The 55,759-nt window shown below is 73.4% G+C and carries 51 protein-coding genes and 1 pseudogene (2 of these 52 only partly in view); 30 read left to right on the top strand and 22 right to left on the bottom strand.

Going from position 1 to position 55,759, the window contains the following annotated elements; translation table 11 throughout:
* A protein-coding gene (locus OIE69_RS07810; RefSeq protein WP_392567655.1) for a primary-amine oxidase crosses the window boundary here: on the top strand, positions 1-250 show its final stretch. Its footprint begins 1,709 nt before the window's first position; 250 of the gene's 1,959 nt are visible here — the last part of the coding sequence; its start codon lies beyond the left edge, outside the window; the stop codon is at positions 248-250.
* Positions 251-308: 58 nt separating this feature from the next.
* On the opposite strand, the gene OIE69_RS07805 is transcribed toward OIE69_RS07810, so the two are convergent.
* Together OIE69_RS07805 and OIE69_RS07800 are read right to left on the bottom strand one after the other, a co-directional pair.
* Entirely contained in the window at positions 309-1,313 is a 1,005-nt protein-coding gene (locus OIE69_RS07805) for an aldo/keto reductase family protein (RefSeq protein WP_326571208.1), read from the bottom strand.
* 201 nt (positions 1,314-1,514) lie between these two features.
* Positions 1,515-2,378, bottom strand: a complete 864-nt coding sequence (locus OIE69_RS07800; RefSeq protein ID WP_326571207.1) for a DUF6528 family protein — start codon at positions 2,376-2,378, stop codon at positions 1,515-1,517.
* Between the two features lie 69 nt (positions 2,379-2,447).
* On the opposite strand from OIE69_RS07800, the gene OIE69_RS07795 reads away from it, so the two are divergent.
* Both OIE69_RS07795 and OIE69_RS07790 read left to right on the top strand, forming a co-directional pair.
* On the top strand, positions 2,448-3,002 hold the full coding sequence (locus OIE69_RS07795; protein WP_326571206.1) for a GNAT family N-acetyltransferase: 555 nt from the start codon (positions 2,448-2,450) through the stop codon (positions 3,000-3,002).
* 75 nt (positions 3,003-3,077) lie between these two features.
* Positions 3,078-5,474, top strand: coding sequence for a Tex family protein (locus OIE69_RS07790; protein ID WP_326571205.1), 2,397 nt, complete (start codon positions 3,078-3,080; stop codon positions 5,472-5,474).
* A gap of 62 nt (positions 5,475-5,536) precedes the next feature.
* Here OIE69_RS07790 and OIE69_RS07785 read toward each other — a convergent pair whose 3' ends face one another.
* The 4 genes from OIE69_RS07785 to OIE69_RS07770 form a co-directional block, all read right to left on the bottom strand.
* Complete coding sequence (locus OIE69_RS07785; protein WP_326571204.1) at positions 5,537-7,102, bottom strand: alpha/beta hydrolase; 1,566 nt, start codon at positions 7,100-7,102, stop codon at positions 5,537-5,539.
* Between the two features lie 77 nt (positions 7,103-7,179).
* The gene (locus tag OIE69_RS07780) at positions 7,180-8,748 is read right to left on the bottom strand and encodes an alpha/beta hydrolase (protein ID WP_326571203.1); all 1,569 of its coding nucleotides are present in this window, start codon (positions 8,746-8,748) and stop codon (positions 7,180-7,182) included.
* A 15-nt stretch (positions 8,749-8,763) separates the two neighbouring features.
* The gene (locus OIE69_RS07775) at positions 8,764-10,293 is read right to left on the bottom strand and encodes an alpha/beta hydrolase (protein ID WP_326571202.1); all 1,530 of its coding nucleotides are present in this window, start codon (positions 10,291-10,293) and stop codon (positions 8,764-8,766) included.
* Positions 10,294-10,340: 47 nt separating this feature from the next.
* A complete protein-coding gene (locus OIE69_RS07770; RefSeq protein WP_326571201.1) occupies positions 10,341-11,912 on the bottom strand; it encodes an alpha/beta hydrolase in 1,572 nt (523 codons plus the stop codon).
* Between the two features lie 310 nt (positions 11,913-12,222).
* On the opposite strand from OIE69_RS07770, the gene OIE69_RS07765 reads away from it, so the two are divergent.
* The 5 genes from OIE69_RS07765 (at position 12,223) to OIE69_RS07745 (ending at position 18,244) form a co-directional block, all read left to right on the top strand.
* Positions 12,223-14,211, top strand: coding sequence for a Xaa-Pro dipeptidyl-peptidase (locus OIE69_RS07765; RefSeq protein WP_326581037.1), 1,989 nt, complete (start codon positions 12,223-12,225; stop codon positions 14,209-14,211).
* A gap of 93 nt (positions 14,212-14,304) precedes the next feature.
* Positions 14,305-15,645, top strand: a complete 1,341-nt coding sequence (locus OIE69_RS07760; RefSeq protein WP_326571200.1) for an MFS transporter — start codon at positions 14,305-14,307, stop codon at positions 15,643-15,645.
* Between the two features lie 1,670 nt (positions 15,646-17,315).
* Complete coding sequence (locus tag OIE69_RS07755; protein ID WP_326571199.1) at positions 17,316-17,705, top strand: hypothetical protein; 390 nt, start codon at positions 17,316-17,318, stop codon at positions 17,703-17,705.
* A gap of 64 nt (positions 17,706-17,769) precedes the next feature.
* On the top strand, positions 17,770-17,940 hold the full coding sequence (locus OIE69_RS07750) for a hypothetical protein (RefSeq protein ID WP_326571198.1): 171 nt from the start codon (positions 17,770-17,772) through the stop codon (positions 17,938-17,940).
* Between the two features lie 121 nt (positions 17,941-18,061).
* Positions 18,062-18,244 (top strand): hypothetical protein, encoded by a 183-nt coding sequence (locus OIE69_RS07745; RefSeq protein WP_089223440.1) that lies wholly within the window; start codon positions 18,062-18,064, stop codon positions 18,242-18,244.
* A 24-nt stretch (positions 18,245-18,268) separates the two neighbouring features.
* On the opposite strand, the gene OIE69_RS07740 is transcribed toward OIE69_RS07745, so the two are convergent.
* Entirely contained in the window at positions 18,269-18,769 is a 501-nt protein-coding gene (locus tag OIE69_RS07740; protein ID WP_326571197.1) for a VOC family protein, read from the bottom strand.
* Positions 18,770-18,853: 84 nt separating this feature from the next.
* Between OIE69_RS07740 and OIE69_RS07735 the strand changes: the two genes are divergently transcribed.
* Entirely contained in the window at positions 18,854-19,396 is a 543-nt protein-coding gene (locus OIE69_RS07735; protein ID WP_326571196.1) for an MOSC domain-containing protein, read from the top strand.
* A 2-nt stretch (positions 19,397-19,398) separates the two neighbouring features.
* On the opposite strand, the gene OIE69_RS07730 is transcribed toward OIE69_RS07735, so the two are convergent.
* Complete coding sequence (locus tag OIE69_RS07730) at positions 19,399-20,772, bottom strand: tannase/feruloyl esterase family alpha/beta hydrolase (protein ID WP_326571195.1); 1,374 nt, start codon at positions 20,770-20,772, stop codon at positions 19,399-19,401.
* Between the two features lie 350 nt (positions 20,773-21,122).
* Between OIE69_RS07730 and OIE69_RS07725 the strand changes: the two genes are divergently transcribed.
* Together OIE69_RS07725 and OIE69_RS07720 are read left to right on the top strand one after the other, a co-directional pair.
* Positions 21,123-22,142, top strand: coding sequence for an isopenicillin N synthase family dioxygenase (locus OIE69_RS07725; RefSeq protein WP_326571194.1), 1,020 nt, complete (start codon positions 21,123-21,125; stop codon positions 22,140-22,142).
* A 38-nt stretch (positions 22,143-22,180) separates the two neighbouring features.
* On the top strand, positions 22,181-23,257 hold the full coding sequence (locus tag OIE69_RS07720) for a PP2C family protein-serine/threonine phosphatase (protein ID WP_326571193.1): 1,077 nt from the start codon (positions 22,181-22,183) through the stop codon (positions 23,255-23,257).
* Between the two features lie 15 nt (positions 23,258-23,272).
* Here the strand turns inward: OIE69_RS07720 and OIE69_RS07715 are convergent, their stop codons facing one another.
* From OIE69_RS07715 to OIE69_RS07705, 3 genes and pseudogenes are all read right to left on the bottom strand, one after another.
* Positions 23,273-24,157: a peptidoglycan recognition protein family protein gene (locus tag OIE69_RS07715; protein WP_326571192.1), complete on the bottom strand. Its 885-nt coding sequence runs from the start codon at positions 24,155-24,157 to the stop codon at positions 23,273-23,275.
* A 149-nt stretch (positions 24,158-24,306) separates the two neighbouring features.
* Positions 24,307-27,464 (bottom strand): annotated as a pseudogene (locus OIE69_RS07710) (carbohydrate binding domain-containing protein); the annotation flags it as partial.
* Between the two features lie 281 nt (positions 27,465-27,745).
* A complete protein-coding gene (locus OIE69_RS07705; protein ID WP_326571191.1) occupies positions 27,746-28,210 on the bottom strand; it encodes an SAM-dependent methyltransferase in 465 nt (154 codons plus the stop codon).
* Positions 28,211-28,302: 92 nt separating this feature from the next.
* Here OIE69_RS07705 and OIE69_RS07700 point away from each other — a divergent pair, with 92 nt between their 5' ends.
* Positions 28,303-29,061, top strand: coding sequence for a class I SAM-dependent methyltransferase (locus OIE69_RS07700; protein WP_326571190.1), 759 nt, complete (start codon positions 28,303-28,305; stop codon positions 29,059-29,061).
* A 24-nt stretch (positions 29,062-29,085) separates the two neighbouring features.
* Here the strand turns inward: OIE69_RS07700 and OIE69_RS07695 are convergent, their stop codons facing one another.
* Entirely contained in the window at positions 29,086-29,874 is a 789-nt protein-coding gene (locus OIE69_RS07695; RefSeq protein ID WP_326571189.1) for a class I SAM-dependent methyltransferase, read from the bottom strand.
* A 22-nt stretch (positions 29,875-29,896) separates the two neighbouring features.
* On the bottom strand, positions 29,897-31,135 hold the full coding sequence (locus OIE69_RS07690; RefSeq protein WP_326571188.1) for a DUF4032 domain-containing protein: 1,239 nt from the start codon (positions 31,133-31,135) through the stop codon (positions 29,897-29,899).
* Positions 31,136-31,200: 65 nt separating this feature from the next.
* On the opposite strand from OIE69_RS07690, the gene OIE69_RS07685 reads away from it, so the two are divergent.
* A complete protein-coding gene (locus OIE69_RS07685; protein ID WP_326571187.1) occupies positions 31,201-32,580 on the top strand; it encodes an FAD-dependent oxidoreductase in 1,380 nt (459 codons plus the stop codon).
* Positions 32,581-32,601: 21 nt separating this feature from the next.
* Here OIE69_RS07685 and OIE69_RS07680 read toward each other — a convergent pair whose 3' ends face one another.
* Positions 32,602-33,552, bottom strand: a complete 951-nt coding sequence (locus OIE69_RS07680; protein WP_326571186.1) for a hypothetical protein — start codon at positions 33,550-33,552, stop codon at positions 32,602-32,604.
* Between the two features lie 259 nt (positions 33,553-33,811).
* Between OIE69_RS07680 and OIE69_RS07675 the strand changes: the two genes are divergently transcribed.
* Entirely contained in the window at positions 33,812-34,084 is a 273-nt protein-coding gene (locus tag OIE69_RS07675) for a hypothetical protein (protein ID WP_326571185.1), read from the top strand.
* Between the two features lie 14 nt (positions 34,085-34,098).
* Positions 34,099-34,413 carry a hypothetical protein gene (locus tag OIE69_RS07670; RefSeq protein WP_392567477.1) on the top strand — a complete coding sequence of 105 codons (315 nt, stop codon included), beginning with the start codon at positions 34,099-34,101 and terminating at the stop codon, positions 34,411-34,413.
* A 31-nt stretch (positions 34,414-34,444) separates the two neighbouring features.
* Here OIE69_RS07670 and OIE69_RS07665 read toward each other — a convergent pair whose 3' ends face one another.
* Together OIE69_RS07665 and OIE69_RS07660 are read right to left on the bottom strand one after the other, a co-directional pair.
* Positions 34,445-34,765, bottom strand: coding sequence for a hypothetical protein (locus OIE69_RS07665; RefSeq protein WP_326571183.1), 321 nt, complete (start codon positions 34,763-34,765; stop codon positions 34,445-34,447).
* Between the two features lie 78 nt (positions 34,766-34,843).
* Entirely contained in the window at positions 34,844-35,368 is a 525-nt protein-coding gene (locus OIE69_RS07660) for a PadR family transcriptional regulator (RefSeq protein ID WP_326571182.1), read from the bottom strand.
* Positions 35,369-35,439: 71 nt separating this feature from the next.
* Here OIE69_RS07660 and OIE69_RS07655 point away from each other — a divergent pair, with 71 nt between their 5' ends.
* Positions 35,440-36,213 carry an alpha/beta fold hydrolase gene (locus OIE69_RS07655; RefSeq protein WP_326571181.1) on the top strand — a complete coding sequence of 258 codons (774 nt, stop codon included), beginning with the start codon at positions 35,440-35,442 and terminating at the stop codon, positions 36,211-36,213.
* Here OIE69_RS07655 and OIE69_RS07650 read toward each other — a convergent pair.
* Positions 36,162-36,761, bottom strand: a complete 600-nt coding sequence (locus OIE69_RS07650; RefSeq protein ID WP_326571180.1) for a class I SAM-dependent methyltransferase — start codon at positions 36,759-36,761, stop codon at positions 36,162-36,164. The genes OIE69_RS07655 and OIE69_RS07650 overlap by 52 nt on opposite strands.
* Before the next feature lie 64 nt (positions 36,762-36,825).
* Between OIE69_RS07650 and OIE69_RS07645 the strand changes: the two genes are divergently transcribed.
* The 7 genes from OIE69_RS07645 (at position 36,826) to OIE69_RS07615 (ending at position 42,877) form a co-directional block, all read left to right on the top strand.
* The gene (locus OIE69_RS07645) at positions 36,826-37,161 is read left to right on the top strand and encodes a YnfA family protein (RefSeq protein WP_326571179.1); all 336 of its coding nucleotides are present in this window, start codon (positions 36,826-36,828) and stop codon (positions 37,159-37,161) included.
* Positions 37,162-37,296: 135 nt separating this feature from the next.
* Positions 37,297-38,067, top strand: a complete 771-nt coding sequence (locus tag OIE69_RS07640; protein WP_326571178.1) for an MHYT domain-containing protein — start codon at positions 37,297-37,299, stop codon at positions 38,065-38,067.
* Between the two features lie 125 nt (positions 38,068-38,192).
* On the top strand, positions 38,193-40,673 hold the full coding sequence (locus OIE69_RS07635; RefSeq protein WP_326571177.1) for a sensor histidine kinase: 2,481 nt from the start codon (positions 38,193-38,195) through the stop codon (positions 40,671-40,673).
* A complete protein-coding gene (locus tag OIE69_RS07630; protein ID WP_018562304.1) occupies positions 40,670-41,092 on the top strand; it encodes a roadblock/LC7 domain-containing protein in 423 nt (140 codons plus the stop codon). The genes OIE69_RS07635 and OIE69_RS07630 overlap by 4 nt, the downstream gene beginning before the upstream one ends.
* A 14-nt stretch (positions 41,093-41,106) precedes the next feature.
* Complete coding sequence (locus OIE69_RS07625) at positions 41,107-41,502, top strand: DUF742 domain-containing protein (protein WP_326571176.1); 396 nt, start codon at positions 41,107-41,109, stop codon at positions 41,500-41,502.
* Positions 41,483-42,073, top strand: coding sequence for a GTP-binding protein (locus OIE69_RS07620; RefSeq protein ID WP_326571175.1), 591 nt, complete (start codon positions 41,483-41,485; stop codon positions 42,071-42,073). Before OIE69_RS07625 ends, OIE69_RS07620 begins: the two co-directional genes overlap by 20 nt.
* Before the next feature lie 147 nt (positions 42,074-42,220).
* Entirely contained in the window at positions 42,221-42,877 is a 657-nt protein-coding gene (locus OIE69_RS07615; RefSeq protein WP_326571174.1) for a hypothetical protein, read from the top strand.
* A gap of 26 nt (positions 42,878-42,903) precedes the next feature.
* On the opposite strand, the gene OIE69_RS07610 is transcribed toward OIE69_RS07615, so the two are convergent.
* Together OIE69_RS07610 and OIE69_RS07605 are read right to left on the bottom strand one after the other, a co-directional pair.
* On the bottom strand, positions 42,904-43,332 hold the full coding sequence (locus OIE69_RS07610; RefSeq protein ID WP_326571173.1) for a PPOX class F420-dependent oxidoreductase: 429 nt from the start codon (positions 43,330-43,332) through the stop codon (positions 42,904-42,906).
* Positions 43,333-43,366: 34 nt separating this feature from the next.
* Positions 43,367-44,386, bottom strand: coding sequence for an alpha/beta fold hydrolase (locus tag OIE69_RS07605; protein ID WP_326571172.1), 1,020 nt, complete (start codon positions 44,384-44,386; stop codon positions 43,367-43,369).
* Between the two features lie 238 nt (positions 44,387-44,624).
* On the opposite strand from OIE69_RS07605, the gene OIE69_RS07600 reads away from it, so the two are divergent.
* From OIE69_RS07600 to OIE69_RS07580, 5 genes are all read left to right on the top strand, one after another.
* Entirely contained in the window at positions 44,625-46,898 is a 2,274-nt protein-coding gene (locus OIE69_RS07600) for a sensor histidine kinase (protein WP_326571171.1), read from the top strand.
* The gene (locus OIE69_RS07595; RefSeq protein ID WP_018562311.1) at positions 46,895-47,305 is read left to right on the top strand and encodes a roadblock/LC7 domain-containing protein; all 411 of its coding nucleotides are present in this window, start codon (positions 46,895-46,897) and stop codon (positions 47,303-47,305) included. Before OIE69_RS07600 ends, OIE69_RS07595 begins: the two co-directional genes overlap by 4 nt.
* A 6-nt stretch (positions 47,306-47,311) precedes the next feature.
* Positions 47,312-47,704, top strand: coding sequence for a DUF742 domain-containing protein (locus tag OIE69_RS07590; RefSeq protein ID WP_326571170.1), 393 nt, complete (start codon positions 47,312-47,314; stop codon positions 47,702-47,704).
* Between the two features lie 52 nt (positions 47,705-47,756).
* Positions 47,757-48,236 (top strand): macro domain-containing protein, encoded by a 480-nt coding sequence (locus OIE69_RS07585; protein WP_326571169.1) that lies wholly within the window; start codon positions 47,757-47,759, stop codon positions 48,234-48,236.
* 96 nt (positions 48,237-48,332) lie between these two features.
* Entirely contained in the window at positions 48,333-49,217 is an 885-nt protein-coding gene (locus OIE69_RS07580) for a DUF6397 family protein (RefSeq protein WP_326571168.1), read from the top strand.
* Between the two features lie 12 nt (positions 49,218-49,229).
* Here the strand turns inward: OIE69_RS07580 and OIE69_RS07575 are convergent, their stop codons facing one another.
* Complete coding sequence (locus OIE69_RS07575) at positions 49,230-49,931, bottom strand: hypothetical protein (protein WP_326571167.1); 702 nt, start codon at positions 49,929-49,931, stop codon at positions 49,230-49,232.
* A gap of 148 nt (positions 49,932-50,079) precedes the next feature.
* Here OIE69_RS07575 and OIE69_RS07570 point away from each other — a divergent pair, with 148 nt between their 5' ends.
* Entirely contained in the window at positions 50,080-51,141 is a 1,062-nt protein-coding gene (locus OIE69_RS07570) for a MoxR family ATPase (RefSeq protein WP_326571166.1), read from the top strand.
* Positions 51,138-52,970, top strand: a complete 1,833-nt coding sequence (locus tag OIE69_RS07565; RefSeq protein ID WP_326571165.1) for a vWA domain-containing protein — start codon at positions 51,138-51,140, stop codon at positions 52,968-52,970. The genes OIE69_RS07570 and OIE69_RS07565 overlap by 4 nt, the downstream gene beginning before the upstream one ends.
* 99 nt (positions 52,971-53,069) lie before the next feature.
* Here OIE69_RS07565 and OIE69_RS07560 read toward each other — a convergent pair whose 3' ends face one another.
* Positions 53,070-53,936, bottom strand: a complete 867-nt coding sequence (locus OIE69_RS07560; protein WP_326571164.1) for an acyl-CoA thioesterase — start codon at positions 53,934-53,936, stop codon at positions 53,070-53,072.
* Between the two features lie 37 nt (positions 53,937-53,973).
* Positions 53,974-55,759, bottom strand: the 3' portion of a protein-coding gene (locus tag OIE69_RS07555) for a DEAD/DEAH box helicase (protein ID WP_326571163.1). It continues 728 nt past the right edge of the window; only the last 1,786 of its 2,514 coding nucleotides appear in the window; its start codon lies beyond the right edge, outside the window — the gene reads right to left on this strand; the stop codon is at positions 53,974-53,976.

Here is a 55,759-nt window from a genome sequence, read left to right as displayed (position 1 = left end):
CCCGAACCAGAACGCGGGCGGCGCCGGACTGCCCCTGTGGACCGCGGCGGGCGAGTCGCTGGAGGACACCGAGCTGACCGTCTGGCACACCTTCGGCCCCACCCACCTGCCGCGGCTGGAGGAGTGGCCGGTCATGCCCGTCGACCACAGCGGGTTCACCCTCAAGCCGACCGGCTTCTTCGACCGCAACCCCTCGCTGGACCTCCCCAAGGAGACCCCGCGGGGCGAGGGCCACTGCCACACCGCCTGACGTGAACCCGTGCCCCGGCTCCGCGGTCCGCACGGACCGCGGAGCCGGGGCGCACCGCTCAGGAGCGGTGCGGAGGGACGTTCTCGTGGACCCGCTTGGGGTCGGTCTCGGCGACCGGCTCCAGGATCTCCTCGATGCGCGCCATCAGCTCCTTCTCCAGGACGACGCCCGCCGCCTTGGCGTTCTCCGCGACCTGCTCGGGGCGGGAGGCGCCGACGATGGCCGCCGAGACGTTGGAGTTCTGCAGCACCCACGCCACCGCCAGCTGGGCCAGGGACAGCCCGGCCTCCGCGGCGAGCGGCTGGAGCTGCTGGACGGCGTCGAGCACGTCGTCGCGCATCCACCGCGAGATCATGCCCGCGCCACCCTTGTCGTCGGTGGCACGCGAGCCCGCCGGGGGCTCCTGCCCCCGACGGTACTTGCCGGTCAGCACACCCTGCGCGATCGGCGAGAAGACGACCTGGCCCATGCCCAGTTCCTCGCAGGCCGGGACGACCTCGCCCTCGATGGTCCGCCACAGGGCGTTGTACTGCGGCTGGTTCGACACCAGCGGGATGCGCAGCTCCCGCGCCATGGCGTGGGCGCGCCGGATCTGCTCCGCGGGCCACTCCGAGACGCCGATGTAGAGGGCCTTGCCCGAGTGGACGACGTCGGCGAACGCCTCCATCGTCTCCTCGAGCGGGGTGTCCACGTCGTACCGGTGCGCCTGGTAGAGGTCGACGTAGTCGGTCTGCAGGCGGCGCAGCGAGCCGGCGATCGACTCCATGATGTGCTTGCGCGACAGCCCGCGGTCGTTGCGGCCCGGGCCGGTCGGCCAGAAGACCTTGGTGAAGATCTCGATGCCCTCGCGGCGCTCGCCCTTCAGCGCCTCACCGAGGACGGACTCGGCACGCGTGCCCGCGTAGACGTCGGCGGTGTCGAAGCTGGTGATGCCGACGTCCAGTGCCGCGCGCACGCACGCCGTGGCGGCGTCCGCCTCCACCTGCGAGCCGTGGGTGAGCCAGTTGCCGTACGCGATCTCGCTGATGACCAGGCCGCTACGGCCGAGATGGCGGTATTCCATGGGAGCGAAGCCTCCGGTGGCGTGTCCGTGGGTGCCGGCCGGCCGGGTGCTGGCGCACCGGGGCCCGCCGGGGGCGCGGCGCCCGGTCGGGCGTCGGCCGCAGAAAAGGTGGCAGGGGCAAATACACCTGATCATTACATGCCCCGGTTACGGCGCGGGGGCGGGTCCCCCCGTCCCCGGCGGCCCCCGCCGCGTCCGGCCTCAGCGGAAGTCCGGGGTCCACAGGCGCACCGTGGCGAACTCCGCACCGGGGCGGGTACGCGCGTACGCCGGCGTTCCGTCGGCGTCGAGGAACTCGACCGTCGGCCCGCCCCAGCCACGGGGCCCCGCCGCCTGCGACCGGGCCCGGATGCGCGTCCCGGTCGGCTGGTTGGTGTACGCGCTCACCCCGCTCGCCCCGTCCACCTGCCGGTACCTGCTGGTCGCGACGTCCAGCCGGTACACCCCGTACGTGTCGGTGAACCACAGCGACCCCGGGTCGCCGTACACCGGCTGCAGATCACGGCCCTCGCCCTCGAAGCGGACGGCGCTGTGCTCCGTCAGCGTCGTCGCCGTGCCCCGGCCCGACACCGCGTAGCGCACCAGCCGCTCGGCGCCGATCGCCCACAGCGCCCCGTGCTCCGGGTCGTACAGCACACCGCGCGCCCTCGGCAGCGGCACCGTGCGGAACGGCGCGCTCTGCTCGGTGTCCGCGTACAGCCGCAGGCGCCCGGGCGCGCCGGAGGCCACCACGATCACCCCGCCCGGGATGCGCTCGATCGCGTGCGGGCTGTCGGCCGGGGTCACCGTCTGCCACACGATCGCCCCGGTGTCCTCGCGCACCATCGCCGCCCGGCCGCCGGACGCGGCCACGAGCACGACCCGCCCGTACGCCTGCGTCCTGCGCAGCCGCACGTCCGACAGGTGCTGCCAGCTCGTGCCGGCCCCGCCCGGCGCACTCCAGCGCCAGGTCACGGCGGCGGGCCCCGACCAGTCCGCGGCCTCGGGGTCGAAGACCAGGACGGCGTTGCAGGACTGGTCCGCCGTGGCGATGGGATGGCTCTTCCGCGCGGCGTGCCGCGTCATGTCGTGCCCCCGTACGTCGTTGACGTGCCAACGAATATTCGGAGGATAGCGACGGCAGGTGCTGCCACGATGGGCCGCGTGACCGTACCGCGACCGAACGTCCACGCTTCGCCCGTATGGGAGATCGCCCCTCTCGCCGTTGACGACGCCGTCTCGAAGGACCTGCTGTGGAGGTACTACGACGACATCGTCAGCCGCTACTACGGCAGGCCGATGACCCGGGGGGAGATCGACGACCTGCTCACCGAGGACACCAGTGACGACCTCTCCGGCGAATGCGGGCGCTTCCTCGTCGGCCGCCACGGGGGCCGCCCGGCCGGGTGCGCGGGCGTCCGTGTCCTCGCCCCCGGCGTCGCCGAACTCCGCCGCGTCTGGGTCGCCCCGGCGGCCCGCCGCACCGGCGGGGCCGCGCTGCTGGTGGGGGCCGCGGAGCGTGCGGCGCGCGATCACCTGGGCGCGGACGTGATCCGCCTCGACACGCGGGCCGACCTGGTCGAGGCACGGACCCTGTACGCGAAGCTGGGCTACCGCGAGATCGCCGACTACAACGGCGAACGTTACGCCGACCACTGGTTCGAGAAGCGTCTCGGCCCGGACTCCGGCGCGGACTCCGGCGCGGCATAGGCCCAGGCTCGCGGCCGGGCGGCCGGGCTCCGCAATAATGCAGCGGTAGTCCAGCCAGAAAGCAGGTCGCACATCGTGACGACAACGGTCTCGGTCGAGCGCAGGATCGCCGAGGAACTCGGCGTACGGGAAGGTCAGGTCACATCGGCGGTCGAGCTGCTCGACGGCGGCGCGACCGTGCCGTTCGTGGCCCGGTACCGCAAGGAGGCGACGGACGGTCTCGACGACGCCCAGCTGCGGACGCTGGAGGAGCGCCTGCGCTACCTGCGCGAACTGGACGAGCGGCGGGCCGCGATCCTGGAGTCCATCGAGTCCCAGGGCAAGCTCGACGACGCACTGAAGGCGCAGATCCTCGCCGCGGACTCCAAGGCCCGCCTCGAGGACATCTACCTGCCCTTCAAGCCCAAGCGGCGCACCAAGGCGCAGATCGCCCGCGAGGCTGGCCTGGAGCCGCTCGCCGACCGCCTCGTCGGTGATCCGTCCCTGGACCCGCAGGCCGAGGCCGCCGGCTTTGTCGACGCCGACAAGGGCGTCGCCGACGCCGCGGCGGCGCTGGAGGGCGCCCGGTCGATCCTCACCGAGCGGTGGTCCGAGGACGCCGACCTCGTCGGTGAACTCCGCACCCGGATGTGGGAGCGGGGCCGGCTCGTCGCCAAGGTGCGCGCGGGCAAGGAGGAGGAGGGCGCGAAGTTCGCGGACTACTTCGACTTCGCCGAGCCGTTCACCAAGCTCCCCTCGCACCGTGTGCTCGCCATGCTGCGCGGCGAGAAGGAGGAGGTCCTCGACCTCACCATGGAGCCCGAGGAGCCCGTCGAGGAGGGCCCCTCCACCTTCGAGCGCAAGATCGCCCACCACTTCGGCATCACCGACCGCGGCCGCCCCGCCGACAAGTGGCTCGGCGACAGCGTGCGCTGGGCCTGGCGCACCCGCTTCCTCGTGCGGCTCGGGCTCGACCTGCGCGTCCAGCTGCGCCAGGACGCGGAGGAAGAGGCGGTCCGGGTCTTCGCCGCGAACCTGCGCGACCTGCTGCTGGCCGCCCCCGCCGGCACGCGCGCCACCATGGGCCTGGACCCGGGCTTCCGCACCGGCGTCAAGGTGGCCGTGGTCGACGCGACGGGCAAGGTCGTCGCCACCGACACCATCTACCCGCACGTGCCGCGCAACCAGTGGGACGCCTCCATCGCGACCCTCGCCCGGCTCGCCGCCGCCCACAAGGTCGACCTCGTCGCCATCGGCAACGGCACCGCATCCCGCGAGACCGACAAGCTCGCCGCGGACCTCGTCAAGCGCCACCCGGAGCTGAAGCTCACCAAGGCCGTCGTCTCCGAGGCCGGCGCCTCGGTGTACTCAGCCTCCGCCTACGCCTCGGCCGAGCTGCCCGAACTCGACGTGTCGCTGCGCGGCGCGGTCTCCATCGCCCGCCGCCTCCAGGACCCGCTCGCCGAACTCGTCAAGATCGACCCCAAGTCGATCGGCGTCGGCCAGTACCAGCACGACCTGTCCGAGGTGAAGCTCTCGCGTTCCCTCGACGCGGTCGTCGAGGACTGCGTGAACGGTGTCGGCGTCGACGTCAACACCGCCTCCGTGCCGCTGCTGCGCCGCGTCTCCGGCATCACCGAGGGCCTGGCCGCCAACATCGTCGCCCACCGCGACACCAACGGCCCGTTCCGCCGGCGCACCGCCCTGAAGGACGTGGCCCGGCTCGGCCCGAAGGCGTACGAGCAGTGCGCCGGCTTCCTGCGCATCCCCGACGGCGACGACCCGCTGGACGCCTCCAGCGTGCACCCCGAGTCCTACCCCGTCGTACGGCGCATGAGCACCGCGGCGGGCACCGACATCAAGGCGCTCATCGGCAACGCCACGGTGCTGCGCGGGCTGAGGCCGCAGGAGTTCGTCGACGACACCTTCGGTCTGCCGACGGTCAGCGACATCCTCTCCGAGCTGGAGAAGCCCGGACGCGACCCGCGGCCCGCCTTCAAGACCGCCGCCTTCAAGGAGGGCGTGGAGGAGCTCAAGCACCTCGAGCCCGGCATGGTCCTGGAGGGCGTCGTCACCAATGTCGCGGCCTTCGGCGCCTTCGTGGACGTCGGCGTCCACCAGGACGGTCTCGTGCACGTCTCGGCGATGTCCAGGAACTTCGTGAGCGACCCGCGCGAGGTCGTCAAGCCCGGCGACATCGTCCGCGTCAAGGTGCTCGACGTCGACATCCCGCGCAAGCGCATCTCCCTCACCCTTCGCCTGGAGGACGAGGCGGGCGCGGCCAAGGGCAACGCCGGCGGCGGCCGCCAGGACCGCGGTCCCCGCCCCGAGCGCCAGGAGCGCGGTCCCCGCCCCGACCGCCGGGGCGGCAACCCGCCCCGCCAGTCCCGGGGCGACCGCGACCGTCCGGCCCCCGGCGGTGCCATGGCCGACGCCCTGCGTCGTGCCGGGCTCGACAAGGGCCTCGGCGGAGGCAACGGCCGCCGCGGCTGAGCCCGCTGCCCGAGGCGCGCTCTCCCCGGCCGTAGTACGGGGGAGCGCGCCTCGGCGTGTCCTCAGCTGCAGACCGTGCCGGCGGGCGGGAGCCGGCCGCTGAGCAGGTACCGGTCGACCGCGGCGTCGACGCACGCGCTTCCGGGCCGCAGGTAGGCGGTGTGCCCGTCGCCGTCCCAGGTGACCAGCCGGGCGGAGGGGAACACCCGGGTGAGCGCCTGCGCCCAGGCGTACGGGGTGGCCGGGTCGCGCAGGGTGCCGACGACCAGGATCGGCGGGGTGGGGGGAGCCGAGAAGGCCTGAGCCGGGCGGGCCGGGCCGACGGGCCAGTGGGCGCAGGTGGTGAGCAGCGCGGAGTAGTACGCCCCGAACTGGGGCGAGGCGCGCACGAACGCGGGGAGCAGCGCCTCCGCCTGCGCGGGGGTGAACACGGGCCCCAGTGCCGCGCTCAGACAGCTGACCGCCGTGAACCCCACATCGGCGACGGCCTCCTCCTCCGCGACCGAGAGCCTCTGGAGCGCGGCGGTGTCGCCGGCCGAGGCGACCGCCTCGCCCAGCGCCAGGCGCAGTTCGTCCCACGCCGGCCTCTTCAGCGCCGCCAGGACGATGCGGAGCAGATCGTCCCCTGTGACGGCGACGTCCTTGCCCTCCCGCCGCGGGCTCCGGTCGAGACGGGCCACCAGGGCGTCCAGGACCCGGCCCGCCTCCGCCACGGAGCGGCCGACGGGACAGCCGGGGCGGGAGGCGCAGTCGGCGGCGAAGGCCTCCCAGGCCACCTGGTAGCCGTGTGCGGGATCCAGGAAGCGGCGGTAGCCGTCGATCGTGGGGTCGACGCCGCCGTCGAGGACCATGCGGCCGACGCGGGAGGGGAAGAGCTCCGCGTAGGTGGCGCCGAGGTAGGTGCCGTAGGAGAAGCCGAGGTAGTGCAGCCGGTCGTCACCGACGAGGGCGCGCACCAGGTCGAGATCGCGGGCGGCGTCCGGGGTGCCGACGTGCGGCAGCAGCCACCCGGAGTGCCGTAGGCACGCGTCGGCGGTCTCCTCGCGCGCCTCGTCCAGGGCCTCGAAGTCCGGCTTCCCGCCGGCGAACGGACGGGAGCCGGTGACGGTCGCCGGCGCGGCGGTGCCGCAGTCCAGCGGGGTGCTGGCACCGACACCGCGCGGGTCGACGGCGACCAGGTCGTAGGCGGCGCGCATCGCGGGGGAGAAGTCCTCGGCGATCTCCCGGAGGCCGCCGATGGCTGAGTCCCCGGGACCACCGGGGTTGTACAGCAGCGAGCCGATGCGTTCGGAGGCGGTCCCCGTGGACCTCAGGCGGGTGACGGCCAGGGTGATGTCGCCCGACTCGGGGTGGGCGTAGTCCAGCGGCGCCTCGATGGCCGTGCACTGGTAGGACGGCTCGTCCTCGCACGGTTCCCACGCGGGCCGCTGCGCGTAGTGGCGGGCCGGTTCCGGCCGCCCGTCCCCGGAGCGGGCCGCACCGGCCGCTGCCGGGCGGGTCGCGGCGGGCGGCCTCCCTGCGTGCAGGGAGGCACACGCGGTCGCCAGCAGGGCGCAGGCGCCCAGTACCGCGACCGGGCGGCGTCGTCGCCTGCCGGGCCCGTGGCCGGTGTGCCGGACAGCGTCCATCGCCCTGCCTTTCCCGTGTCGTGCTGAAGTGGTGCGTGCTGAAGTGGTGCGTGGTGAGGTCCGCGACGCGGTGCCTGTCAGCGGCAGATGGTGCCGTCCGGTGGGAGCCGGCCGTGCAGGAAGTAGTCGTCGACGGCGGTGTCGACGCAGCGGCTGCCCTGCTGGTAGGCGGTGTGCCCGTCGCCGTCCCGGGTCAGGAGCCGACCCGAGGAGAGCTGGCGGGCCAGGGCCCGGGCCTGGTCGTAGGGGGTGGCGGGATCGCGGGTGGTGCCGATGACGAGGATGGGCGGGGCGCCGCGGGCGGTGATGCGGTGCGGCACCTGGGTCGGCCGGGCCGGCCAGTGGGCGCACATCGGGAGGAAACTGGTGTAGTAGGCGCCGAATTGGGGTGCCGCACGGCGGAACTCGGGCATGGCCGCGCGCGTCTGCGCGTCGGTCGACCGCGGACCCAGCGCGGAGCTCAGGCAGTTGACCGCCGCCAGGGACTGCTCACCCGGTCCTCCGACGTCGTCCGTGCCGAGGAGCAGTCGCCGGGTGGCGGCGTCGCCCGCCTGCACCTCGCGGAGCAGGGAACGCAGTCCGCCCCATGCCGGCGCCGCGAGTGCCGAGGTGACCGCGGTGAGCAGATCGTCGCCGGTGGCGGGGACGCCTCGGTCGTATCCTTCCCGGGAGGCTTCGTCGACTTCCGCGACCAGGCCGTCCAGGACGCGGCCCGCGTCCCGGAGTGAGCGGCCGACGGGGCAGCCGGGGCGGGAGACGCAGTCGGCGGCGAAGGCGTCCCAGGCCACCTGGTAGCCGCGCGCCATGCCGAGGGTGGCGCGGAAGGCGTCCATGCCGGGGTCGACGGCGCCGTCGAGGACCATGCGGCCGACGCGGGAGGGGAAGAGCTCCGCGTAGGTGGCCCCCAGGTAGCTGCCGTAGGAGAAGCCGAGGAAGCCCAGCCGGTCGTCGCCGAGCAGCGCCCGTACGACGTCCATGTCCCGGGCGGCGTCGGGGGTGCCGACGTGGGGCAGGAGCCGGCCGACGCTCCGTGCGCACGCACCGGCGATCAGCGCGAAGCCCGACTCGGGCCCCACGGCCTCCTCTTCGGTCTCGGGGGCGGGCAGCGAGGCGCCCGTCCCGCAGTCGACCGGGGCGCTGCGCCCCACGCCTCGGGGGTCGACGCCGACCAGGTCGTACGCGGCGCGCATCGCGGGGGAGAATCCGTCGGCGAAGGACAGGAGGTCGTCGACCGCCGACACGCCGGGTCCGCCGGGATTGAGCAGCAGCGAGCCGAGCCGGGCCGCGCGCGGACCGGTGGCCCGGTGGCGGACGACCGCCAGCCGGATGTCGCCCGCCTCCGGACGGGTGTAGTCCAGGGGTACCGTCACCGAGGTGCACCGGAACGACGCCGCCTCCCGGCAGGGCCGCCAGTCCAGTCGCTGCCGGTAGTAGCGGGACACGTCCGGCGCCGCTGCCGCCGACGCCGCCACGGACGCCGCCGCCGAGGCGGCGGAGCCGACCGGAGCGGTCGCGGTCGCGGACCGCTCGGCGCCCGCCGGCCGGTGCGGGCGCTGGGGTGAACAGGCGGTCAGCACCAGGCAAGCGCTCAGCAGTCCGGCCGCGATGCGCCCGTGCCTGCCGGACAGGACACCCGTGGCCCGCACGGCGGCCACCGCCCGTCAGACGCAGACCGTGCCGGAGGGGGGTAGCTGACCCTGTGTCAGGTAGTCGTCGACAGCGCTCTCGATGCAGGTACTGCCCTGGTGGTAGGCGGTGTGCCCGTCGCCGTCCCAGGTGAGGAGCCGCCCGGAGGAGAGCTGCCCGGCGAGCGCCTGCGCCCAGGGGTACGGGGTGGCCGGGTCACGCAGAGTGCCCACGACCAGGATCGGCGCCGCGCCGGCCGCGGTGATCCGGTGCGCGGACTGGTCCGGACGGACGGGCCATTGGGTGCACATCGGCAGGGTCCCGGCGTAGTACTCGCCGAACTGCGGGGCGGCGCGACGGAATTCGGGCAGCGCCGCCTGCGCCTGGGCGACGGTCGACCACGTTCCCAGCGTGGAACTCAGACACGACACGGCGTAGTACGACTGGTCGCCCGGGTCGGTCTCCTCGTCCACGCCCGCGAGCGCCTGAACCGCCGTGGTGTCACCGGCCCGCAGCTCCGCGAGCGCGGCGCGCAGCGCCTCCCAGGCCGGGGCCCGCAGCCCGAGGACGACCGCTCCGAGGACGGAGTCCCCCGTGACGGTGATGTCCTTGCCCTGCCGCAGGGGCGTGCGGTTCAGCGTCGCCACCAGGGTGTTCAGGATGCGGTCGGCCTCCTGGACCGAATGCCCGACGGGGCAGTCGGGCCGGGTGACGCAGTCGGCGGCGAAGGACTTCCAGGCGACCTCGTAGCCCCGGGCCTGTCCGATCGTGAAGGCGTAGCCGTCCAGGGCGGGGTCGACGGCGCCGTCGAGGACCATGCGGCCGACGTGGGAGGGGAACAGCTCGGCATAGGTGGCGCCGAGGTAGGTGCCGTACGAGAAACCCAGGTAGTGGAGGCGCTCGTCGCCCAGCACGGCGCGTACGACGTCCATGTCGCGGGCGGCGTCCAGGGTGCCCACGTGCGGGAGCAACCGCCCCGCGTGGCGGCGGCATTCGGCCGCGACCTCCGCGTAGCCCGCGGCCGAGGCGTCGATGTCCGCCCTGCGCGCGCCGGGGTCCGGGGCCGCCGCGGGGGTCTCGGCGGCGCAGTCCACCAGGGTGCTGGCGCCGACGCCGCGCGGGTCCACCGCGACCAGGTCGTACGCGGCGCGCACCGCGGGGGAGAAGGAGTCGGCGTTGCCGAGAAGGTAGGCGATCGCGGACGAGCCCGGGCCACCGGGGTTCATCTGCAGTGAGCCGATGCGCACGGCGCCGCTCCCGGTGGCCTTCTGGCGTATTGCGGCCAGGGTGATGTCGCCCCCCTCGGGGCGGTCGTAGTCCAGCGGCACCTCGATGGTGGCGCACTGGAACGACGGCACCTCGGCACAGGCCTTCCAGCCCGGCTTCTGCCCGTAGTAGCGCGCCAGTTCCGCCGGTTCAGCGGTGGCGGCACCCCCCGCGGGTGCCACCGCGGCTGCCCCGGCCGGCGTCTGCCGGAGGTCGCCCGCCGCGCACGCGGTGAGCAGCAGCCCGCAACTGCCGAGCACGGCGACGAAGCCGTGCAGCCTGCGTCGGGGTGCGTTCATGGCCACGCCTTTCTGTGCGCCGCGCGGAGTGCGGGGCGGGTGGTCAGTCAGCGGCAGACCGCGCCGGTGGGCGGGAGCAGACCGTGCAGCAGGTAGTCGTCGACGGCGGTGTCGACGCAGCGGCTGCCGCGCTGGTAGGCGGTGTGCCCGTCGCCGTCCCAGGTCAGGAGCCGGCCCGAGGAGAGCTGGTCGGCCAGCGCCCGGGCCTGGTCGTAGGGGGTGGCGGGGTCGCGGGTGGTGCCGAGGACGAGGATGGGCCCGGCGCCGTGGGCGCTGACGCGGCGCGGGAGCTGCGTGGGCCGCGCGGGCCAGTGGGCGCACGTCGACAGGTCCTCGTTGTAGAACGCGCCGAACTGGGGCGAGGCCCGCCGGAACTCGGGCAGCGCGGCAAGCGTCTGGGCCGGGGTCGAACGTGATTCGAGCGCGGAGCTCAGGCAGTTGACCGCCGTCATGGACTCGTCACCGGGCGCGTCGTCCTCGGAGCCCACGATTTCCCGCAACACAGTGGTGTCGCCGGCCCGCACACCGCCGAGCAGCGAGCGCAGCGTCTCCCAGTCGGGCGCACGCAGTGCGGTGACGACCGCGCCGAGCAGGGCCTCGCCGTCGAGACGGTCGTCCTTGCCCTGCCGAAAGGGCGCGCGGTCGAGCGCGGCGACCAGTGCGTCCAGGGTCCGGCCCGCCTCCTCGACGGAGCGGCCGACCGGGCAGTGTCCGCGGCCGGCGCAGTCGGCGGCGAAGGACTCCCAGGCGATCTGGTACCCGCGGGCCTGGTTGAGATAGGCGTGGTAGCCGTCCATGGCCGGGTCGACGGCGCCGTCCAGGACGACCCGTCCGACGCGGGAGGGGAAGAGCTCGGCGTAGGTGGCGCCCAGGTAGGTGCCGTAGGAGAAGCCGAGGAAGTGCAGGCGGTCCTCGCCCAGTACGGCGCGGACGACGTCCATGTCCCGGGCCGCGTCGAGGGTGCCCACGTGCGGCAGCAGCCGCCCGGCGCGCCGGGCGCAGTCCGCGGCGACCTCCGCGTGGTAGGCCGCCCAGGTGTCGATGACCGCGGCCTCGTCCGAAGGAGGGGTCCCGCGCGTCCCGCGCGTCCCCGCGCCCGGAAGCCCGGTGGCACCGCACTCCACCGGCGTGCTGTGCCCGACACCGCGCGGGTCGACCGCGACCAGGTCGTACGCGGCGCGCAGGGACGGGGAGTAGCTGTCGGCGTAGGCCAGCAGGTCGTCGACGGCGGAGAGGCCGGGCCCACCGGGGTTGATCTGCAGCGCGCCGATGCGCGCGGCGCCTCGGCCGGTGGCGGGCCTGCGAATGGCGGACAGGGCGATGTCGCCCGCCTCCGGGTGCGCGTAGTCGCGCGGCACCCTGAGGCTCGCGCACTGGAACGACCGCTCGGGGCAGGGCCTCCAGCGCGGGTCCTGCGTGTAGTAGCGCCGCAGGTCCACGCGGATCGCGGCGTCCGACGCACTCGCGGAGGCCGTCCCGGAGGGGACGGGCCCGGCGGTCCTGCCCGAGTGCGTCACGGCGGTGCACGTGGCGAGCAGCAGCCCGAACGCGACCAGCACGGCGAGCGTGCAGAGCAGGCCGCGCCAGGGTATTCGGCCGGAGGCCGGGACAGCTTTCATCGCCACGCCTTCGTTTCCGCCCGTTGGGAGACGCGGGGCTGGTCGGCATCGGTGAGCGGCCGCGGGGGCGGGTCCGGGCGCCGCGCCCCGGCAGGGAGCGGTCACGCCGTCGCCCCCACCTCCGGCTGCGTAACCAGGTCATCACAGATCGTGTGCGGGGGACCGCCGGGCTGAGCCGAACGCGTGAACCCGGCGCGCCGCCCCCCGTGTCGCTCCCCGCCGCAAGTGCCACTGCGCCCACGCAAGTTGTCCGGTATCGCTCTGGCCCCGCGGGCGGGGCCGCGGCTAGCGTCCGCGGGTGCCTTCACCCATGCGCACCACCCGCCCCCGTACCGACCGCATCCGTATACGAACGACCTCCCTGGTGGCGACCGTGATCGCCGCCCTCGCCGCCGTCCTCCTGCCGGTGGCCACCGTGCAGGCCGCCTCCGCCGCCGGGACCGTCCGGCACGGGCTGAGCCGGCCGGACTACTCGTACGCCGACGCCGTCCGCGAGGCGGTCTGGGTCGAGACGGGCCGCGACGACGACGGAGACGGCCGCACCGACCGGGTCGCCGCCGACATCGTGCGGCCCCGCGAGCCCGCGGCCGCCGGCCGCAAGGTCCCGGTGATCATGGACGCGAGCCCTTACTACTCCTGCTGCGGACGCGGCAACGAGGGCCAGTTGAAGACCTACGACGACCAGGGCCGCATGGTCCAGGCCCCGTTGTACTACGACAACTACTTCGTCCCGCGCGGCTACGCCGTCGTCCTGGTCGACCTGGCCGGCACCAACCGCTCCGACGGCTGCGTGGACGTCGGCGGCCCCTCCGACATCGGCTCGGCCAAGGCCGTGATCGACTGGCTGAACGGCCGGGCCAAGGGCTACACCTCCCGCACCGGCTCCCGGCCCGCGAGCGCCCGCTGGTCCACCGGCGACGTCGGCATGATCGGCAAGAGCTGGGACGGGACGATCGCCAACGGCGTCGCCGCGACCGGGGTGCGCGGCCTGCGCACCATCGTGCCGATCAGTGCCATCAGCTCCTGGTACGACTACTACTTCCAGCAGGGTGCCGCCCTCTACGACTCCGGCCCCGACTGGCTGTCGGACTACGTCGAGAGCCCGGCCGCCCGCGCCCGCTGCGCCGCCGTGCAGCAGCGCATCGTCGACGGGGCGCCCCGCAGCGGCGACTGGACCGGGTTCTGGAGCGAACGCGACTACACCAAGGACGCCGGGAAGGTCCGCGCCAGCGTCTTCGCCGTCCACGGCATGCAGGACCTCAACGTCCGCACCAAGCACTTCGGCCAGTGGTGGAGCGCGCTGGCCGCGCACGGCGTGGAACGCAAGGTGTGGCTGTCGCAGACCGGCCACGTCGACCCCTTCGACTTCCGGCGCGACGCATGGGTGTCCGCCCTGCACCGCTGGTTCGACCACTACCTGCTGGGCGTCCACAACGGCGTGGAGCGGGAGCCCGGCGCCGACGTCGAACGCGCCCCCGACCAGTGGACGACCGACCGCTCCTGGCCGCCCGCCGGCACCGAACCCACCCGGCTGAACCTGCGCCCCGGCGCCGTCCCCGGCCAGGGCGGCCTGAGCACCGCCCCCGCAGTGCCCGGCAGCACGGCGGCCTTCACCGACACGCCGCAGGAGTGGGAGGAGGACTGGGCCGCCGGGGCGGACACCCCGAGCGACTCCAGGGCCGTCTTCACCACCGGCACCCTCAAGCGCGACCTGAGGCTGTCCGGCAGCGGGACGGTCACCGTCACCGCGTCCTCCTCGACCACCAGCGCCCACCTCTCGGCGGTCCTGGTCGACCTCGGTCCGGACACCGTCCGGGACTTCCTGGGTGCCAAGGAGGGCATCGTCGACCTGGCCACGCGCTCGTGCTGGGGCGAGAGCACGGAAGGCGACAGCGCCTGCTTCCGCGACACGGCCACCGACGCGGCCGACGTCGCCCACACCGTGGTGAGCCGCGGCTGGGCCGACCTCGGGCACGCCGCCTCCGCGTGGCACGGGCGTCCGCTCGTCCCGGGCCGGGCGTACACGGCCACCGTCACCCTGGCCGCCACCGACCACGTCGTCCCGGCCGGGCACCGGCTCGCGCTGATCGTCGCCGGCACCGACGGGGGAATGGTCGAGCCCCCCGACACCACCCCCACCGTCACCCTCGACCTGGCCCGCTCGCGTGCCCTGCTGCCGCTCGTCGGCGGAGCGCGCGGCCTCGCCGCGGCGGCCCCGCACACGTCCGCCGCACAGCGCGTCGCGGACGTCCCGCCGGCCCCGCGCCGCACCGCGACCGTGGTCCCCGCGGGGCGCTGACCCCGGCCCTGCCCGTCCGCCCTCACGCCCGGTGAGGGCGGGCGGGTAGTGTCAGCGGGTCAGCGATAGTTGTACGAGGAAGCAACAGCACCCGTGGACAGCAGCAAGAAGACCGCCGAGGACGCCCCCGCCGACGAACCCACCGCGGAGCGCGTCACGGCGGCCGCCACAGCCGCAGAGGACAGCAGCGCCCGCCGGCGACGTTGGCTCATGGACACCCGCCCCCTGCGCCACCCCGCCTACCGCCGCCTGTGGAGCTCCACCACCGTGACCGCCGTGGGCAGCCAGCTCACCGCCGTCGCCGTGCCCAAGCAGATCTACGACATCACCGGCTCGTCCGCGTGGGTCGGCTACTCCAGCCTCGCCGGGCTGGTCCCGCTGGTGGTGTTCGCCCTGTGGGGCGGGGCCGTCGCCGACAGCGTGGACCGACGCAAGCTGATGCTGCTCACGAACATCGCCATCGCCGTCACCTCGCTGCTCTTCTGGGTGCAGGCCTTTGCGGGCGCGCACTCCGTCTGGCTGCTCATGGTGCTGCTCGCCGCCCAGCAGGCGGCGGCCGGCATGAACGCCCCCGCGCGCAGCGCCGCCATCGCCCGTCTGGTGCCTGCCGAGGAGTTGCCCGCCGCCATCGCGCTCGGCTCGACCGTCATGCAGACCGGCCTGATCGTCGGCCCGCTGCTCGCCGGCGTCCTCATACCCGTCATCGGCCTGGCCGACCTCTACCTCCTCGACGCGATCGCCCTCACCGCGACCGTGTGGGCGGTGTGGCGGCTGCCCGCGCTGCCGCCCCTGGAGGCGAACGGCGCGCCCGTCGCCCGGCGCGGCGGCTGGCGCGAGGTAGGCGCCGGCTTCCGCTACATCACCGCGCAGCGCATCCTGCTGCTGTCCTTCCTCGCCGACATCGTCGCCATGGTCTTCGGCATGCCGCGCGCCCTGTTCCCGCAGCTCGCCGACACCACCTACGCCTCCTGGAACGAGGGCTTCGCACTCGGCCTGCTGTACGCGGCCATTCCCATCGGCGCCGTCGCCGGCGGACTGTTCTCGGGCACCTTCTCCCGCGCGAAGCGCCACGGCCTGATGGTCGTCATCGCTGTCTGCGGCTGGGGCGCGGCGATCACCGGACTCGGGCTCAGCGGCAGCCTGTGGTGGGCCGCGGGATTCCTGGCGCTGGCCGGATTCGCGGACATGGTCTCGATGGTGTTCCGCAGCGCCATCCTGCAGTCGGTCGCGACGGACGACATGCGCGGGCGCATGCAGGGCGTCTTCACCGTGGTGGTCGCGGGCGGTCCCCGGCTGGCCGACCTCCTGCACGGCACGGCCGGCTCCGCGTTCGGGACGCGTGGCGCGGTCGCCGTGGGCGGTGTGCTCGTGGTGGTCGTGATGCTGGGCCTCGCGGCGGCGTTCCCGGCCTTCACCCGGTACCGGGGGGCCTGAGCCGGGGAGTGGTGCCGAGCGCCCCGTCTCCGCTGTGGCGGTTCCCGGCGGCGACCCGGCCGCCGCCCCGTCCCGGTCGGGCACACGGGGGGCGGGGGCACGTCCGCGAGGTTCCGGGCGGAGTGCCGCCCTGATCGTACCGGGCGCGGCACGCGCGGCGGCCGAGGGGACCGCCCCGGCGCGCCGTCCCCGTGTGCGGGTGGCTGCGCCGGGCTGCCGGGTGGGTGTGTGCGGGTGCGTTGCGCCTGCGGTCCGGGTGCCCCGGGCTGCCTGGTTGTCGTGTGCGGGTTGTTTGCGCCTGCGGGTGGCTGCGCCGGGCTGCCGGGTGGGTGTGTGCGGGTGCGTTGCGCCTGCGGGCGGCTGCGCCGGGCTGCCTGGTTGTTGTGTGCGGGTTGTTTGCGCCTGCGGGCGGCTGCCCCGGGCTGCCGGGTGGGTGTGTGCGGGTGCGTTGCGCCTGCGGCGGGCTGTCCCCCGCCCTCCCTCCCTCCCCCAGCCTTCGGCCGGGGGGACCCCCATCCGGCGCGGTCAGTGAACGCCTCGCGGGGTGCGTGGTGGGCCGGGGGCGGGGCCTCCGGGGCTGCACGTCCTGGACTGGGTTATTTACGTGCATGGCGGGCGGTCCATGTCGGAGCCCCGGATGCCGCACACAAATATCCCGCAGCGTCCAGAACATCCACCCCTACGACCCCGCCCCCTCCGTATGACGGGGCGACTGACGGCCGGAGGGGGGTAGAGGGCGGTCCGGGGTTGCCGCCCGTGCCTTGCTGAACGCCCACGGCCGTCTGGTGCTCCATGGGGGCAGTTTCCTTTGGTAGCTGGGGGTGGTGGCTGAGGCCCGCGTCGGCTTCGCGTGATGATCATGGGGTGGATCTGGCCGGAAGGTCTTTCGGGGTGCTCGGGCCGATGCCGGCGGTAGGGCGCGCCCTGTTGAGCGGCCCGTTGCCGTGTGCGTGTGCCGCCCTGTTTCGGCCTTCGCTCAGGGGCGGCCTCATTCGGTGTGGTTCCCAGACTGAACCTGGTTGCGGGTCGGCCGCCCGCCGGCGGCGAGGGTCGTCCCCACTTCGGCGCTCGTCGTGATCTGCCGCCTGGCGGCCTTCGGCGTCGCCGTGACATAGGCAAAGCCCTGGAGCGCCGGTGGGCGAGGTGCGTCAGCCGTCCCGTGGGAGGTGCCCCCGGCCACCAGTGCGCGCACCCTCGCTCGGCCTGCGGCCGGGAGACCCCTACTGCGGGCAGCTCCCGGCGGTGCGGGGAGGGGCGCCCCCCATCACCCCCCACCGGCCGTTGGTCGCCCGCGATACGGAGGGGCGGGGTCGTAGGGGTGGGCGTTCTGGACGCTGACGTGTATTTGTTGTGCGGCACAGACGGCCACGACAAGTACCGCCCGTCATGCACATAAATGTGCGGTACAGAATGCCCAGCCCCGGAGGCCCCGCTCCCGGCCCACCACGAACCGCGCGAGGCCCGCACCAACCGCGCCGGATGGGGGTCCCCCCGGCCGAAGGCTGGGGGAGGGAGGGCGGGGGAGAAACCCCAACCGCAACCACGACGCACCCGCAGCGCCCCACATTGCGTCCGCCGGGTGAACGCGTGAGTCGATCAGCGTAGTGAGCCACGGGGTTCCGGTGCGCGGCCGGTTAAGAGTGGGGGGTACGCATCCGGAGGAGCAGCGCATGCCGCATGCCGCAGCGGGACGTCCCCGTCGGGTCCCGGCAGGGTTCGCAGGGGCCGCGGTCGGGCTTTTCGCGGCGCTGGTGTGCCTGCTCCACGCGTTGTGCGCACCGGGGGTCGCGGCCCTGCAGCCGCCGGAGCCGACGGCGGCAGTGGCCGCCGCCACGGACGACCGGGGCAAGCAGACGCACCACCTCCCGGCGAGCGTCGGGCGGCGGACCGCCCCGCAGGCCGGCCCCCAGCAACGGGCCGGAACCGTCCAGGGGCACGCGGCGGACGCCGTCCACGACACCTGCCCCCCGGACCCCGTCGGCGCCGCGCTCCGCGGCCCCGCCCGGCACGTCGCCCCCGCGGGCAGACCGGACCACCTGCACCTCGTCCTGCGCTGCTGACGGGGCCCTGCCGTCGCAGCCCCATGCCCGTCAGCAGGACGAACCCCGCAGGAGGACCCCCGCCATGCCCGTGGACATCTACGCAGCCCTGGGCGCGCTCGTGCGCGCCGAGGCGGCCCGTGACCGCGAACGGCCGGCCGCCGCCGACCGTCCGGAGACCACCCCCGAGTGCGCGACGGCGCCGGACGCGCCCCCGGAGGAACCCAGGGAACTGACCGAACGCCACCACGAGTGAGACCCCGGCGGTCGCGCCCCTGCCCGGTGCCGGGCAGGGCGCGCCGTACGGGGGAACCGTCGCGCGTGATGCCGCGTTTACCCCAGTGAGTGCGGCACGTGCCGCAGACGGAGGCGGGAAGATGTCCAATCGCGCGAAGGTCGCCGTCGGCGGCGTGGCCGTCGGCCTGATCCTGTTGTGGGTGCTGCCGGCGTGGCTGGCGCTGCTGATCATCGTGGGCGTCCCCGTGGCCGCCTACCTCACCCTGGATCCTTCCCAGCGGCGCAGGCTGCGCCGGTCCGGCAGGCGGCAGATCGGCAAGTGACGGCGCGCGGGCCGCGGTCGTCCCTCAGGTGACGGAGCCCGCGGCGGCACCCGTGCCGAGGTCGGGGCCCCAGCGGTCCAGCGACGCCTGCAGGTCGAGGGGGAGGGGACGGGTCACTCCCTGCCCCTCGGGCCAGTCCTCGCGGGGGACGCGCCACATGACCTCGAACTCGTTGCCGTCCGGGTCCTTGGCGTACAGCGACTTCGACACGAGGTGGTCGCTGGAGCCGACGAGTGCGTCGCGCTCGGTGAGCAGCCGGGCGGTGTCGGCCAGTTCGCGGAGCGTGCCGACCTCCCAGGCCAGGTGGTAGAGCCCGACGCGGCCCTGTTCGGGGCCGGGTGCGTCGGGGCCGATGGCGAACAGCCCGAGGTCGTGGTCGTTGAGGGTGCCCTCGGCGCTCAGGAAGGCGGCGCGGCCGGGGATCTCCGCGGCGACCTCGAAGCCGAACACGGCGGTGTAGAACTCGACCGACCGGGCGACGTCACGGATGTAGAGAACGGCGTGGTTCAGACGGCGAACAGGCATGGCCTCAGACTACGCCGCTATCGTTGAAAGTTCAATGAAGTCTTTCGTTAGAATGATCGGGCGTTCGACCGACCGAGGGGGAGCATGACCGCGACCGTGACCGCCGTCAGCCGTGACGAGGGACACCACTTCAGCAAGCCCGTCCGCGACAGGATCCGTCTGCTGGCGGGGCTCGGCGTGGAAGGCGACGCCCATCTCGGGGTGACGGTGCAGCACCGGTCGCGGGTGGCCCAGGACCCGACGCAGCCCAACCTGCGCCAGGTCCATCTGATCCACGGCGAACTCCACGACGAGTTGTCCACGGCTGGCTTCGCGGTCGCCCCGGGTGAGCTCGGGGAGAACGTCACCACGCGCGGCATCGACCTGCTGGGCCTGCCCGTCGGGACACGGCTGCGGCTCGGCGATCAGGCCGTCGTCGAGGTGACCGGGCTGCGCAACCCCTGCCTGCAGATCGACGGCTTCCAGCAGGGCCTGCTCAAGCAGGTCGTCGGCCGGGACGAGCACGGCGCCGTCGTCCGCAAGGGCGGGATCATGGGCGTGGTCCTGCACGGCGGGGAGGTGCGGCCCGGCGACCCGATCGTCGTCGAGCTCCCCGAGGGGCCGCACCGTCCGCTCGAGCGGGTCTGACCTCAGGACAGCGCGCAGGAGTCGACCACGTCGCCGTCGGCCGGCCGGGGCACCGTGCGGTCGGTGGGCGGCGTGCGGCCCCGCTCCACCCATGAGGTCAGTGCGTCGAACGCGGCCCGGTAGCAGGGCAGGATCGGGCGCAGCCGGTCCGGATAGGTGTCGTACAGGCCGTCGACGTGGTTGCCGCCTTCGATCGTGTAGTACCGGTGCAGCCCGCCCCGGCCCGCGGAGTCGATCATGCGGGCGTAGACGTCCGAGTCGGTCGCGATCGGCAGCAGCGTGTCCAGCGTGCCGTGCAGGGTGATCATCGGTTTGCCGATGCGTCCGGTGAGCGACACCCGGCCGACGGCCCGGTGCACGGCGGCCGGGCGCGCCGCGTAGTCGTAGTCGGCGTCCGACGCGCAGGGCGCCAGGATCTCCGGCACGGTCGCACCCGCGCTCGCACCCGGACAGGCGAGGTCGTACGAGGGGTCGAACAACGCGCGGTACACCTTCTGCGTCAGGCCCCAGTAGGCCTGCTGGTGGTAGGCCCACAGGAACTCCGAGCCCGGCGCGAAGCCCGCCGCCAGCAGGTCGGCGTCGCCGGCCCGGCCCTGGGCGCGGGCCACCGTGACCGGCAGCGAGGTCAGCAGGTTGGGGCCGTCCGCCGTCCAGAGCGTGCCCTCCCAGTCCACGCCGCCGTCGTAGAGCGCCGGGTGGTGCTCCAGCTGCCAGCGGGTGAGGTAGCCCCCGTTGGAGATGCCGGTCATGTACGTACGGTGCGGCGTGCGGCCGTAGCGCGAGGCCACCGCCGCCTTCGCGGCCACCGTGAGCTGGGTCGTGCGCCGGTTCCACTCGGCCATCGCGTCACCCGGGCGGCGGCCGTCGGTGTAGAAGTCCGGCCCGCTGTTGCCCTTGTCGGTGGAGGCGAAGGCGTAGCCCCGGGCGATCGCCCAGTCGGAGATCAGGACGTCGAGCGAGTACTGCTTGCGGGTGCCGGGCGCGCCCGTGACGATCAGGCCGCCGTTCCAGCGGTCCGGCAGCCTCAGCACGAACTGGGCGTCGTGCCGCCAGCCGTGCGTGGTGTTGAAGCCCGAGGTGTCGGGGAAGTAGCCGTCGACCTGCACTCCCGGCACGCCGGACGGGCGGGTCGTGCCGGCCGCCGCCAGACCCGCCTGGTCGGCGGTGTCGGTGTACGCGGTGCCCGCCAGCGCGGTGGTCGTCATGTCGGGCAGGCAGGCCTTCTGCTGACGCTCGGCGCCGGGCACGGTGACCCGGTCCAGCCGGGCGCAGTGCCCTGCCGTACCGGAGGCCGCCTCCGCACCGGCGGGGACCGCGGCCGCGCCGAGCGCGAGCAGGGCGGCGGCGAGCAGGGGGACGCCTCTCCAGGGGCGCATGGGGAGCCTCCATTTGCACGTCGGGGATGGCTGCCGCCACATCGTGGCCCGTCCGTCCCCGGAGCGGCCATGGCGTCGCCCCACGCCCGTGGGGACCGGCTCATGGGGCGGCGTGACATGCGTCACCGACGAGGATGACGCTGCGCAGTACCCTTGGCCCATGCTCTTGCTCGTGCGCCGCCGTCATGTGGACTTCGTCCGCGTCACGAGCATGTCCTGTCGCCGCAGCGGCTGATCCCACCCCGACCCCTCCTCCCACTCGGCCCCGCGACGCCGCCCCACCAGGGCAGCGCAGCGCAGCGTCCGGTCACCACCGGCGTGCCGGGTCCTCACCCTGCGGACAACACACCATGACGCTCCAGCTCCCCGTGATCGACCTCTCCGCGGCGGACCGCGGCCCCGAGGCACGTGCCCGCCTCCACCGCGAACTGCACTCCGCCGCCCACGAGGTCGGCTTCTTCCAGCTCACCGGCCACGGCGTGACCGCCGACGAGACCGCCGCACTGATGCGGGCGATCCGCGCGTTCTTCGCCCTGCCCGAGGCCGACCGGCTCGCCATCGGCAACCTGAACTCCCCCCACTTCCGGGGCTACACCCGCACCGGCGAGGAGCGCACCGGCGGCAGCCGGGACTGGCGCGACCAGCTCGACATCGGCGCCGAGCGCCCACAGCACGTCCCGGCCGCGGGCGAGCCCGCGTACTGGTGGCTGGAGGGCCCCAACCAGTGGCCCGGGACCCTGCCCGAGCTCCGCGAACTCTCGCTGGCCTGGATCGACCGGCTCAGCCGCGTCGCCCACCGGCTGCTGCACGAACTGCTCGCCGCCATCGGCGCCCCCGAGGACTTCTACGACGCGGCCTTCGCCGACGAGCCGCACCTGCACCTCAAGCTCGTCCGGTACCCGGGCACCGCACCCACCGGTGACGACCAGGGGGTCGGCGCGCACAAGGACTACGGCTTCCTCACGCTGCTGCTCCAGGACGAGGTCGGCGGCCTGCAGGTGGAGCGCTCCGACGGCCGCTTCCACGACGTGCCGCCGCTGCCCGGCGCCTTCGTCGTCAACCTGGGCGAGCTGCTGGAGGTCGCCACGGACGGCTACCTCAAGGCCACCAACCACCGCGTGGTCAGCCCGGCCGGCGCCCGCGAACGCTACTCCGTGCCCTTCTTCTACAACCCGCGCCTCGACGCGCGCGTCGCCCCGCTCCCGTTCGAGCACGCCCACCGCGCCCCCGGCGCCACCCGGGACCCGGCCAACCCCCTCTTCGCCGAGTACGGCCGCAACGAGCTCAAGGGCTGGCTGCGCGCCCACCCCGAGGTCGCCCGCCGGCACCACCCGGAGCTCGTCGGGGCGGCGGCCGCGCCCACCGGCTGAGACGCGCGGCCCGCGCCGCCCGCGGTTACGGTGCCTGCATGGGCACGGCTCCGGCCGAGGACGGCACATTGCGGATCGGCGCACCGCCGCGCTGGTTGCGCCTGCTCCCGGTCGTCCTTCTCGCCGCGCTGATCCTGGCCCAGGGCGTCACCCCCGGCGATGTAGAGCTCGGCGCCTACTACGCGGCGGTGGCCCCGCTCGCCGCGCTCACCTACGGTGTTGCGGGCACCGGCGTGATGGCCGTCGCCGTCGTGGTCGTGATGGAACTGCCCGTCGTGGGTTCGGGGACGCTGGTGGGTGCCGAACTCGGCGCCGTCGTCCTCATCGGCGCCCTGAGCGTGGTCATCGCCGCGCTGCAGCAGCGCTTCCGGGGCCGCCTGGTGCTGGCCCGGACCGTGGCCGAGGCGGCGCAGCTCGCCGTCCTCGCCCCGGTGCCCGGCACCGTGGGGCGGGTGCGCTGCGCCGCCCTGTACCGGGCCGCGCAGCGCGGCACCCTGGTGGGCGGCGACCTGTACGACGTACGGCCCGGGCCCTACGGCGTACGGGCGCTGGTCGCCGACGTCCAGGGGCACGGCCTCGCCGCGGTCGGCACGGTCGCGGCGCTGCTCGGCGCCTTCCGCGAGGGGGTGCTCGACGAGCGGGAGCTGCGCGGTGTGGCGGGGCGCCTCGAACGGCGGCTCTCCCTGGACGCCGCCGGGAACGCCGAGTTGTTCGCCACCGCGTTGCTGCTGGAGTTCCCCGACGACGGGTCACGGGTGCGGCTGGTCTGCCAGGGGCACCCGCCCGCGCTGCTGCTGCGCGACCGCGAGGTGCGGGAGCTGGAGTGCGATCCCGGTCCGCCGCTCGGCGCCGGCCTACCCGGACAGGCGCCGGCCCTGCCGTCGGTGGTGACCCTGCTGCCGGGCGACGTGATCCTCGCGTACACCGACGGCGTCACCGAGGCGCGCGACGCCTCGGGCACCTTCTACCCGCTCGCCGAACGCCTCGCCGACCGGCTGGCGGAGGGCGCCGACCTCTCCCCGGAGGCGGTCGTCGACGCGGTCTGGGAGGACCTGCGACGGTACGCCGGCGCGGTCGGCGACGACGTCGCGCTGCTGGCGCTCGCCCCCCGCTGACACGGGAGGGGCCGGTCAGCCCTTGCTCTTCGCGGCGCGCAGCGGGGGGCGGCCCTGGAGCCTGGCGGCCTCGGTGCGGATCTCCGGGAGCTCGGCGTACAGCTCCTTGCCGGGACAGTCGGTCATATAGGCGTCGCGGTGACCCGCGATGACGTGGAAGACCGCCTGCTTGCCCTTCTTGAAGCGGCTCTTGCTGCTGCTGGAGACCAGGCCGACCTCGCCCCGGGGATCGATGTCGGACAGCCCGAGCTTCCAGGCGGCGATCCGGGCGATCGACTCGGCCATCTCCTGCGGGACGCTGCCCTTCGCGTCGTAGGTGCCGATCGCTGCGATGCCCATGGTGTCCTTGTTGAAACCGATCGAGTGCGCCCCGGTGACGGGGCGGTCGGAGCCGCCGGCGCGCCCCTCGTAGATCGTGCCGCACTTGTCGACGAAGAAGTTGTAGGCGACGTCGTCCCAGTGGCGGCTCTGGATGTGGCCCGAGTAGATGTCCCGGATGATCCGCGGCACGTCCTTGCACCGGTAGTCGTTGCCGCTGTCGGTGTGGTGCAGGAAGACGGCCTTGACCGTGGTGCTGTAGTGCGGGGGCTCGGTGCGCAGCGACTCGTCGGCCCCCCAGCTCTTGCGCGGGACGATGGCGGGTTCGTGGGCCGGGTAGAGCGGTACGCGCTGCAGCCTGGCCCGGGCGGCCAGGTCGGGGAAGGGCATGAGCTGCGGGCTCGGCGCGGGGCGGGCGTGGACGGTGGGCGGGTCGGTGTGGATGATCGCGCTGTGCACCCCGAGGGCGGCCACGGCGACGACGCCGGCCGTCCCCGCGGCCGTGGCCCAGACGCGCGTGGCACGGCGCGGACGTCCGGCCGCGCGGCGGCGCGCGTGTTTGGCCGCACGGTGTGAACCCATGAAATGAACATCAGCTCATATGACCGGCACGCGGGGGGAGGACACGCCGGGCGGACCGCGGACCTCACCCGGATGCCCCGCTGCCCGGATGTCCCGGGGTGCCCCGGACCCGCCGCCGCGGTGACGACCGCGGCGGCGGGTCCGGTCCGTCACCTCAGGTAGGGCCCGTCCGAGCCGACCTTGCCCGGCGCGGCGTTGCCGCCGCCCAGGTCGAGGACGTACACGCGCAGGTTGCCCTTGCCGGGCGCGTCGACCGACAGGCTCCCGCCGGTCACGGTCCTCACCGCGCCGGTCACCGCGTCCTCGTACGTGCCGTTGGGGATCCCGGTGAACGTGGCGCCGCCGCTCACCGTGACCAGCGCGAAGCTGTCCACCCCGGTGGCGGCGTCGGTGAAGCGGCGTTTGAAGGCCATCTCGCCGCCGACCCCGGCGGTGGAGTACTGGCCCGTCTGCAGCGCCGGGACCGCCCGCCGGATCTGGTTGAGCCGCTGCACGTGCTTGACCAGCGGCTGCGCGAGGGTCGTGGCCACCTGTCCGGACGCGGAGCTCACGCTGCCGAAGCCGGAGGCGGTGACCTCGCCCTCCAGGTGCGTCCCGTAGTAGGCGCGGCCCGTGGACGCCAGCGGACAGCTCGGGCCGCAGTCGATCTGCTTGCCCTTCTGGAACTCGATCTCCGATCCGTAGTAGAGCGTCGGGATGCCGCGGAAGGTCCACATCAGCGACATGTTCTCGGCCCACGCGTCGGTGCCCTCGGCGTAGCGGAAGGACGACTTGTTGGGTCCGTAGTCGTGGCTGTCGACGTAGACGACGTTGTAGGTCGCGTCATTGGTGCTGTCGTCGGAGTCCTTGCCGTTGTTGAAGGCGTTCGACGCGGAGCCGAAGTTCATGTGCATCCGCATGTCGATGACGTTCATCCCGGAGAACCGGCTGCGGTCCGGGGTGTGGTAGCTGTTGCCGTTCAGGAAGGCGTTGTCGGAGACCGGCTGGTCGCCGGTGCCGAGCTGCTCCTCGTAGGTGTACTGCTCCAGTGCGGCGGTGGCGTCGTCGTCGCTGTAGGTCCTGCGTTCCTTCCAGGCGTAGAACTGCGCCGAGTGGTTGACGGAGCCGCGGTTCCACTTGTCGTTGACGAAGGCCGCGACCTCCCCGAAGACGAAGAAGTCCTTCGCCTTCTGCGCGCCGAACCGCGCCGTGACCGCGTCGTATATGGCGGGCAGGAAGCGGCGGTTCCAGGTGACGCGCGGGATGTGCACGGCGGTGTCGATCCGGAAGCCGTCCACGCCCATCCCGATGTACTTGTCGTAGGCGCCGATGAGGTAGTTCTGCACCTGCGGGTTCTCGGTGTTGAAGTCGGCCAGGTCCTCGTGCAGCCAGCAGCTGCGGGAGTCCTCGCCCTCCCAGTTGCCGATCCAGCACCGGTGGTAGTACTTCGAGGGGAACATGCCCGAGGTCGGGCTCGACCACTGGCAGTTGTAGAGGGTGTAGCCCTCGGGGCTCCTCCCGCCGGTGGGGACGCCCCAGTTGACGCAGGTGTTGCCGGCCGGCTCGGCGGTCGACCACAGGTCGCCGTTGTAGTACGACTTGCCGGAGACCGGCTCGACGGTCAGGCCGTCGTACTCGAAGCCGTCCTGCTTACCGTCGTAGTACCAGCTCCACTGGGAGTCCCGCACGCCGTACACGGTGGGCGTGAACAGGCCCTCGGCGCCCCAGCGCGAGCTGTGGTTGTAGACGACGTCCTGGTAGACCTTGATGCCCTTGGCGTGCGCGGCGTTGATCAGGTCCTGGTAGGAGGCGCCGGCCGACTCCAGGCGGGGGTCGACCCGGTAGAAGTCCCAGCCGTGGTAGCCGTGGTAGTCGTAGTCCGAGCGGTTGAGGACGACGGGCGTGATCCAGATCGCGGAGAAGCCGAGGCCCTTGACGTAGCGAGCTTGTCGACCAGCCCCTTGAAGTCGCCGCGGAACATGGGGTCGCCGCCCGCGGCGTTGCCGGACTTCACGTGCTGGCTGCCGCCGCGGTTGTTCGAGGCGTCGCCGTCGTGGAAGCGGGCGGTGAGGACGAAGTAGATCGGGTCCTTGCGCGGGTCGCCGCCCAGCGGTTCGCCGGGGGTGGTGCGCGGGGCCTCGCCGGTGGTGACCGCGGCGGGGGCGGAGGCGGCCGACACGTTGCCGGCCGCGTCGAGCGCCTTGACGGTGTAGGTGTAGGCCGTGCGTTCCTCCAGGCCGGTCTGGCTCGTCACGGTCGAGCCGACGTGCGCGATCGACGTGCCCTTGGTGCCGCCGGTGCGGGTGACCTCGTAGCCGGTGACGGCGGTGTCGTCGGTGGCGGCGGTCCAGCTGACCACGACCGACGTGCCGATCGCCTTCGCGGTCAGCCCGGTGGGGGCGGTGGGTGCCGTCGTGTCCGGCTCGGACGCGGCGCACGGGTCGTCGGCGTCCCGGGTCACGACTCTGTTCCTGACCGTGCTGACACCCTCGGTGAGCCGGTAGTTGCCGCCGCCGTTGTTGTCCCAGGTGCCGTTGCCGTTGTTGAACGCTGCCTGCCAGGACGTCGCGGTGCCCAGGTCCACGGTCCTGCGCACCCAGCCGGCGCAGGCGGCCTCCATGGTGACGCCGGGGACGGCCGTCCAGGCGCCGCCGGCCGGTGCCCAGTGCAGGTTGTAGGCGGCCCAGCCCACGGTGTCCGTGGCGCAGTAGACCGTGGCGCCGTGACCGGCCGGTTCCCCGGTCCCGCCGCACGGGTCGCTGTGGGCGACGGCGCCGTCCTTCACCGTGATCGTGCCGGTGCCGAGCCGGTAGTTGCCGCCGCCGTTGTCGTCCCAGGTGCCGCTGCCGTTGGTGAAGGTGGCCTGCCAGGACGTCGCGGTGCCCAGGTCGACGGTCAGTTTGACCCATCCGGTGCAGGCCGCGGTCATCCGCGTACCGGGCGGGGTGGTCCAGGAGCCACCGGTGGGGGCCCAGTGGAGGTGGTACGACGGCCAGTCGCGGCCCGCGGTCGCGTAGTAGACCGTGGCGCTGGTCGGTGCGGCGCCGGCGCACGGGTCGACCGTGGTCACCGCTCCGGACGAGACGGAGCTGGTGCCGGTGCCGAGCCGGTAGTCGCCGCCGCCGTTGTTGTCCCAGGCGCCGCTGCCGTCGGTGAAGGCGGCGGAGAGTCCGCCGGCGCCGCCCAGGTCGACGGTCCTGGAGTACCAGCCGGCGCGGGCCGCCTCCATGGCGACGCCCGGCACGGTGGTCCAGGCACCACCCGTGGGCGCGTAGTGCAGGTTGACGGTGCTCCAGGCGGAGGCGGGACGGTAGTAGACCGTCGCCGACGTGGCGGCGAAGGACAGGCCCGTCGGCAGCAGGCCGAGCAGCAGGCCACCGACGAGCAACAGTACGGTTCGCAGCGCTCGATGGCGCCGGAGCACGCGGGTGGGGTCATGCGGGGGCTCCTCGGGCAGGGGCCGCCGGGGGCGGCGGCCGGTGCGGGTGAGGCAGGCCCTCCCGCGCGCCACGAAAGGAACAGCCGCTAATTTCCTGCAAGTTGCTGCAAGAACCTTCATGAGATTACTGAGACATGACAGGGCGGTAAAGGGGTCCCGCATGCGGACGCTCAGTAGTAGTCACGCATCAACTCGGTGGCCCAGTCGGGCTGGAAGGCCGTGTCCCGCGGCCCGAACTCGGCCATCCACGGCTTGAGATCGAGTACCGGCGTCCCGTCCACCGCGTCCAGCCCGGTGACGTGGACATCGAGTCCGTCGACGCGCAAGATCTTGCAACGCGACACGCCCAGGCGGTTGGGCCGGTTCTTGCCACGCTGGGCGAAGATGCCGATCAGCGGCCACCCGGTGTTGCCGCGTGGGTGGCGCGCACCGGTCTCGACCCGCTCCTCGGGGACCCGGTCGAAGTGGAAGACGACCTCCAGGTGGGAGAAGGAGCCCAGGCCGTACAGCGCCTCGGGCCCGAACCGCTCCCCGTCCAGCCGGATCACCGCCTCGACGCCGCCCCAGCCGTCGTCCTCGACCGGTACGCGGCCGCCCGTCACCCATCCCACGGGCCGTATCTCGATCGCCGTCATGCGCGCTCCTCCGCTGCCGTCCGCAGCTCTCGCTGATCACTATGTGAGACATGGGTATCACTTTGCGGACGGCCGTGGCTAGCGTGGCGGTCATGACGCGGGAATGGGACGCCACCACGTACGACAGCCTGCCGCTGCCCCACGTGCAGTGGGGCCGCAGGACCCTGGACCGCCTCGCGCCGCGCGGTGACGAGCGTGTGCTCGACCTGGGCTGCGGCACCGGACGCGACACGGAGGCGCTGCTCGGCCTGCTCCCGCACGGCCGGGTCGTCGCCGTCGACGGCTCGCTGCGCATGCTGGAGCGGCTCCGTGGGCGCCTCGCCGGCCGCCTGGACCGCGTCGAGGTCGTGCACGCCGACATCACCGGCCCGCTCCCCGTGACGGGCACGGTGGACGCCGTCACCAGCGTCGCCACTCTCCACTGGATCCCCGACCACGCCGCGCTCTTCCGCGGCGTCGCACGCGTCCTGCGCCCCGGCGGACGCCTCGTCGCCGAATGCGGCGGGCGCGGCAACATCGCCGGCGTCTCGGCCGCCGTGGACGAGGTCCTCGGCCCGCAGCCCGCCGTCTGGAACTTCGCGGGCGTCCCGGAGACCGAACGGAGACTGCGGGACGCCGGCTTCACCGACGTCGAGGTCGCCCTCCTGCCCGACCCCGCCCGCCTCGAACCGGGCCCGCAACTGCTCTCCTACCTGGCCGTCGTCGTCCTCGGCGGGCAGCTGGAACGCCTCCCCGCCGAGGAGCACGAGGCCTTCGTCCGCGCCGTCGCCGGGCGCCTGCCGGAGCCCGTCGTGGACTACGTACGCCTCACGATCTCCGCGACACGCGGTCCCGGGGGCACTCGGGCCTGACCCGCGTCGTCCCGGCCCGGCCGGTCAAAGACGCCGGGTGATCCGCAGTTCCGTCAGGTACCGCTTGACGACGCGGCCGCCGTATCGGCCGTCGGCCAGCGCCCGGATGCAGGCCAGCAGCCCTTCCCGCCGCGCGGCGGGAAGGGCGCGGTGGTTGGAGTAGCTGAGCAGCAGGTCGAGGTACTCGGTGGTGGTGTACGGCAGTTCGCGCTCGTAGCGGTGGAAGACGGCCGGCCCGAAGCGCCCGGAGCGGTCCGTCTCCCCGCTGTCGGCGGGGACGAGGGCCGCAGCACGCGGCCGCAGGCCGGGCGGCGTCGCCGGGTCGAAGCGCTCGTAGCACTCCTGCACGTCCGCGAAGAAGGCCCGCGAGCCGCCGTCCACGTGGTGGGTGCCCACGACGGCCAGCACCCCGCCGGGACGCAGCGCGTCGGCGGACTTGACGACCGCCACGGCGGGGTCGACCCAGTGGAAGGCGGTGGCCGAGACGACGGCGTCGAACGGCTCGTCCGGGAGCGGCCAGTCCTCGAAGGCGCAGACGACCACTTCGACCCCGGGGAACCCGGCCAGCCTGCGCCGGGCGACCGCCGCCATCGACGGGCCCAGCTCGACCGCCGTGACCCGGAAGCCGCGCTCCGCGAGCGGCACGGTGGCCTGCCCCGTCCCGCAGCCGATCTCCAGCACACGCGCGCCGGGACCGAGGCCCGCCACCGCGGCCAGGTCGTCGAAGAGCACGCCGGGATACCCCGGGCGGACCCGGTCGTACAGCTCGGCGTCCTCGTCGAAGACGCCCCTCAGCGAACTCCGGTCGGTCACCCGTCGAGACTACGGCCTCGTCCTAGTCCGGCGGCAGGGGAACGGCGGGCCCCTGCGGCGACGCGAGGAGCACATGGTGGATGTAGTCCTCGACCGCCGCGTCCAGGCCCACGTCACCCTGCGCCCGCTCCGACATCAGCCAGCGGTGCTCCAGCAGCTCGTGGTAGATCTGCGCGGTGTCCAGCGAGCCGCGCAGCTCACGCGGCACGGCGCGGACCGTCGGCCGGAAGACGTCGCGCACCCACCGGTGGGCCAGCACCTCGGGACGGGCGCCCAGCGGGTCGCCGGGGGCGTAGTCCTCCTGGGAGGCCATCCACGTCTCGAGGTCGTTGAGGAGGCTGCGGGCCTGGTTCTCCTCGGCGTCCAGGCCGGTGAGGCGGAGCAGTTGGCGCTGGTGGTGCCCGGCGTCCACGACCTTGGGCAGGAAGGTGACGTCGTCGCCGTCGGGCGACTTCTGGATCTGCATCTCCGCGACGTCGAAGCCGAGGTCGTTCAGCCGCCGGATGCGCCGGTCGATGTAGTGCCGCTTGGCCACCGGGTACACCGACTCGCGGGTGAGCTCGTGCCACAGCTCCTCGTAGCGGTCCGCGATGGCCTGCCCGAAGGTGACCGGGTCCACCGACGGGTGCAGCGAGCCGCCCGCCTCCAGGTCCATCAGCTCGCCCGCGATGTTCACCCGGGCCACCTCGATGTCGTACTCCCGCTGGCCGCGCGAGAGGGCCGGCTGGATCTGCCCGGTCTCGGCGTCCACCAGGTAGGCGGCGTAGGCGCCCGCGTCCCGCCGGAAGAGGGTGTTCGACAGCGAGCAGTCGCCCCAGGCGAAGCCCGCCAGGTGCAGCCGGACCAGCAGCACGGCGAGCGCGTCCAGGAGCCGGTTGACCGTGCCCGGTCGCATCGTCGTCTCGAACATCGAGCGGTACGGCTGCGAGCCGCCCAGGTGGCGGGTGATCAGCACCGGCTCCAGCGGCTCGCCGCGGTCGTCGGTGCGGCCGGTGACGACGGCGAGGGCGTCGACCGCGGGTATGCCCATGCGGTCCAGGTCGCGCAGCAGCCCGTACTCGCGGACGGCCGCCCACTCGCCGACCTCCTTGACCGCCACGACCTCGTCGCCGGCCAGGGCGAAGCGGACGACGTGCCGCGAGATGCCGCGGGGCAGGGACACCAGGTGCTCCTCGGGCCACTCCTCCAGCGGCACGTTCCACGGCAGGTCGAGGAGGGTCGCCGGATGGTCCGGGGAGGTCGCGGTGATCTGCAGGTCCATGGCGCCCAGTCTGCGGCAACGGGGTGATCGCGCGGGACACCGGGGCGGCGCATACGCTGCGGGACATGAGGGAACGGCTGGTGGTCATCGGTGGGGACGCCGCGGGGATGTCGGCGGCGTCGCAGGCGCGCAGGAGGAAGGGGCCCGACGAACTGGAGGTCGTCGCCTTCGAACGCGGGCGCCGCACCTCGTACTCGGCCTGCGGGATCCCGTACTGGATCGCCGGGGACGCCACCGGCCCCGACAAGCTGATCGCGCGCACCCCCGAGAAGCACCGTGCGCGCGACATCGACGTGCGGCTCGGCACCGAGGTCGTCGAGATCGACCGGGACCGCGGGCGGGTGCGCACCCGGGACGTCCTCGGGGCGGAGGAGTGGACGGGGTACGACCAGCTCGTCATCGCCACCGGCGCCGTGCCCAAGCGGCCCCCGATCCCCGGGATCGACGCGGACGGCGTGTACGGCGTGCAGATCCTCGACGACGGCGAGGACATCATCGAGGCCCTCGACAGAAGGCCCCTGCGGGACGCCGTCGTGGTCGGCGGCGGCTACATCGGCGTGGAGATGGCCGAGGCCCTGCTGCGGCACGGGCTGAGGGTCACCCTGGTGGAACGCTCCGAGCAGCCGATGGCGACCCTCGACCCGGACATGGGGCGGCTCGTGCGGGAGGCCATGGAGTGCCTCGGCATCACCGTCGTGACCGGAGCGCCGGTGCGCGAGGTGCTCACCGGGGCGGACGGCCGGGTCCGCGCCGTGGCCACCGACGGGGGCGAGTACCCCGCGGACGTCGTGGTGCTCGGTCTCGGCGTCGCGCCCAACACCGGACTCGCCCGCGACGCGGGGCTGCCGATCGGCGCGCACGGCGGGCTGCTGACCGACCGCGCCATGCGCGTGCGCGGCGAGGAGGCGATCTGGGCGGGCGGGGACTGCGTGGAGGTCCTCAACCTGGTCTCCGGCGGCATGCAGCACATCCCGCTGGGCACCCACGCGAACAAGCAGGGCCGGGTCATCGGCACCAACATCGGCGGCGGTTACGCCACCTTCCCGGGCGTGGTGGGCACGGCCGTCAGCAAGGTCTGCGACCTGGAGATCGCCCGCACGGGGCTGAAGGAGTCCCAGGCGCGGGCCGCCGGGCTGCAGTACGTCACCGCGGTCATCGAGTCCACCAGCAGGGCCGGCTACTACCCCGGCGCCGCCCCGATGACGGTCAAGGCCATCGCCGAGCGGCAGACCGGACGACTGCTCGGGCTGCAGATCGTCGGCCGCGAGGGTGCGGGCAAGCGTGTGGACATCGGCGCCGTGGCACTCACCGCGGGCATGACCGTCGAGCAGATGACCGCGCTCGACCTGGGCTACGCCCCGCCGTTCTCGCCGGTGTGGGACCCGGTCCTGGTCGCCGCGCGCAAGGTCGACGGCAAGGTCCGTGCGGACGGCCCCGGCGTCTGAACCGTACGCGGTGCGCGCTGCTCAGGCGGGCCGTACGGCCAGCTTCTCCAGGGCCTCCAGCAGGCCGGGGAGCTCCGGCCCCCGGCCGACCGGCAGCACCTCGCCGGGCTCCTCGTCGAGCAGCACAAAGGCGATGTCGTCGGTGCGGGCCACCAGGCTCCAGTCCTCGCCGTCCACGCGCAGGGTGCGTACGCCCTCGCCGGCGGCGGTCGAGCGTATGCGGCCGGGCGGCGGGGGCGTACGCAGGTACTCCTGGGCGGCCTCCAGCGCGCGCCTCACCCCGGGGTGGATGCCGTTCGCGCCGGGCTCCTCCCGGGACGGCTCCTCGCGTTGCTCCGCGGACTTCTTCCCGGCGGTCTCCTGGTCAGCGGACTCCAGGGCGGTGGACTCCGGGGCGGTGGACTCCTGCGCCGCCTCGTCCGGCGCGCCGGTTGCCGGGGGCGGGTCCACGCTGCCGGAGCCGCCGGCTTCGTCCGAGGCCTCCGACTCGTCCCCGGCCACCAGCTGTTCCCGCCAGATCCGCCACCGGAGGGCTATCTCGTCGGCCCCCAGGCGCCGCTGCGCCGGCCCCCACGTCGCGGTGTCGGGCGGCGAGAGCGGCGGGCCGCCCTCCGTCTCCGGCGGATCGTGCGGATCGGGGACACCGGGCGCCGCCACCGCGACCGGCAGCGGCCATCCGGGCAGCGCGGCGACGACCGAGCGCTCGTCGGGGGACAGGTCGTACTCCAGCCCGCAGTCCCACGCGGCGAGGGCACAGGCCACCAGCGCCGTGTCGCTGATCGCCACCGTCCACCGGGCGCCCGTCCCGTCCTGGCCGAAGACGAGGCCGTAGCCGTCGTCCACCGGATCCAGCCCGAGCTCCGCGCACGCCGCCGGATAGTCGTCGGCCAGGACGCTCGGGAACTGCGCGGGCGTCAGCATCGCCGCCGTGAGCACGAACAGCGCGTCGTCGTCCGTCGCGGACACGGGCATCCCCCCTCCAGTGATTTCCGAGTGGTGGGCGCACCCTAACCACCGGGTAACACCCGCGTCGAGAGCGGGGCGCGCCCTGTGGAAAACCTTTCGGCGGCCGGATCTCCCGGCCCTACGCTGACGTCATGGTCAACTCCCGTGCCCCCCAAGGCAGCCGGAGACGAAGAAACGGCGCCGTCGCCTCCGCTTCGACGGGCGCGAGTTCCTGTGGACCGCCCGCATCGGGCACGCCGAGCAGTCCGACGGCACCTGCCGCCGTGTGGTCTTCGTCCGCGTCACGGACGGGGCGGCTCCCGGCGGCCGCGCCCTCGTCGCCGATCTGGTGTCGGCCTCGGAGCCCGGTCCGTGGGGACACTGCGCCACCGGCACCGCCCACCCGACGCCGCGCGACGTCCGCCTGATCGTCGAGCACGCGCTCGCCGTCGGTTGGGAGCCCGGCGTCCCCGGCGCCCCCCTCGTGCTCAGCGCCGAAAGCGGCGACCCGGGCCTCCCGGGGTTCCGGCTGCCCGCGGGCGGGAACGCCCCTGGGTGAGAGGGGTGATGCGGATGGCCACCTGGCTCCGGAGGTTCACCGCGGCGCGGCCGCCGGGGAGGTCCGTGAAGCCCCCGCCGCCCGGTGCGGAGCCCGCACGCCGGGCATCCCGGGAGCGCAACCTCTTCGAGGCGGCCGCCGCCCATGTCGCGGCCTCCGTGGAGGGGGACGAGCAGGCCCTCGAGGCCGCCTCGGCACGCGTCACCCCGGAGGCGCTGATGTTCGGGGTCAGCGAACTCGCCCGGCGTGCCGTCGTGGTGCTCGCCCAGGAGCGTGGCGTACCGCCGCGGGCGGTCGCCCGGTCGCTGCTCGGGCTCCCCGAAGGGTGAGGCGTCCCGCCGCCCTATCGGGTCCGCGCCCTCACACGCGGCCTTCCCGTGCGGGGGTGACCGCGGCCTCCCGCGGACCGTACCCGGGGAGGAAGAGCCTCATGGAGCAGGGGTCCTCGGCCGCCACGCCGACCTCGACGCCCCAGTAGGCGCTCAGCCTGCCGGCGACGTCGACCAGCCGCCGCCGCTCCTCGGGCGAGTACGCGGGGAAGCGCACCCAGCCGCGGTCGGAGACGGCGCGGCCGAGGTCGTTGAAGAGAGTGGCCCGCGCGCGCTGTTCCTCCTCGTCCGTCAACGGGGTCGGGTCCCCGTCGCGGGGCACCAGCCGGACGTTGTAGAGCTCTCGGGTCACAGGCGGCCTCGCACTTCTCCTCGGTCGGACGTCCGCAGGCTACCGCCCGCGTCGCCCCGGACGGACCCACGGCCGGACTCAGGACTCCAGGGCGTCCAGGGTGGTGCGCAGCCAGCCGAGCTCCGCCCGTGTGGTGGCCCGTGCGATCGTCAGCACGCCCCGCCGGAACGGATCGTCCAACTCCTCCGCCCGCAGCGGGCGGTCGCCGTCGTGGAAGAAGCTCGTGGGCTCCTCCAGGAAGGCGAGCCGGCGGCGCAGCACCGCGCTCTGCAGGGCGGGGTTGTCGAGATGGCGCAGGAAGGCGAGGAGCGTGAACCAGCGGTTCTCGTCGGAGATGTCCGCGGCGTCCGGCTCCGCGAGCCGCCTGCGCAGCTCGGCGCGGCCCTCGGCGGTCAGCGTCAGCACGTGGCGCGGCGCGGCGACGGCGCCCGGCTGGGTCTCTCGGCCCAAGAGACCGGCCTTCTCCAGCCGCTTGATGGCCGGGTAGAGCGTGCTCTCGGCCACCGGTTTGACGTGCCCGGTGAGTGCGGCGATGCGCTTGCGCAGCTCGTAGCCGTGCAGGGCGGCGTCGTAGAGGAATCCGAGGATCGCGAGCTCCAGCATGGTGCCATTGTGCCGCAGCGACGCTGTACCTCGTTGACATAATACATCGGCACCGATGTATAGTCTCCTCCATGCAGCAGACACGATTCACCGATGACGGCGCGTGCATCCGCTGGACCGGGACGCCCGGGACCGGCCCCGCTCTCGTCTACGTGCACGGGCTGGGCGCGGCCTCCTCCGTCTACTTCGCCCACATAGCGGCGGATCCGGTCCTCGCCGGGCGGCGTTCACTCCTCGTCGATCTGCCGGGCCACGGCATCAGTGACCGGCCCGCCGCCTTCGGCTACACGCTGGAGGAGCACGCGGACGCCCTCGCCGCGGCACTCGACGCCGCCGGGACGGGTCCGGCCGAGGTGGTCGGCCACAGCATGGGAGGCGCCGTGGCGATCGTCCTCGCCGCGCGCCGGCCCGACCTGGTGGCGCGCCTGGTGCTGGCTGAGGCGAACCTCGACGCGCGTCCACGTGTGACGGCCGGCAGCAGCGGCATCGCGGCCTTCACGGACGAGGAGTTCGTCCACGGCGGGGGCTTCGCCCGCGTCCTGGAGCGCGTCGGCCCGCAGTGGGCCGCCACGATGCGCCTGGCAGACCCGGTCGCCCTGCACCGCACCGCCTCGTCACTGGCGCGGGGGAGCGATCCGGTCATGCGCGAGCTGCTGCTCTCGTCGCCCGTCCCGCGCACCTTTCTGCAGGGTGAGTCGAGCGGTGACCTGACCGGCCGGGCGGAGCTCGAGGCGGCCGGGGTGTCCGTCGTGACGGTCCCCGGCGCCGGTCACAACATCATGTTCGACAACGCTTACGCCTTCGTCGACGCCATTGCGAGGAACCGCTCGTCGGTGTCGGTGTAGGAAGTCATGGTCCATCCCGAGGACTCCAGCAAGGGCCCCAGGTTGGGCTCGGCACGCAAGTCGTCCGGGGTGAGCTCACGGCCCTGCCGGGCGGCCAGCGCCGCCCGGCCGATCGGGTGGAAGAGGGCCAGCCGGCCGCCGGGCCGGGTGACCCGGGCCAGCTCACGCAGACAGGCCCGGGGGTCCGGCAGATGCCCGATCAGTCCCGCGGCGAAGACGGCGTCCAGGGTCGCGTCGCGCAGCGGCAGCCGGGCACAGTCGGCCAGCAGCAGGGCGCCATGTTCCCGGCGTCCAGCGCCTGTCGCGGCGGCGAGCATCTCAGGCGTCAGGTCGGCGCCGACGACCGTCCCGGACGCCCCCACGGCCGCGCGCAGGAAGGGCAGTGCCCGGCCGGTGCCGCACCCCGCGTCGAGGACCGCCTGGCCCTCCCTCAGGCCCAGTTCGGCCACACCGGCCCGGTAGGCGGGGGCGTCGTCGGGGTAGCGGGTCTCCCAGTCGGCGGCGCGGGCGGCGAAGAACGCGCGGATCTGCGCGGGATCGGTGTGCACGACGGTCCACCTCCGGTTCGGGGCACGCCCCCGGGGGGCACGGGACGCGGGGCATCATGGTCGCATGATCCCGTTCCGCTCCGTGTGCTTGTTCCTGCTCGCCGCGCTGCTGGAGATCGGCGGCGCCTGGCTGGTCTGGCAGGGGCTGCGCGAGCACCGGGGATGGGTGTGGATCGGTGCCGGGGTCATCGCCCTGGGCCTGTACGGGTGCGTCGCCACCCTGCAGCCGGACGCCGAGTTCGGCCGCATCCTGGCCGCCTACGGCGGGGTGTTCATCGCGGGCTCGCTCGCGTGGGGGATGGTGGCGGACGGCTTCCGGCCCGACCGCTACGACGTGGCGGGTGCCCTGGTCTGCCTGGTGGGCGTGGGGATCATCATGTACGCGCCGCGCAGTGGCTGAAACCCGCCTCCTTTGTGCAGGTTCGTGCTGCACGCGATCGGCGGGGAACCGTATCCGTAAGGCACGTTGTCAAATAAGGCAGGGTTCCGTCATGGCCCGAGCATGCGAGCACCCTCGCACTAGCGTCCCGGGGCCATGGGACACATCGACCATGCCGCCTTCGGCTGGCTGACCCCGCTGCTCTCGTACGCCATGGCGTGCGTCGGCGCGGCGCTCGGACTGCGCTGTACCGTACGGGCCCTGGCCGCGACCGGCCGCTCCCGGCGCAACTGGCTGATCACCGCCGCGAGCGCCTTCGGCACCGGCATCTGGACGATGCACTTCGTCGCCATGCTCGGCTTCCGCGTCACCGGCACCGAGATCCGCTACAGCGTCCCCCTGACCGTCCTCAGCCTCGCCGTCGCCATGGTGGTCGTCGGCCTCGGCGTCTTCGCCGTCGGCTACGGCGACGGCCGCTTCCGGGCCCTCGTGGTCGGCGGCCTCACCACGGGTGTCGGCGTGGCCAGCATGCACTACCTGGGCATGGCCGCCGTACGGCTGCACGGCGCGGTGTCCTACGAACCGTGGCTCGTGGCCCTTTCCGTCGTCATAGCCTGGGCCGCCGCGACCGCCGCCCTGTGGGCCGCGCTCACCATCCACCGGCCCGTGGTCGTCGCCGGCGCCTCCCTGGTGATGGGCGCGGCGGTCAGCAGCATGCATTACACCGGGATGCTCGCCGTGCAGGTCCGGGTCCGGCCCTCGGCGGACGTGCTGTCCGGTTCCGGCGCGACCGCGTTCCTCTTCCCCCTGATCGTCGGGCTGGGTTCCTACCTCTTCCTCACCTCCGCCTTCGTCGCGCTCTCCCCGACAGCGAGGGAACGCCTCGCCTCCGCCACCGCCCAGCGCGTCGGTGAGGGGGCCCTGTGACGCCGCCACGGGGCCGCAGAGCGCATGCCGGACTCCCCGCGGACGAGGAAACGTCCTCTCACGCGACGGACGGCGGACGGGACGGCGGGACCACCCAGGGCCGGCTGAGCCTGCGTCCGAGGAGCGTGCGCGCGAAGATCGTGTCCCTTCTCATGGTGCCCGTCGTCTCCCTGATGGCGCTGTGGGCCTTCGCCGCCGTCACCACGGCCCAGGACCTTTCCGGGCGGCTGCGTGCCCAGCGCATTGCAGAAACGATCCGCGAGCCGGTCGCGGGCACCGTGACCGCCCTGCAGGCCGAACGCCGCGCCGCCACCCGCTACCTGGCGCGGCCCACCACCGAGGCCGCCGCCGAACTGAGCAGGCGCGCCACGGCCACCGACCGCGCGGCCGCCCTGCTGCAACTGGGCGGCGGCCACACCGTCGCCGACGGCACCGGCCTGCCGGGCACCGCGGCCGTGCGGGTGCGCACCTTCGTCGGCGACCTGGAGCGCCTGCGCCGGCTGCGTCCCGGCGTCACCCGGGGAGCGGCGGACTGGCGTCAGACGTACCGCGCCTACACCGACGCCGTGACCGACGGCTTCGCGATCGGCGGCGCCCTTGCCACATCCCGCGGCGAGCGCACCGCCCTGGAGATCGGCCGTGCCGCAGAACAGCTGTCCCGCGAGGACGCCCTGCTCGCCGCGGCCGCCCTCACCCGTGGGCTCCCCACGGACCGCTACCGCGACCTGAGCGGTGCCGTCACCGCCCGCCGCGTGCTGCTCGCGGGGTGTACGGCCGACCTCGGCGGCGCCGGCCGCACCGCCTGGGAGCGGCTGACCCACTCCACCGCGTACGCGGACCTCGAGGCGGTGGAGGACGCCGTCCTCGACGCCGGGCCGGGCAAGGCCGCCGCGGACCGCGCGGACCCCGCCTCCTGGGACCGGGCCGCCGGGCAGGTGCTGTCCGGCCTGGAGAGGGTCGCCACGGCCGCCGCGCCCGCCGACCGGTCCATCGCACAGGGCCTGTCGAGCACCTCGGGCATCGCCGTCCTGCTCGGCCTCCTCGGTGTCGTCGCGTCCCTCTTCATCTCCGTACGGATCGGCCGCGGCCTCGTCGTCGAACTGATCGGCCTGCGCAACACCGCCCTCGAACTCGCCCGCCGCAAACTGCCGCGCGCCATGCGGCGGCTCCGCGCCGGGGAGGAGATCGACCTCGGGAAGGAGGCCCCCCTCGGCAGGCACGGTGCCGACGAGATCGGCCAGGTCGCCGAGGCACTGGCCACGGTGCAGCGCGCCGCGCTGCGCGCCGCCGCGGAGCGCGCCGAACTGGTCAACGGGGTCTCCGGCGTCTTCGTCAACCTCGCGCGCCGCAGTCAGGTCCTCGTGCACCGTCAGCTGGCGCTGCTCGACAGCATGGAACGGCGCACCGAGGACCCGGGCGAGCTGGAGGACCTGTTCAGGCTCGACCACCTCACCACCAGGATGCGGCGGCACGCCGAGGGCCTGATCATCCTCTCCGGCGCCGCTCCCGGCCGCGCCTGGAGCAAACCCGTGCCCCTCACCAATGTGGTGCGCGCCGCCGTCGCGGAGGTCGAGGACTACGCCCGCGTCGAGGTCCGCCGGCTCCCCCTTGCGGCGGTCGTCGGCTCCGCGGTCGCCGACCTCACCCATCTGATCGCCGAACTCGTCGAGAACGCCACCCAGTTCTCCCCGCCGCACACCAAGGTGCGCGTCTACGGCGAACAGGTCGGCAACGGCTATGCCCTGGAGATCGAGGACCGCGGGCTCGGCATGGGCAAGGAGGCCATGGACGAGGCCAACCGGCGCATCGCCCGGACCCAGGCGCTCGACCTGTTCGACAGCGACCGGCTCGGCCTGTTCGTCGTCAGCCGGCTCGCCCGGCGGCACGACGTCAGGGTCTCCCTGCGCACCTCCCCGTACGGCGGCACCACCGCCGTCGTGCTGCTGCCCACCGCCCTGCTCGACATGAGGGCACCCGAAGCCCGCGCCCCACGCGGCGTGGGGACGGGGGGCGCGGCGTCCGGCCCGCACGGACCCCGCCAGGGGCCCGCGGAGGTCCTGCCCCCGGTGGCGGCCTCCCCGCGCGGCGACGGCGACGGGCTGCCGCGCCCTCCCGCGCCCCGGCCCGTCCGCCTGCCGGAGCCCGCGGCGCCCGTGCCCGTGCCCGCCCCGGCCCGGGACGGGGCGCCCGCTCCCGCGGCCGTCGGCGCCCCCGTGGCCGCGCCCGCCGCCGACGGAGGACTCCCGCGCCGCGTACGCCGCGCGAGCCTCGCCCCGCAGCTCCTGGAGCCTCGCGCGCCCGAACGCACCCCTGGGCCGCAGGGCGTGGAGCACGACGTCCCCGAACGGACGGCCGAGCAGGCGCGCTCGACGATGGCCGCATTCCGCCGCGGCTGGATCCGAGGCGGCGGTGCCGGAGCCCGCGACGCCGCCGACGAGGCACCGGCCGGCCCACGCCCCCTGCGGGCCGCCCCGCAGCGTTCCGGCGTCCGGCCCGGCCCCGGAGGGCCGGACCACCAAGGCGGTCCGGACACCACGCCGGAGGACGGCGAGCAGGACCACGCCCGCACCACGGACCCGGCACCCCGCGAAGGAGAGCACAGATGATCGACGCATCGAACCGGTCCGGTGAACTGGACTGGCTGCTGGACGACATCACCGACCGGGTGGCCCACGTCCGCCACGCCGTGGTGCTGTCGGGCGACGGCCTGGCCGTGGGCTCCTCGCGCGGGCTGACCCGCGAGGACGCCGAGCACCTGGCGGCCGTCGCCTCGGGCTTCCACAGCCTCGCCAAGGGCGCCGGACGTCATTTCGCGGCCGGCCAGGTGCGGCAGACCATGGTCGAACTCGACCAGGGCTTCCTCTTCGTGGCCGCCGCGGGCGAGGGCTCCTGCCTCGCGGTGTTCACCGGGGCGGGCGCCGATGTCGGCCTGATCGCCTATGAGATGGCCCGCCTCGTCAAGCGCGTGGGCGAGCACCTGCACACCCCGCCGCGCCTCGGCGCCGCCGGCCCGGCTGCCGGTTGACCGGCGCGCGGGTGATGAACGGCGGGCACCAGCGCGGGCCGGACGGCCACTGGTACGACGACGCGGCCGGGCCCCTGGTGCGCCCGTACGCCATGACCGGCGGCCGTACCCGGCCCGGCACGGCGGTCGCCGCCCTGGACCTGATCGCCCTGGTGCTCGCCGAACCCGGCGCCGCCGACGATCCCGCGCTCGAACCCGAGCACAACACGCTGCTCGCCCTGTGCCGGGACGAGCCCCTGTCGGTCGCGGAGCTGGCGGCCGACGCCGACCTGCCGGTGGGCGTCGTACGCGTCCTCCTCGGCGACCTCCTGACGCTCGGCAGCGTACGGGTGAGCAGTCCCGTACCGCCGGCGCAGCTACCCGATGAGCGCATCCTGCGAGAGGTGATCAATGGACTCCGGGCACTCTGAGACGCCGGTCATGGCCCTGAAGATCCTCATCGCGGGGGGATTCGGGGTCGGCAAGACCACCATGGTGGGCGCGGTGAGCGAGATCCGGCCGCTGCGTACCGAGGAGCAGTTGACCGAGGCCGGGCGCCATGTGGACGACACCATAGGAGTCGAGCGGAAGTCCACCACCACCGTGGCGATGGACTTCGGCCGGATCACCATCAGGGCCGGACTCTCGCTCTACCTGTTCGGCACCCCCGGACAGGACCGGTTCTGGTTCCTGTGGGACGAGCTGTCACAAGGGGCGCTCGGCGCGGTCGTGCTCGCCGACACCCGCCGCCTGGAGGACTCCTTCCCGGCCGTGGACTTCTTCGAGCACCGGAAGATCCCGTTCGCCGTCGCCGTCAACCGCTTCCCCGGCACGCAGGAGCACCGCCCCGAGGACATCGCGCGCGCCCTCGACCTTCAGGACGGCACCCCTGTCGTCCTCTGCGACGCAAGGGACCGCGCGTCGGGCAAGGAGGTGCTGATCGCTCTCGTCGAGCACGCCGGGCGGATGCACGCGGCGCGCCTTCTGGAGTCGGTGAGCTGACACTCCGTGGCGGAGCGGGGCACCCTAGCAGAACGGCGTCGCCGATAAAGGAATTCACAGTGCATTGAGAGACTCCCGAACCGGGTGCGTACAGGTGGTCAGACGGGGCGCACGGGCCCCGACGCCCCTACCGCTCAAGGAGTCCAGATGCACAAGCGGATCGGTGCCGCAGTCGCCGGAACGGCCGCTGCCCTCCTCCTCGCCACCGCCTGCGGCGGGTCGAACGGCTACGACCAGGCCGGCAGCGTGGCACCGGCGGCCCAGCAGCAGGACGCGGCCCAGTCGGCCACCGCGCAGCCGGGATCCGGGTACGGGTACGACAGCGAGACCTCGGCCGACCCGTCCTCGGGCACCGACGACGGATACGCCGGCGGTACGGACGACAGCTCCGACAGCGGCACCACGGACGCCGCCTCCGACAAGAAGTGGCCCATCCTGTCCGTCGTCAACGACGCCAAGCTCGGCGACATACTCGTCGACTCCAAGGGCCGCACCCTGTACCGCTTCGACAAGGACACCGACTGGCCGATGGTGTCCAACTGCACCGGCGAGTGCCTCAAGAAGTGGCCGGCCGCCAAGCCCGTCACCAAGGCGCAGGCCGAGGCCGCAGGCCTCAACCCCAAGCTCGTCAGCACCTACACCCGGCCGGACGGCACCAAGCAACTGTCGTACAACTGCTGGCCCGTCTACTGGTTCGCCGGTGACACCAAGCCCGGTGACACCAACGGCCACGGCGTGGGCGGCACCTGGTGGGCCATGGGCGCCAACGGCAAGAAGGCCAACGGAGGCAAGCCGATCCGCTGACCCGGGCCGGCGGCGGGGCGCGGGGCTCAGTCCGCCACACCGGACTCGGCGAGCACCTTGTCGATCCGCACCCGGACCAGGAGTTCGCCGGGCCCCCCATTGCGGGCACCGAACTCCTCGGCGACGTCCTCGCCCATGTAGCGGGCGGCGATCCGGGTGGCCCACTCCCGCAGCGGGCCGGGTTCCTCGCTCACCTCGGCCCGACCCTGCAGCACCACGTACGCGAACGGCGGCCGGTCATCGTCCACACACAGGGCGACCCGGCCGTCGCGCGTGATGTTGCGGCCCTTGACGGTGGCCTTGCCCGTGTTGAACACGACGTCTTCGCCGTCCAGCAGGAACCAGACGGGCGCCACGTGGGGCGTTCCGCCCGCCCGCGTGGTCGCCAGCTTGCCCGTGCGCGTCCCGGCGGAGACGAAGGTCCGCCACTCTTCCTCGGTCATCCTGTGTCCCATGTCCCCATCCTGCCCCGGACGGCGGCCGACGGCCTCAGGACCCGCTGGAGGGGTGCGACGGCTCGACCTCCTGGTAGAGCGGTACGTCCAGCCGTCCGCGCCGCAGCAGCCGGCGCCAGAGCACCGGGTCGTACTCCTGCGGCGTGGTGGTGGCGAGGAAATCCTCCAGTACGTCCACGAAACGTCCGGGCGCGTCATGGTGCGGGAAGTGCCCCGCGTCCTCGAACAGTTCCAGTCGGCTGCCCGGCATCGCGGTGTGAGCCCTCAAGGCGTGGCGCACCGGGATCACCCCGTCGTGCTCGCCCCACATGATCAGGGTCGGCAGGCCCGCCGTCAGGTAACTGCGGTCCATCATCGTGATGACCTGCCCCCGCATGTCGACACCCGCGCGGAGGGTGCGCAGGAAGGCCTGACGCGCCATGGAACTGTCCAGCATGAGGTAGCGCTCGAGGACGTAGTCGAAGTCGTGACGGCCGAGCCCGAGCCCGCCGGTGGTCCGCAGCAGCGGGGCGAGCAGCCGCAGCGCCGTGCGTACGGGCGGTGAGGTGGCGACCGGCAGCGCCACCTCGGAACCCGGACCGGCCGCCAGGCGCAGCAACGGGTGGACCTCCGGCCCCAGGCCGCCACCGCCCACGATCACCAGGCGTTCGCAGCGCTCCGGGAACTGGTAGGCGAACTGCATCGCGACGCCCGCCCCGAGCGAGTGCCCCACGACCGACACCCGGTCGACGTCCAGCACGCCCAGCAGGTCGCGCATCCCGCACGCGTAGGCCGCCACCGCGTAGTCGGCACGGGGCCGCTCACTGTCACCGTGACCCAGGAGATCGGGCGCGATGACCGTGTGCCGGCGCCCCAGCCGGGGCAGGATGTGCGCCCATGTCGCCGACGAGTCGCCGAGGCCGTGGATCAGCAGCAGCGGCGGCCCGCTGCCGCCCAGCCGGAACGCACGCCGGTAGCCGTGGATGTCGCGATGGACCAGAGGGATTCCCTGCGAACCGTCCTCCGCGTCCGGGGCGGGACCGTAGACCCGGCGCACGACCTGTCCCCGTTCCATGCGTCCAGCGTGCGGCAGGGGGGTTTCCCCCGCAATGCCGCGCCGTTAGCGCGACGTGAACGCGCTCCGGGTGGAGCGGGCGGATCGAGCAGGGTACGCCGTTCCACCCGGCGCCGCACCCGAGGGCGTCACAAGGAAAGGGATTGTGAGATGTCACAGTCGGTGTCACCAAGAGGGCATTCGTGGGTCAGACTGTGCCCCTCCCCATCGAACCCATGGTCGACCGAGGACCTCACGCATGCGCCTGCGCCCCCGCACCATCCGCACGCAACTCGTGGTACTTCTCCTGGTGCCGCTGCTCTCGCTGGCGGGTCTGTGGACATACAGCACCTTCACCTCGGTGCGCGGGGCCTTCGCCCTCATGGGGATCGCCGACACCTACCGCTACTACGGGACCCCCGCGGACGACCTCGGACGGGCCCTGCAGGTCGAGCGGCGGCTCGCCGTCGCCTATGTGGCGTCCGACGGTGGGACCGGCGGTGCCGAACTGGAGAGCGCCGAGCGGACCACCGACCGGCTGCTCACGGTCGTCCGGGAGCACGCGCGCGAGCAGGCGCGGGGCACCGAACTGGACCTCGCCCAGCGGCGCCGGCTCACCGAGCTGATCACCGCCGCCAAGGACCTGCAGCCGCTGCGCGAGGACGTCAGACAGCGCGACATCGGCTGGTCGATGACGCTCCACCGCTACTCGTCTGTGATCGACCCCATCTTCCGGCTGCGCGGATCGCTCGCCGCGCTCCAGAGCGGCGAGGTCGCCCGGCAGGGCGGTTTCGTCATCGACCTCGTACGGGCCAGGGAACTGCTGTCCCGCGAGGACGCCATGCTCACCGCCGCGCAGGTCGGTCCGGCCATGACGGCCAGTCAGTACCGAGAGTTCATCGGCACCATCGACGGACGCAAGCTGCTGCACTCCATCGTCGACCCGGAGTTGACCAAGGCCGCCAAGGAGAGCCTCGACGAGTTCGACGGCGGCAGCGTCGCCTGGACGCTGGACTCCATGGAGACCGCGGCCCGTTCGGCGGGCGCCAAGGACGTCGGCCTCGTCGTCTCCCGGGACCGCTGGCGGCAGAACGCCGACCGGGCGCTCACCGCGCTCAGCGACATCAACGTCGCGGCCGCCGGCGAGGTGGGCGAGCAGGCGCGTGACGACGGCATGGACGTGCTCGTGCGGACCGGCGCGGTCAGCCTCGCCGGACTCTTCCTCGTCGTCCTGTCGGTCGTCATCTCCCTGCTCATCGGGCGCGGCATCGCCCGCCGGCTCACGCTGCTGCGCAACCAGGCGCTGGAACTGTCGGGGAGGCGGCTGCCGGAGGTGCTGCGCAGGCTGCGCGCGGGCGAGGAGCTCGACGACGACGCCGTCGCCCGCGCCGCACCCGACCTGCGCTTCGGCGCCGACGAGATCGGACAGGTCGGCCGGGCCTTCAACAACGCCCAGCGCGCCGCCGTCCAGGCGGCCGTCGACCAGGAGAAGCTGCGCCGCGGGGTCTCCGCCGTCTTCACCAATCTGGCCCGCCGAAGCCAGGTGCTGCTGCACCGTCAGCTGACGCTGCTCGACGCCATGGAGCGCCGCTCCGGTGACCCGGCGGACCTTGACGACCTCTTCCGCGTCGACCACATCGCCGTCCGCATGCGCCGGCACGCCGAGGGCCTGCTGATCCTCTCAGGGAACGCACCGGGCCGCGCCTGGCGCCGCCCGGTCCGGCTCGCGGAGGTGGCGCGCGCAGCGGTCGGCGAGGTCGAGCACTACCAGCGGGTCACCGTCCGGCGCATGCCCCGGGTGGCGCTGACGGGCCCTGCGGTCGCCGACGTGCTGCACCTGATGGCGGAACTCATCGACAACGCCACGGCCTTCTCGCCGCCCGACACCAAGGTCGAGGTGCGCGGCGAGGTCGTCGCCGGCGGCTACGTCCTGGAGGTCGAGGACCGCGGCCTGGGCATGAGCACCGAGCGGCTCGCCGACGCCAACAACGAACTCGGCGAGGCCGGCGCGGGCACGGAACTCCCCGAGACCGACCGCCTCGGACTGTTCACCGTCGGACGGCTCGCCGCCCGGCAGGGAGTGCGCGTCACCCTGCGCCGAGGGCGGTTCGACGGCACCGTGGCGGTGGTGTTCATCCCGCAGTCGGTGCTTGTGGACGCCTCGGGCGACGACGTCGAGACCGGGGAGCACGTGCTCCGTCCACGAGCCGTGCCCGAACCGCCGGGGCCGGATCGCGCGGACGCGGCGCCACGCACACCGAGGCCGCCGCGGGGGCCGAGCCGGCCGCGCGAGGAAGGCCGCACGGTGACGGGGTTGCCGAAGCGGCAGCGGCAGGCCAGTCTCGTAGCGCAACTGAGGGACGACGGCGTGCACCAGAGCCCGGCGGAGACGCCCGGTGGGGGAGAAGACGAAAGGGAACGATCTCCGGAAGAGGCTCGTTCCACCATCACGGCGTTCGCCCGCGGCCTGGCCCGCGGCAGGGACGCCGCAGCACCGCAAGGAACAGCGGAGACCGGGGAGATCGGGGGATGACGGTGAGCAGTGGACTCACGTGGCTGATGGACGATCTGACAGAGCGGGTGCCGCACGTCAGGCACGCGCTGGTGCTCTCCGGCGACGGTCTGGTGACCGGGGCGAGCACCAGTCTGGACCGTGCCACGGCCGAGCACCTGGCCGCCGTCTCGTCCGGGTTCCACAGTCTCGCCAAGGGCGCGGGGCGGCACTTCGACGCGGGCGGCGTACGGCAGACGATGGTCGAGTTCGACGACGGCTTCCTGTTCGTCACGGCCGCGGGCGAGGGCAGTTGCCTGTCCGTGCTCAGCGGGGTGCAGGCCGACGTGGGGCAGATCGCCTACGAGATGACCCTCATGGTCCACCGGGTCGGTGAACACCTCGGTGTCACGCCGCGCCGGCACGACGCGGCGGCACCGGGGGAGTGATGAAGCATGAACCCGAGCCCGCCGGGAGATGAGGGCGCGCTCTGGTATGACGACGAGGCCGGTCCGATGGTGCGCGCCTACACCATCACCGGCGGTCGCACCCGGCCGGACTCCGACAGCGACGTCGACCTGATCGCCGTCATGGTCCCGGCCGTCGGCACGGCCCCGGACGACAACCTCGACGAGGAGCACCTGGCCCTCCTGGACCTGTGCCGGGACACCCCCCTCACCGTGGCCGAACTGGCCTCGGAGGCCGATCTCGCGCTCGGTGTCGTCCGTGTCCTGCTCGGCGACCTCCTGCGGGACGGCCATCTGCGGGCCATCCGGCCCGTGCCGCCCGCGGAACTGCCCGATGTGGGGCTGCTCAAGGACGTCATCGACGGCCTGCGCGCCCTGTGAACCGGGCTGTCGACCAGGCGGCGTTGTCGGACCCCGGTCGTACGGTGACCCCATGGAGGAGATCACGTACGTCCGGGGGGACGCCACCGCGCCGCAGGGCAAGGGCGTCAAGCTGATCGTCCATGTCTGCAACGACCTGGGCGGCTGGGGGAGGGGATTCGTCGTCGCGCTCTCCCGCCGCTGGCCGGAGCCCGAGGTCGCGTACCGGCGGTGGCACCGTGAGCGCGCCGGCAACGATTTCGCCCTGGGAGCCGTCCAGTTCGTCCGGGTCGGCGAGTGGGTGTGGGTGGCCAATCTCGTCGGGCAGCGCGGCATCCGCAGGGGCGCCAAAGGCGTGCCCGTGCGGTACGAGGCGATCGACGCCGGGCTGGTCCTGGTGGCGCGGAAGGCCGCGGAGCTCGGCGCGTCGGTGCACATGCCGCGCATCGGATGCGGGCTCGCGGGCGGGCGCTGGGAGCGGGTCGCGCCGTCGATCGAGGAGCGGCTGGTGCGCCGCGGGATCTCCGTCACCGTGTACGACCACGGGGCGTGACGCGGAGTTATCCACAGGGGTCTGCGGATGTCGCCGCGAGGATCTATCGTCGTGACTGTCGGTGATGAGTCGCTACGAAAGGTCAGGGGGAGTGGCATGGCTGTCAAGGAGGCCACCGTCCGGGAGGCGCTCGGCATGCGGCGCGCCCGGGAGGAATTGTGCCTGGAGGCCGAGGAGTTCGAGGTCGCGCTGCAGACCGGCGAGGTGCGCACGGCACCGGCCGTCGGCGGACGCCGGCGCGTCGTGCGGGAGGACGTGGACCGGTTGCGGGAGGAGGAGGGCTTTCCCGACCGCCTGCGCGCGCGGCTGGAACTGGTGGGCAGCATCGAGGGCGCGGCACTGATCGGGATCAGCCGGGAGCGCTTCACCCGGCTCGCCAAGGGCGGCTTCCTCCGCCCCGTCCGCTGGTACGTCAACCGCTACCGCGCCGTGGTGTGGCTCTACCTGGCCGAGGACGTACGGCGGTTCGCCCGGGCCCAACCGGCGCTGCTGGAAGGCCGGCTGCCCGCCGCGCTCCGTGATGCCCTCGACGAGGGCGAGGACCGCCGCGCCCGCGGCTGGCGGGCGCGACGCGTGGAGGAACTCGTGCGGGACGCGGAGGACGCCTGGACCGAGGCGTCCGCCTGGTCCGCCCTGCTGGGCCCGGAAGCGGCCGCCGACGCGGTGCCGGACGAACGTGAACGGGCCCACCTGCGCCGGCTGTGCCCGGCGCTCCCGGCCGGCAGTACGGGCTCGTACGCCACCCGTGAGCTGATCGAGGCCCAGACCGTCGCCTCCCACCCCGACGAGGTCACCTTCGCCCAGGTCTCGCTCGCCGACGCGCTGCTCAGGGCCCGTGCCGCCCGCCCCGCCCCGCACCCCGTGCGAGCCACCTCGGTCGCCGCCCCGGGCCGCCCGATCGCCCCGCCACCCTCCACCGAGGCTGCGCCGCCGACCCCGGCGCCGCGCAGCCGCTGGCGCCGCCTGCTCGGTCTGGGGTGACCGGGCGGGGTGTCACACCGCGCGCCACCAGGCGGCGATGACGATGTCGTGACCGAGTGACTCATCGAGGGCGCGGTACAGCGCGAGCCTGACGATCCGGTCGTCGTGGGGCCGGTACGGGCGTTCGGGGTCGGGGATCCCGAGCAGCGGTCCCAGCGCGTCGATCGCGGGCTTCCACAGCGTGGACCAGTTGCGCTGTGCGGACACCTCGAAGCGGAGATGGAGTTCGACCGCGACACCGGGAGGCAGTGCGGGTCCCGCAGCGCGACAGGCCTCGTGGACCGCCGCCTTCCAGGCCGTTGACGAGGCCGACACTTCGGTGCGCACCGACAACTGGGGCTCGCCCTGCCAGTCGGCAGCGGAATCGACCGGTACAGCCGGCCCGATGGCGATGGTGGAGGAGGGAGCATGGTGTTTGCGGGCGAAGACCGCGGCGAAGCGTTCCGGGCCGAGCGCCCGGACGACAGGGAAGAGGTAGTTGTCCAGGTCGTGACCACCGCGGGTCAGCGGGACTTTGTCGTCCAGCCCGACGGTGAGTGCGAGGGCGAGGTCGCCCTCCCGCCCGTTCACGGTGGGGCCGACCAGTCCCACGAGGGCGTCGAGGAAGGCGCGCAGCCTTATCCGGCCGGGGTGACCGGCCGCGCCCCAACTCTCCACCACCGGCCGCTCCGGCAGCCCGCGTTCGCCGTCCGGCACCGAGAACAGCGTCGCCATGCCGGGCATTCTCCTCCACTGACGGCGTCCGGGAGGGCCGTGTGGACCGAAAAACAGATGCGGCGGGGCAGCGGCAGGGGTGAGACTGCCCGGGCCGGACGGCGCAAGCCCCGCGCCGCCATCCTCTTGATCCACAAGGAGCCTCCGCTTGCAGGGTGTTGTCACCGTCTCGCCTTCCCAGGTGCCGGAGCTGCTGCTCAACCTGGCCACCGTGCGCCCGGTCTTCCTGTGGGGCGCCCCCGGCATCGGGAAGTCGTCCCTCGTCAGGGAGTTCGCCGACTCGCTGGCACTGGACTGCGTGAGTCTCATCGGGACGCAACTGGCTCCGGAAGACCTCATCGGCGTTCCGCAGATCGTCGACGGCCGCTCGCGGTTCTGCCCGCCGGAGACCATCGCCCGCGACGAGCCGTACTGCCTCTTCCTCGACGAGCTGAACGCGGCCACCCCGGATGTGCAGAAGGCCTTCTACTCGCTGATCCTCGACCGCCGTATCGGTTCGTACGAGCTGCCGCCCGGCAGCATCGTCATCGGTGCGGGCAACCGGGCCACCGACAATGCCCTGGCGCGGCCGATGGCCTCCGCCCTGGTCAACAGGCTCGCGCACGTCCACCTGCGGGCCTCCGCCGCGGACTGGCTGGTCTGGGCGGCGGGCGCCGGCATCCATCCGTGGATCACCGACCACCTCACCGACCGGCCGGACCACCTGTGGTCCGCGCCGCCGAAGACCGAGGAGCCGTTCTCCACTCCGCGCGCCTGGCACATGCTCTCCGACGCGCTCCACTCCTTCGGACCCGCCCTGGACGAGGAGACGCTGAAGGTCCTCGCGTACGGCACGCTCACGCCCGGGCACGCCACGGCCTTCTGCGGATACGTCAAGATCGTCCGGCACTCGTACGGACTCGAGGCCATCCTCAAGGGGGACGCTTCCTGGCCGCGCCGCATCGAGGACCGCGACCTGCTCTACTACCTCGCCGACTCCTTCCGCGGGCGTCTGATCAAGGAGCTGCCGGCGCAGCGGGAGCACGCGTCCCCGGCTGTGCGGCAGATGGCCTACCGGGCCAAGTCGCTGCTGGTGCAGTTGGCGGAGATCTCGGTCGAGGTCGCCCAGACCGTTATCGCCGACGGCGACGACGACATTCCGGTGCTGCCCTCCTGGTTCCTCCTGGAGGCCGCCCGTGACATGCCGCGACTGGTAGAGGCACGCCGGTGAGCGGCGCGCGCGGTGACAGGTCCCGGGCGCGGCCGACTCCCCGCAAGGACCCCGCGGCCGAGGCCTTCGCAGCCGGCGTGGACCTGCTGCGCCGCAACACCGCCCTCGCCGCGCTCTCCGCCGTCAACGGCCGTCTGTGCCGCAGCGAGGAGTGCGAGGAGCACCCTCGCGACGGCTGGGCCTCGGTCACCTCCAACGGCGTCGTGCACGCCGACCTCCTGCGCCGCGCGGAGCCGGAGGAGTGGGCCTGGGTGCTGGCGCACTGCCTCCTGCACCTCGGCTTCGGGCACGTGCCTGCCGCCAGGGGCATGCGTGAGCAGCCCGACCGGTTCGACCTGGCCGCCCGTTGCGTGGTGGTCAACCGCTTCCTGGACACCTTCCCCGTGGGCCGGGCGCCCGTCCCGCTGCCCCCGGTGTTCCCGGACGGCGACGAGGAACAACTGGCCGCGCGCTGGCGCCGCGACGGCCTCCCCGCCGGGTTCGCGGCGTGCGGCACCGCAGGCCCGCAACCGGACCAGGTGCTCCAGCCCTGGCAACCGTCCTGGAGCGCGCCGGAGGACTGGACCGTCGCCTTCGCGAGCGCCCTCAGCCGCACGATGTCGGCGGCCATGGACGTCGCCGGAGGCCGTCGTGAAGAGCTCACCGGCGCGAGGCGCCCACTGCGGCCCTGGGAACGCGCTCTGAGCTGGTTCATCTCCTCGTACCCGTTGCTCGGCGGCATCGCCGCCGGGATGACCCTGGTCGCCGACGCCGAACTCGCCCGGGCGCAGCGGATCTCGGTGGCGGCGGTCAACGCCGAGGCGGGGGAGATCTACCTCAACCCCCTGTGCCGGTACGGCGACGAGGAATGGCGGTTCATCCTCGCTCACGAGATGCTGCATGCCGCGCTGCGCCACGGCGAGCGCCGGGGCGGCCGGGACCCGTACCTGTTCAACGTCGCCGCCGACTACGTGATCAACGGCTGGCTGCTGGAGATGGGCGTCGGGCAGATGCCCGAGGGACTGCTGCACGACCCAGCCCTGGCCGGGCTGTCCAGCGAGGAGGTGTACGACCGCATCGCCCGGGACCAGCGGCGGTTGCGTCGTCTCGCCACGCTGCGCGGCAAGGGCCTTGGAGACGTCCTCGGCGAGCCGCTGCCGCGCCGCGGGGAGACCGTTCCCACATGGGTGGACCTGGACGAGTTCTACCGGCGCGGGCTGCTCCAGGGCTTCGATCTGCACCGCCGCGAACGCGGACTCCTGCCGGCCGGACTGGTCGAGGAGATCCGCGCGCTGTCCCACCCACCGCTGCCATGGGACGCCAGACTCGCCCGCTGGTTCGACGAGTACGTGCCCCGCCCCGAGGCGGTGCGCAGCTTCACCCGCCCCTCCCGGCGCCAGGCGTCCACCCCGGACATCCCCCGGGCCGGCCGCAGCCACCCGCCGCAGGAAGTGGCCCGCTGCACCTTCGGCGTGGTGCTGGACACCTCCGGGTCCATGAGCCGGACACTGCTCGGCAAGGCACTCGGCGCCATCGCCTCCTACGCCACCGCCCGCGACGTGACCGCCGCCCGGGTGGTGTTCTGTGACGCCGCGCCCTTTGACGCGGGATACCTGCCGGTGACCGAGATCGCGCACAAGGTGCGTGTCAGGGGCCGCGGCGGAACCGTTCTTCAGCCCGGTGTCGACCTGCTCCAACGCGCCCCGGACTTCCCTTCGACGGCCCCGGTCCTGCTGATCACCGACGGAGACTGCGACGTCCTGCGGGTACGCCGCGAACACGCCTTCTTGATGCCCCACGACGCCCGGCTCCCGTTCACGCCGCGGGGTCCGGTCTTCCGCATGCGCTGAGGGCCGCGGCCGGCGGAAGGACGACCCACACGGTACCGGCGCACCGGCACCGGCACCGGCGCCGGCATCGGCACCGGTCCCGGGGAAGGGGCCCGGCGCTCAGTCGCCGTGTTTGCGGAACAGCCCCTCCTGGACCACGGAGACCAGCATCCGGCCCTCGCGGTCGTAGATGCGGCCGCGGGCCAGGCCGCGTGCCCCGGTCGCGATGGGGGACTCCTGGTCGTACAGGAACCACTCGTCGGCACGGAACGGCCGGTGGAACCACATCGCGTGGTCGAGCGAGGCCATGTCGAAACCGCGCGGTCCCCACAGCGGCTCGACCGGCACGCGCACGGCGTCCAGCAGCATCATGTCGCTGGCGTACGTGAGGGCGCAGGTGTGCACCAGAGGGTCGTCGCCGAGCGGGCCCACCGCGCGCATCCAGACCGCGCTGCGGGGCTCGGCGCCCGCCACCTCCTCGGCGGTCCAGCGCAGCCGGTCCACGTAGCGGATGTCGAACGGCTGCCGTCGCGCCATCCGCTCCAACTGCTCGGGCAGTTCGCCGAGGTGCTCCCGCAGTTCGTCGCTCAGCCTCGGCAGGCTCTCCGGGTCCGGGACCTCGCGCCTCGGCAGCTGGTGCTCGAACCCGGGCTCCGGCACGTGGAAGGAGGCGGTCAGGTTGAAGATCGTCCGGCCCTGCTGCACCGCGACCACGCGCCGCGTGGTGAAGGAGCGGCCGTCGCGGATCCGCTCCACCTGGTACACGATCGGGACCCCGGGGCGCCCCGGGCGCAGGAAGTACGCGTGCAGGGAGTGCACCGGACGGGTGCCGTCCGTCGTGCGCCCGGCGGCGACCAGCGCCTGGCCCGCCACCTGTCCGCCGAACACCCTCTGGAGGCGCTCCTGGGGGCTCTGCCCGCGGAAGATGTCCTCCTCGATCCGCTCCAGGTCGAGGAGGTCCACCAGCCGCTCGGCGGGGTTGGTCATCGGGTGCGCTCCCTCGCGGGAGTGGCCGGTCCCACGGTCACAGCGCCCCCACCGCCGTCACCTTGACCACCGCGCGGCCCTCCTCGTCGGAGGCGGTGAGGTCGACCTCGGCGGAGATGCCCCAGTCGTGGTCGCCGTCCGGGTCCGCGAAGGTCTGACGGACCTTCCACAGCCCTTCAGCGGGACGCTCCTCGATCTGCAGCAGCTTCGGGCCGCGCGCGTCGGGCCCGGTGCCCAGGTCCTCGTACTCGTCCCAGTAGGCGTCCATGGCATCGGCCCACGCGTTCGCGTCCCAGCCGGAGGCGGCGTCCATCTCGCCGAGTTCGCCGAAGCGATCCAGCGCGGCCAGCTCCACCCGGCGGAACATGGCGTTGCGCACCAGGACCCGGAAGGCGCGGGCGTTGGCCGTGACGGGCTTGACCTGGTCGGCCCGCTCCTGGGCCTCCTCGGCGGTCATCTCCCCGGGGTTGGCGAGCTGCTCCCACTCGTCCAGCAGGCTGGAGTCGACCTGGCGGACCAGCTCGCCGAGCCAGGCGATGAGGTCCTGCAGATCCTCCGACTTCAGGTCGTCCGGGACGGTGTGCCCCAGCGCCTTGTACGCGCCCGCCAGGTAGCGCAGCACGATGCCCTCGGTCCTGGCCAGTTCGTAGTTCGAGACGAACTCGGAGAAGGTCATCGCCCGTTCGTACATGTCGCGCACGACCGACTTCGGGGACAGCGGATGGTCGCCGACCCAGGGGTGGCTCTTGCGGTAGACGCCGTAGGCGTGCGACAGCACCTCCTCCAGCGGCTTGGGGTAGGAGACGTCCTGGAGCCGCTCCATCCGCTCCTCGTACTCGACCCCGTCGGCCTTCATCGCCGCGACGGCCTCGCCGCGCGCCTTGTTCTCCTGGGCGGCGAGGATCTGCCGGGGGTCGTCGAGGGTCGACTCGATCACCGACAGCATGTCCAGCGCGTAGGAGGGGGACTCCGGGTCCAGCAGCTCGAACGCGGCCAGCGCGAAGGTGGACAGCGGCTGGTTGAGCGCGAAGTCCTGCTGCAGGTCCACCGTCAGCCGGACGATGCGCCCCTCCTCGTCGGGCTCGTCCAGCCGCTCCACGACCCCGCCCGCCAGCAGCGAGCGGTAGATCGCGATCGCCCTGCGGATGTGCCGCAGCTGGGACCGGCGGTCCTCGTGGTTGTCCTCCAGCAGCCGCCGCATCGCGTCGAAGGCGTTGCCGGGGCGGGCGATGACCGACAGCAGCATCGCGTGGGTGACCCGGAACCGCGAGGTGAGCGGCTCGGGGTCGGAGGCGATGAGCCTCTCGAAGGTGTTCTCCGTCCAGGCGACGAAGCCCTCGGGCGCCTTCTTGCGCACCACCTTGCGGCGCTTCTTCGGGTCGTCGCCGGCCTTCGCGAGGGCCTTCTCGTTCTCGATCACGTGCTCCGGCGCCTGCGCCACCACGAAGCCGGAGGTGTCGAAACCGGCGCGCCCGGCACGGCCCGCGATCTGGTGGAACTCACGGGAGCGCAGCACGCGCACGCGGTTGCCGTCGTACTTGGTGAGGGCGGTGAACAGCACGGTACGGATCGGCACGTTGACGCCGACGCCGAGGGTGTCGGTGCCGCAGATGACCTTCAGCAGTCCCGCCTGCGCCAGCTTCTCCACCAGGCGCCGGTACTTGGGCAGCATGCCGGCGTGGTGCACCCCGATGCCGTGCCGGACGAAGCGCGAGAGGTTGCGGCCGAACGCCGTCGTGAAGCGGAAGTTGCCGATGAGCTCCGCGATGGCGTCCTTCTCGGCGCGCGTGCACATGTTGATGCTCATCAGCGCCTGCGCCCGC

The sequence above is a fragment of the Actinacidiphila glaucinigra genome, assembly GCF_035918135.1.
Lineage (GTDB): Bacteria > Actinomycetota > Actinomycetes > Streptomycetales > Streptomycetaceae > Actinacidiphila > Actinacidiphila glaucinigra.
The sequence above is the reverse complement of the archived record's forward strand: the minus strand, read 5'-3'. Positions and strand labels throughout refer to the sequence as shown.

What these genes read in the sequence shown, in the direction of transcription:
- OIE69_RS07605 (WP_326571172.1), bottom strand. Translation starts at nt 44,386, where the DNA reads ATGGAACGGGGACAGGTCGTGCGCCGGGTCTACGGTCCCGCCCCGGAC.
- OIE69_RS07700 (WP_326571190.1), top strand. Translation starts at nt 28,303, where the DNA reads ATGACGCGGGAATGGGACGCCACCACGTACGACAGCCTGCCGCTGCCC.
- OIE69_RS07580 (WP_326571168.1), top strand. Translation starts at nt 48,333, where the DNA reads ATGGCTGTCAAGGAGGCCACCGTCCGGGAGGCGCTCGGCATGCGGCGC.
- OIE69_RS07705 (WP_326571191.1), bottom strand. Translation starts at nt 28,210, where the DNA reads ATGACGGCGATCGAGATACGGCCCGTGGGATGGGTGACGGGCGGCCGC.
- OIE69_RS07610 (WP_326571173.1), bottom strand. Translation starts at nt 43,332, where the DNA reads ATGGGACACAGGATGACCGAGGAAGAGTGGCGGACCTTCGTCTCCGCC.
- OIE69_RS07730 (WP_326571195.1), bottom strand. Translation starts at nt 20,772, where the DNA reads ATGCGCCCCTGGAGAGGCGTCCCCCTGCTCGCCGCCGCCCTGCTCGCG.
- OIE69_RS07785 (WP_326571204.1), bottom strand. Translation starts at nt 7,102, where the DNA reads ATGGACGCTGTCCGGCACACCGGCCACGGGCCCGGCAGGCGACGACGC.
- OIE69_RS07800 (WP_326571207.1), bottom strand. Translation starts at nt 2,378, where the DNA reads ATGACGCGGCACGCCGCGCGGAAGAGCCATCCCATCGCCACGGCGGAC.
- OIE69_RS07560 (WP_326571164.1), bottom strand. Translation starts at nt 53,936, where the DNA reads ATGACCAACCCCGCCGAGCGGCTGGTGGACCTCCTCGACCTGGAGCGG.
- OIE69_RS07715 (WP_326571192.1), bottom strand. Translation starts at nt 24,157, where the DNA reads ATGGGTTCACACCGTGCGGCCAAACACGCGCGCCGCCGCGCGGCCGGA.
- OIE69_RS07750 (WP_326571198.1), top strand. Translation starts at nt 17,770, where the DNA reads ATGCCCGTGGACATCTACGCAGCCCTGGGCGCGCTCGTGCGCGCCGAG.
- OIE69_RS07740 (WP_326571197.1), bottom strand. Translation starts at nt 18,769, where the DNA reads ATGCCTGTTCGCCGTCTGAACCACGCCGTTCTCTACATCCGTGACGTC.
- OIE69_RS07770 (WP_326571201.1), bottom strand. Translation starts at nt 11,912, where the DNA reads ATGAAAGCTGTCCCGGCCTCCGGCCGAATACCCTGGCGCGGCCTGCTC.
- OIE69_RS07585 (WP_326571169.1), top strand. Translation starts at nt 47,757, where the DNA reads ATGGAGGAGATCACGTACGTCCGGGGGGACGCCACCGCGCCGCAGGGC.
- OIE69_RS07625 (WP_326571176.1), top strand. Translation starts at nt 41,107, where the DNA reads ATGAACGGCGGGCACCAGCGCGGGCCGGACGGCCACTGGTACGACGAC.
- OIE69_RS07745 (WP_089223440.1), top strand. Translation starts at nt 18,062, where the DNA reads ATGTCCAATCGCGCGAAGGTCGCCGTCGGCGGCGTGGCCGTCGGCCTG.
- OIE69_RS07600 (WP_326571171.1), top strand. Translation starts at nt 44,625, where the DNA reads ATGCGCCTGCGCCCCCGCACCATCCGCACGCAACTCGTGGTACTTCTC.
- OIE69_RS07805 (WP_326571208.1), bottom strand. Translation starts at nt 1,313, where the DNA reads ATGGAATACCGCCATCTCGGCCGTAGCGGCCTGGTCATCAGCGAGATC.
- OIE69_RS07670 (WP_392567477.1), top strand. Translation starts at nt 34,099, where the DNA reads ATGGCCACCTGGCTCCGGAGGTTCACCGCGGCGCGGCCGCCGGGGAGG.
- OIE69_RS07720 (WP_326571193.1), top strand. Translation starts at nt 22,181, where the DNA reads ATGGGCACGGCTCCGGCCGAGGACGGCACATTGCGGATCGGCGCACCG.
- OIE69_RS07725 (WP_326571194.1), top strand. Translation starts at nt 21,123, where the DNA reads ATGACGCTCCAGCTCCCCGTGATCGACCTCTCCGCGGCGGACCGCGGC.
- OIE69_RS07680 (WP_326571186.1), bottom strand. Translation starts at nt 33,552, where the DNA reads ATGCCCGTGTCCGCGACGGACGACGACGCGCTGTTCGTGCTCACGGCG.
- OIE69_RS07645 (WP_326571179.1), top strand. Translation starts at nt 36,826, where the DNA reads ATGATCCCGTTCCGCTCCGTGTGCTTGTTCCTGCTCGCCGCGCTGCTG.
- OIE69_RS07640 (WP_326571178.1), top strand. Translation starts at nt 37,297, where the DNA reads ATGGGACACATCGACCATGCCGCCTTCGGCTGGCTGACCCCGCTGCTC.
- OIE69_RS07620 (WP_326571175.1), top strand. Translation starts at nt 41,483, where the DNA reads ATGGACTCCGGGCACTCTGAGACGCCGGTCATGGCCCTGAAGATCCTC.
- OIE69_RS07575 (WP_326571167.1), bottom strand. Translation starts at nt 49,931, where the DNA reads ATGGCGACGCTGTTCTCGGTGCCGGACGGCGAACGCGGGCTGCCGGAG.
- OIE69_RS07735 (WP_326571196.1), top strand. Translation starts at nt 18,854, where the DNA reads ATGACCGCGACCGTGACCGCCGTCAGCCGTGACGAGGGACACCACTTC.
- OIE69_RS07630 (WP_018562304.1), top strand. Translation starts at nt 40,670, where the DNA reads ATGATCGACGCATCGAACCGGTCCGGTGAACTGGACTGGCTGCTGGAC.
- OIE69_RS07595 (WP_018562311.1), top strand. Translation starts at nt 46,895, where the DNA reads ATGACGGTGAGCAGTGGACTCACGTGGCTGATGGACGATCTGACAGAG.
- OIE69_RS07775 (WP_326571202.1), bottom strand. Translation starts at nt 10,293, where the DNA reads ATGAACGCACCCCGACGCAGGCTGCACGGCTTCGTCGCCGTGCTCGGC.
- OIE69_RS07755 (WP_326571199.1), top strand. Translation starts at nt 17,316, where the DNA reads ATGCCGCATGCCGCAGCGGGACGTCCCCGTCGGGTCCCGGCAGGGTTC.
- OIE69_RS07615 (WP_326571174.1), top strand. Translation starts at nt 42,221, where the DNA reads ATGCACAAGCGGATCGGTGCCGCAGTCGCCGGAACGGCCGCTGCCCTC.
- OIE69_RS07660 (WP_326571182.1), bottom strand. Translation starts at nt 35,368, where the DNA reads ATGCTGGAGCTCGCGATCCTCGGATTCCTCTACGACGCCGCCCTGCAC.
- OIE69_RS07690 (WP_326571188.1), bottom strand. Translation starts at nt 31,135, where the DNA reads ATGGACCTGCAGATCACCGCGACCTCCCCGGACCATCCGGCGACCCTC.
- OIE69_RS07685 (WP_326571187.1), top strand. Translation starts at nt 31,201, where the DNA reads ATGAGGGAACGGCTGGTGGTCATCGGTGGGGACGCCGCGGGGATGTCG.
- OIE69_RS07590 (WP_326571170.1), top strand. Translation starts at nt 47,312, where the DNA reads ATGAACCCGAGCCCGCCGGGAGATGAGGGCGCGCTCTGGTATGACGAC.
- OIE69_RS07795 (WP_326571206.1), top strand. Translation starts at nt 2,448, where the DNA reads ATGGGCCGCGTGACCGTACCGCGACCGAACGTCCACGCTTCGCCCGTA.
- OIE69_RS07765 (WP_326581037.1), top strand. Translation starts at nt 12,223, where the DNA reads ATGCGCACCACCCGCCCCCGTACCGACCGCATCCGTATACGAACGACC.
- OIE69_RS07655 (WP_326571181.1), top strand. Translation starts at nt 35,440, where the DNA reads ATGCAGCAGACACGATTCACCGATGACGGCGCGTGCATCCGCTGGACC.